This window comes from Psychrosphaera aquimarina (assembly GCF_032461525.1).
Lineage (GTDB): Bacteria > Pseudomonadota > Gammaproteobacteria > Enterobacterales > Alteromonadaceae > Psychrosphaera > Psychrosphaera aquimarina.
Map to the genome: position 1 here is coordinate 1 of NZ_JAWCUA010000003.1, position 57,671 is coordinate 57,671.

A 57,671-nucleotide genomic window follows, 5' to 3' on the forward strand; every position below is an offset into this window, starting at 1 on the left:
AATAGCTAAATAAGTTAAACGCGTATTCTTCGTGTAAGTGTTTATAAATTAAAAATAAAAAAACCAGTAGTGAATCACTACTGGTTTTTTATTGTTACTAATATATATCTAAATTAAATTTAGAATAATACTTTAGCACCTAAGTAGAAACGACGAGGTTCAACCCAGTCTTTTGCTTCGCCAAATGCGAATGTACCACTACCGGCAACTAACTGCTCTTCTTCAACAACCGCTTGGTCATCTAAGATGTTAAAGATGTCTAAGAAGAATTCTGTTTCAAAGTCACCAAACATGTGAGTGTATTTAACACGAACATCTAAAGTACCGTAAGCTGGAGTAGTTTCACTTGCTACGTTACCTGGTGCAATCCAAGTACCGTCATAACCACCGAAGTCATAAGACGCAGTCTCACGTAATGGTAATAAACGACCGTATACGTTAGTTGCGCGGTTATAAGAAGTACCAGAGTTCCAGTTATAAATACCACCTACTTCGACAACGGTTTTGAAGTAGTAAGTACCTAAGAGCTTGAACTGATGTTCAACGATTACCGAGGCTGCTTGTCGTACATGTTAGGAGCACGAGGGTCTAAGGTAGTAGAAGTCACCTTGCATGTCAGCATTACCGTCTGAGTTAGAAGTTACCTTCTGCATCATTGTAAGTATAAGATGCAAGCATGCTCCAGTTTCTCAGTACGTAATTTCTTAAATGTTACTTCAATACCTTGGTAATCACGTTTACCGCTTCTAACGTAGCAAGAACGTAGTTAGAACCAGGGTTTTCAGTGTAACCAAAGTAAGATAATGGAAGCGCTAAATCAGAACCCCATAATTGACCGCCTTCAGTGTAAACACCTAAGTCGTAATCTTCTAGAATATCTCTAGTCGCATGGTTTGTATACGTTACAGAGATATTAGTATCTTCAGTTAAGTTAGTTGAATAACCTACTAAGAACTCATCTGTATATGGTGTTTTAGTTGTAGGAGCAAAGAATGCATCCTGTTTGCAACACCACCACAGTACGGCGTAGCCCATTCACCGTTAACAAATACTTGTTCTTCACGAACAGAACCCGTTAAGTTACCAGCGAATGACGTCATGTCTGTACGAACTGGGTCATAATAACGACCAACGAATGCCCAAACTTTAGAGTCACCGTCACCATTAATGTCATATACGCACTTAAACGGTGAGCAATATCCCAATCAAATGTGAAGATGCTTGCGCCTGTTGATGCAAATGTTCCCATCTCTCAGCACGTAAACCAACATTTAATGTTAAGTCATCAATCGTTACACTGTCTTGAATGTAAAAAGTTTGACCTTTAGTTTCAAGTTTAGACTCAGCTTGTTGCGTTTGAATGATTCTGTAAGCATTAACGTCACCAGTTGGGTTATGTGTCTTTATTTTCTGGTGTGATATTTTCAATACGTTCATAACAAACACTTTGAATTTCATAACGTTTTACAAATAGACTGGAGTCGATGATAAAAGCTATTAAACAAATTACGCCGTTTAAAATAGCCAAATCAACCAAGCTCATTTGCCCCACCGAAGTGAGCAACGCAATGGCTGTGACAAGGAATAAATAGGTCATTTCTTTAATTGAAATAGACTCAGTGCGGTAGCGAAGCATGGTAAAAACAGCAAAAATAAACTTGTAATTAATGTAAGTGAGTAAAATACAAAACGTTTATTTGTCATAGGAAATTTTTGCAATTTAATTGAAGTTGCTTTAACACTAAAAACATAAGGTGCAAACAATGTGTAAGAAAAATGTAACTTGAAAATTAACGACAATATCGAGTATTAATTGTTTGTATAAATCGAAATAATTTACCTATAAAAAACATGACCACATGGTCAACTTGTGTTAATTTATCATCATTTGAATTAGGCTCAGCGTCGATATTGTCATTGCACTAATAACAATCGTCGTTAAGTGATAAATCATTCCCTAAATTGCACTTATTTCTTTTCGGTTTTTGGGTTAATTTGCTAACCTAAATATCGAATTTTTATGAACCTGCGTAACCAACAGGCAAGAAATTGAAACCAACTATTATTACAATTGCAGGTCCATCTGCATCTGGTAAAACACTGTTTGCTCAAACTATTCATGATGAGTTAATTGAAGAGTTAGGCGAAGGTGGGATATCGATCATATACGAAGATGCTTATTATCGTGACCAATCGCACCTTACAATGGAAGAGCGCATCCAAACTAATTACGATCATCCTGATGCCTTTGAACATGATTTATTAACTAAACATTTAGAAAAATTAACCAATAACGAACCCATTGAAAGTCCTGAGTATTGTTACAAAACTCATACAAGAACAAATATCACCAGAACGTTCGCACCAACAAAAATAATACTAGTAGAAGGTATTTTGTTACTTTCTAATAAAAAGTTAAGAGAACAGTTTGATATTAAAGTGTATATGGATACACCTTTAGATATCTGTTTAATACGTCGTATTAAACGCGACATAGTTGAACGTCAACGCAGTGTTGAATCGGTCACTAATCAATATTTAGAAACCGTAAGACCTATGTATTATCAATACATAGAACCTTCCAAAGCTTGGGCTGATATTGTAGTCACAAGAGGCGGAAAAAACAGAATGGCGATTGAAGTTATAAAAGCCAAAATCCGTCAAATTTCACAACTCCCACCACAAAAATAAAATAAAGGGTAATCATGGAATTAGCAGCACTTAGGGGAATACTGGGCATAATCGTGTTATTAGCGATAGCCTATGCGTTATCAAGCGGCAAAAAGCAAATCAACTACCGAACCGTAGGCCTCGCTTTTGCACTTCAAATATTACTAGGCGCGTTTGTCTTGTATGTACCCTTTGGTAAAGATGTTTTATCGTCTATGACCTTTGGCGTACAAAGCGTGATTGACAGCGGCAAAGAAGGGATCGACTTCTTATTTGGGGGATTAGGCACCGACGCCATGTTTGCAAACGGTGTTGGCTTTGTCTTCGCAATTCGCGTCTTACCAAACATTATCTTTTTCTCATCTTTAATAGCCGTGCTTTATTACCTAGGCGTGATGCAGTGGGTAATAAAAATCATTGGCGGTTCATTACAAAAATTATTAAAGACCAGTAAACCTGAATCCCTTTCTGCTACTGCTAATATATTTGTAGGACAAACAGAAGCACCATTAGTTGTCCGCCCTTATATCGCCAAAATGACTCAATCTGAATTATTTGCAGTTATGGTAGGTGGTTTAGCGTCTGTTGCTGGTTCTATCATGGCTGGATATGCCGGCCTTGGCATTGAATTAAAATACCTTATTGCGGCGTCTTTTATGGCGGCGCCTGGTGGTTTATTAATGGCAAAAATCATTTGCCCTGAAAAAGAACCTGAAAAAATAGTTCAAACCACCATTGCGTTTGATGAAGATGATAATAAACCAGCCAACGTCATTGATGCTGCTGCATCTGGTGCCGCATCTGGTTTAAAGTTAGCGGTAAACGTTGGTGCTATGTTACTGGCCTTTATTGCATTAATCGCACTGTTAAACAGCATCGTTGGTGGCATTTCTGGCATGTTTGGTTATGACGGTATTACCATTGAATTTATTCTAGGTTACTTGTTCGCACCTTTTGCTTTCATTGTTGGTGTGCCTTTAGATGAAATGTTACAGGCCGGCAGCTTCATTGGTCAAAAAGTCGTGGTTAATGAGTTTTTTGCTTATGTAAACTTTGTAGAAGTTAAAGACGCCTTGTCACCTGTTACTCAAGTGATCATCACGTTTGCTTTATGTGGTTTTGCAAACTTGTCTTCAATCGCCATTTTACTTGGTGGTATTGGTTCTATGGCTCCTAGCCGTCGTCCTGACATCGCAAGATTAGGTATGCGTGCTATGTTAGCCGCAACATTAGCTAACTTGATGAGCGCCGCAATTGCGGGCTTCTTTGTCGCACTGTAGGAAATAACAATGTCTGATTTAAAAGCAGTTGCACAGCGTGCATTATCTTTGATGGATTTAACCAGTTTAACCAATGTTGAGACCGATGCTGACATTATAAAATTATGTCAGCAAGCTAAATCACCGGCAGGTGAAACGGCCGCTATTTGTATTTTCCCTAGGTTTATCCCGTTGGCTAAAAAAATATTAAAAGCACAACAAACTCCCCATGTGAAAATTGCGACAGTGACCAATTTCCCACATGGTAATGACGATATCGATATCGCATTAGCAGAAACAAACGCTGCGGTTGCCTACGGTGCCGACGAAGTAGATTTAGTCTTTCCATATAAAGCGTTGATCAATGGCAATGAAAACATTGGTTTTGATATGGTTAAAGTATGTAAACAAGCTTGTATTGACCAGGCAAAACTTAAGGTCATTATCGAAACGGGTGAACTAAAAACACCAGAATTGATAAAAAGGGCCAGTGAAATAGCCATAAACGCAGGCGCTGACTTCATAAAAACATCAACGGGTAAAGTTGCTGTAAATGCCACTCCAGAAGCGGCAAAGATCATGTTAGAAGTGATTAAAAATAAAAACATTGATGTCGGTTTCAAACCAGCAGGTGGTGTTAGAAATGCACAAGACGCAGACGTATATTTAACTTTAGCTGATCAGATCCTTGGTGAAGAGTGGGCGCAAGCGGAACATTTTAGATTTGGAGCAAGTAGTTTATTAACCAGTCTATTAGAAACCTTAGGGCATAAAAGTGAAGTGACTAACGAAACGCAGTCCACTCTATCTTATTAAGATGTGAAGCTGTGCGCTCAGGTATTCATACTACCTTTATGTTTCTGCTTAAAATAACTAAAAAAGATACTAATCATGGCACAACTATACTTTTACTATTCGTCGATGAATGCCGGTAAATCCACCCATTTATTGCAATCATCGTACAATTATCATGAGCGTGGATTACGTACCGCAATTTATACTGCTCAAATCGATGATCGTTTTGCTAAAGGTAAAGTTGCTTCCAGATTAGGAATTGATGCCGATGCTTTCTTATTTGATGACAGCAAAGACTTGTTTGTTGAAATTGGACAAATGCATACAGAGCAAAAACTAGATTGTGTCCTGATTGATGAAGCTCAGTTTTTATCTACAGAACAGGTTAAACAATTAACCGACGTGGTCGACCTATTAAATATTCCTGTTTTAGCCTACGGTATACGTACTGATTTTTTAGGGCAAACCTTCTCTGGAAGTGCTGCGTTGCTGGCCTGGGCTGATAAATTAGTTGAGCTAAAAACCATTTGCCATTGTGGCCGTAAAGCAAACTTTGTTATTCGCCAAGATGCCAATGGTGTTGCAGTCAAAGATGGTGAACAAGTCGAAGTAGGTGGCAATGAACGATATGAGCCACTATGCAGAGCCCACTTTAAACAATTGGTTTGGTGATCAATAAACCAACACTTTACTCTTTAATTTATCTTAAAAAGGACTCCCCATGGCCGTTTTCGAAAGCAAACACCCCTTAGTAAAACATAAAGTTAGCCTGTTAAGAGATGTTAATATTTCCGTAAAATCATTTCGAGAACTGACCAAAGAAGTGGCGGTATTACTGACGGTAGAAGCCACACAACAATTTGACGTGGCCAATGTTGACATGACTTGTTGGTCAGGTGATATTCAAGCGCCTATGTTGTCAAAACAACAACCTACTTTGGTACCGATTCTAAGAGCCGGTTTAGGAATGTTAGACGGCGCGTTGACCATATTGCCTTGCGCTAAAATTAGCGTTGTTGGCTTACGACGAGATGAAAAAACATTAGACCCAGAAACTTATTATGAAAATATCATTAATGATATTGAGGACAGAACCGCCATCATTATTGATCCTATGTTAGCTACCGGCGGCACAGCAGTAGCAACCATAGACCTACTTAAACAATCAGGCTGTAAACACATTATTGCTTTGTTTTTAGTAGCTGCACCAGAAGGTATTGAGGTTTTACAGAAGTCCCACCCTGATGTAGATTTATTTGTCGGGGTTATTGATCAACAACTTAATGAAAATGGGTATATATTGCCTGGCTTGGGTGATGCTGGTGATAAAATTTTTGGTACGCTTTAAGATTGAAGGTTTGAAGGATTGAAAGTTCAGGGCTGTAAGGTTCTAAGTTTTGAGTGGCGAGTTTCGAGTCGCGAGTTGATTCTAGTCACTCGTTTCTCGTAACTCGAAACTAATACTTAACTATAAATTACAGGGCTTAAATTAGGTTTTTTATCAGAAAATGATAAGGCGTTATTATATTGCTCAGCCGCGACTTTTGCAGCATCAGCATCTTTAGCATGAACACGTGCAATCACATCACCTACCGACACCTGCACACCTAAAGGTAAAATGGCATCAAAACCAACGGTATGATCAACCAATTGTCCAGGCGCAGTACGCCCACCGCCTAATCCAACAACCGACATGCCAATATCACGTGTGTTCATTTGTGATAAATAACCCGCTTGAGTCGCTTTAATATCAACAACCACATTAGCCTTTTGCATCGATGACCAAGGGTTAGCTAAATAATCCGTTGGCCCACCAAGTGCAGCAACCATTTTTTCAAATATCTCTGCTGCGCTACCAGAGTCCAAAGCTCTAATTATTTGTTTTTCAGCGGACGCCGTATCTAATGCTAAACCAGAGTTAACTAACATAGCTGTTGCCAGTGATTTCACTACAGCGTGCAAACGCGGATCTAAATATTCCCCAGTTAAATACTGAACCGTCTCATACATCTCAAGTGCATTACCAGCAGTCACCCCTAACACTTGGTTCATATCAGTGATAATAGCTTGGGTTTTACCCCAGCATTATTAGCTACACTGCTAATGCTGTCAGCTAAGGCTTGTGCATCGGCTAACGATGTCATCATGGCACCGTTACCTACTTTCACATCCATCACTAACGTGTCTAGGCCAGCTGCTAGTTTTTTAGATAAGATAGAGGCCGTGATTAATGGAATCGATTCCACCGTTGCTGTTACATCTCTGATTGAATATAAACGTTTATCCGCTGGAGCCAAGTTATCGGTTTGCGAGATAATAGCGACCCCTAACTCTTTCACTACTTTTTTAAACTCAGGTATTGTCGGTTGTATATTAAATCCAGCAATACTCTCTAATTTATCTGAAGTACCGCCGGTATGACCCAATCCGCGACCCGAGATCATAGGAACATAACCGCCACATGCTGCAACAATAGCCGCAAGCATAAAGCTTACTTTGTCACCCACACCACCGGTAGAATGTTTGTCTACGATTGGGCGGTCAAACCCTTCCCAGCTGAGTACATCACCTGAATGCATCATTGAAGTGGTTAAGCTTACTTTTTCTTCAGTATTTAATCCTTGCTGAAAAATAGCCATAGCCATGGCACCAACTTGAGCATCGGAGAATGAACCATCAACCAAGCCATCAACAAAACGCTGTATTTCTTGCTGTTTTAATACACCACCATCACGTTTTATTCTTATAATTTCTTGAGGTAATAACATGTTTAATCCTTAAGCATCCAATAGCTGTTGTGGTGTAAACGCATCTGGTAATAACTCAGATACCGTCCATACTTTTTGTTGATTTTTATGATTCAAAGCAACAACAGGCGCGTCACCTTTAAAAAATTCCGAGATCACTTGTCTACATGCACCACAAGGTGGAGTAAGTTGCTCCTGTTCGGTATAAATAACGATAAGTGAAAATTGGGTTTCACCATTAATTACCGCATTACTAATGCAGTTTCTTTCTGCACAAACGGTTAGACCATATGATGCATTCTCTACATTACAGCCTTTTACAATCGTTCCCTTTGTAGTCAGAGCTGCCGCGCCAACATGAAAGTGACTATATGGCGCATAAGCCTTGTTATATGCGTCTTTAGCGGCATCAACAAGCTCTTGGGAAAGTGTGATTTTTGAGTCAGTCATAATACTTAAATGGTTAATTTCTACATCCACACAATAGCATTGTTGACCATATGGTCAAGTAATAACTGTTGTATATTTGTTACATTTTTAGGTCATAAAAAAACCGCACTAAAGAGTGCGGTTTTTATCGAGTTATTAACTAGTCGATATTAGAATCTGTAGTTAACACCCATAACAACTTCCCATAAAGAACCATCTACATAGATGTCTTCTTCAGCGTTATCTTCATAGAATTTGTCATAAACATATTGACCACTTTCATTGATAGAAGCTTCGATCATACGGTTACCAACAAACGCGCCTTGGCGTGTAATACCCCATTCGTCGTTTATTAAGTTACCTAAGTTTTTAACAATTACGAAAGCATCAAATGTATGACCTTCAGAGAAACCGCTAAAGCTTTGGCTGATTTTCAAGTCTAACTTGTATTGCCATTCAGCATTTTGAGAGTTACGACCAGAGATTGCGCCGCGCTCTAAACCTCTATCAGCAATAAAGGCATCAAATGCAGCTTTATCAAAGTTTGAAGTGTAAACAACTTTTGAATCATCAACTTCTGGTACATAAATTAGCTGACGGCTACCATTCCAGCTATCGTCGCCATACATGTCATCAGAATTGCTGTATGTGTAAGAGTATGGTTGACCTTCACTTGCTGAACCGAATAGGCTGAAGCGCGTACCGGTTTCTTCAAGTTTATACGACAAAGACATAGTGAAACGGTTAGGAATCTCATAGTTTGACGTCGTCATTAGTGGGTCAGTTGCATCAGACACTGCTAAGTTACCGTAGTTAGAACCAGCAGTTGAACTAGTCATAGGATTAGCATCTTCTGAATCTGTGTAAGAGTAACCAAATGTTGCTTTAAGACCGAAATCGAACTCTTTTTGCATACCTAAAGACAATACTGTTGATTGACCGTCTTTATTACTGTTAGCCAATACATAAGTACCGCTTCCACCAAGTACTTCTTCATACATTGGACGACCATCAGGTGCAGTTTCAGTCGTTTTAGCTATACCAGCGTCAGTGATGATTGCAGAATTAACTTTTTTGTTAATTAATAAATCAGCAGTGAAGATATAGTTGTCATCAGTGATATAAGTAGCACCTAACGAGTATTTCCACTCAGCAGGTAGTTCTAAATCAGGGTCGATGGCATTAACTGCACCACTACCGCCTTCAACAGGTAAATCATCAATGTAATCATACATAGCTTGTGGCACTTCGAATAAAGGTTTGCCGTTATTAACCATTGGGTTGTTAAACAAATCAACTTTACCGTCAACCTTATTTAAGTTTACATTGTATTCACGAGCAGCTACTTGTACTAGACCATCGTTTGAATACGAGTTTGAAACCCAAACGTTTGGATTACCACCAGAATATAGACCCATACCAGCACGAACATCTAAGTTATCGTCCACTGACCATTTAAAGCCAATACGTGGTTGGAATAAGCTAATACCGTCTAAGTTCGTGTTATTAGCAAAACCGTAATCTGCTTCAAAACCAGCGTTGTAACGAGGTTTGTCATCACTTGTATAATAGTCGTGACGGAAACCGAATGTCACAGTTGCATCGATGTCATCAAATGTATATTCATCTTGTAAATACATTGTATGTACATTGTATGTGAACTCTTGGCTCGCATCTTCAGGGTTACTGGTACCTGCAGAGTTATTATAGTAAATACGACCCGCTAAACCTGCTTCAAAGTCTTCAATACTGTAAAAACGGAACTCACCTTGAGTGTGTTGCATGAATAAGTTATAAGCCGTTAATGACTCATACTCATAACCTGCAGTAATAGTGTGAGATTCTAAGTAGTAGTTAGCTAAGAACTTAGCAGTAAAGTTATCCCAGTAAAGTTCATTTGATTGACGAGAATCATCTGGACCTAGGAAAATAGTAGTAGAACCATGATAAATCTGTACTTCGCCCATGCCGCTTGCTGCGTCTAAAGACTTCTGACGATTATCTAATTCCATTGAACCAATGCGTACTTCAGTTGTTAATTCATCAGACCAATCTGAGTGAAGTGAAGCAACGATAGAGGTTAATTCTGCACCTTTTTCATAAAAGTGGCTGTCGAACGTTCTGCCCCAAGAGTCAGACTGATCTAATTTGAAACCATCATTGTAGTTATAGATGAAACTAGCACGGTGATCGTCGCTGATATTCCAGTCTAATTTAACTAATAACTTTTCATCTTCAACAGGCATATTAGCCGGCATGCCACCAGCATCATATCCGTATAAGTCTTGGCTTGCTTTTTGAACACGTGCGATATCTGCATCAGATACGTCGCCGTTATAAACAAAGATTTCATTACCGTCTAATTTTTCATAAGACGTAAATAAGAATAATTCATCATTAATTAATGGAAGACCAATATGGAAACCATAACGTTTTTCAGTGAAATCACCTTGAATAAAGTCTTCGCCCTCTATTGAATCACCTTTAAGTGAATCATTAGAGTAATCCATGAATACGCCACCATGAATTTCGTTAGTACCAGACTTAGTTACTGCATTGATGTTACAAGCAGTAAAGCTACCGTATGTAACGTCAAACGGTGCAAGTTCAACTGATACTTGGTCAATTGAGTCATAAGAGAAAGGTACACGAGTTGTCGGGTAACCATTGTCATTAAGACCAAAACCATCATTCATTCTTACGCCATCTAGCGTTAAGCTGTTGAATCTTGGGCTACCACCGCCACATTGAATAGCGCCGTCACGACTATCATCAACATAAACACGTGGGTCAACACGAACGATGTCTTTTAAATCACGATTAATAGCTGGAGCTGATGCTAAATCGTCAGATGTAAAATGAGAAGAAGGGCTTGAGTTACTCGAAAAAGAACTAACCGGACGGCCAGTAACTACGATAGTTTCCAAGTCAGATGCAGCGTCTAAATCAACGTATAATGGCATTGTTTCGCCAAGCGTTAAGAATACGTCTGAAATTTCTTTATCTAAAAATGTATCAGAGTCTAAGGTCACTTTATATGGACCACCAACACGTAAGCCTTTTGCAGTGAAAATACCAGAAGCATTTACGATTGCATTTTTAGTCGTACCTGAAGGTACGTGAGTGATGGTTACTTTTGTTCCAATCGCAGCGTTACCTTGTGGGCCGTTTACAACACCTTTAATTGCAGAGGTAGTTGTATTTGCCATTACAGAGGTAGATAGTCCTAGAGCTAAGACTACCGCGCCAGTTATGAGTGAAAGACGATGAGTTTTCATCTGATTTCCTTGGTTTAAGTTATTAATTTGGTAATGATTATTATTATCGAGTCAAACGGCTAAAAAAACTTAACCACTTGCTCTGTTTTTCATTTCGTTCGAAATTAGACCAGATTTTTATGTAAGTTTCATTACAAAAAACGACTCTTTTTAGAAAAGTTCAATTAAATATAAAGCACGACCAGTTAACACTGTAAATTAATTTGAATTTATTATTTAAATACAACAACTTAACACAATTACACTTTATCAAGGTTATAGGTGAATTATTTTTTCCTTAAAAGCACAATCGCACATTATTTATAGGTCAATTAACTTAGATATTTGTATTCATTAATGTTTTCAATTCTTCTGACCATTTGGACAATAAATATTTAGCAATATAAACAATAAGTTATAAAAAAGACTGGCAACTTTTGGGAGGAAAATATGGTTAACATGAGTAAAAACCTGATTTTGTTAACCCCACCTGCTTTAAAATAATACTATTAACATTTATAGTAGCCGCCTAATTTCAAATGTCAGTTAACCGCGTTCCAAGGTGGAGGATCCCCTTAACGCTAAAAACTTACTATTTGGTCAACATTTATAAAACATAAATTCAATTTCTATTTTCAGTATATGTATCATTGAATTAGAAGTATTTAGCGTTTGAGTAATCACATGACAACATTAGCACAGACTAAAAAAACCGGTAATATTCGCGCACAAAGTCAGCATAAAATTTTAATTGCTGCTAGTACCGAATTTGTTTTACAAGGATATAAAGGCGCTACCGTTCAATCTATTGCTGATAGAGCTGAATTACCTAAGGCTAATATCCTTTATTATTTTAAAAATAAAGAAAACATATACCAAGCCGTGTTAGAGCACACATTGGAAATGTGGGATGAAGGCATAGGTGATATTGATCCTTCAGAGGGCCCTAAAGCCGCAATTGAAAAGTTTATTGATGCCAAAGTCCGCATGTCCTTTAATTATCCAGAAGCGTCAAAGATTTACGCGATGGAGATCATTCAAGGCGCTCAACATTTAAAAGAATTTGCCAGAACCTATCAACGAAAGTGGGTAAGAGAAAAAGCCAAGTTATTCCAGCAATGGATTGACAATGGTGAAATGGCGAATGTTGATCCTGTTCACTTAATTTTCCTTATTTGGTCGTCAACTCAGCATTATGCCGACTTTGAAACTCAAATATTAACCATTATGAATCGGGCCGATTATGAAGAAGATGATGTGGAAACCGTCATTAACTTTTTAACCGATCTCATTTTACGCGGCTGCGGATTAAAATAATCATGAACAAAACTTATATTTTAACCTTACTGGCAATATTATTTATGTTTAATGTTAATGCAAAAACAACAAACCAAATAAGAGTCGCTACCTTTAATGTCAGTATGGAAGCACTAAATTATGTACCATATCAAAAAGGTAAAACCCCAGAGGTCTCAGGCCAAACCCTTGTCGATGCCCTTGCGTCTGATCACCAACAAATTAAAAACATTGCTGAGATTATACAAAGAGTTAATCCCGATATTATCTTACTTAATGAGTTTGATAATGGCGTAAACACTAATACAAATGACCACGCGGTATTATTAAGTTTTATTAAAAACTATTTAAACAAAAGTCAAAATGGTCAAGAGCCGGTAGATTATCCATATTATTATCAAGGCCCCGTCAATACAGGTGTTAATTCTGGTGATGACCTAGACAACAATGGCATTGCTGGACAATTACCGGCTGATGGTTACGGATATGGACACTTCCCTGGTCATTTTGCGATGGCGTTATTATCCAAATACCCAATTGATGAAAGTAAAATTAGAACCTTCCAGCATTTCAAATGGAAAGACATGCCGGGGGCACTTCGTCCTTTTCACCCAGACACCAAACAACCTTGGCACAACGAAGCAACATGGAGTAATTTCCGCTTATCATCAAAATCACATTGGGATATCCCAGTAAATGTAAATGGTTCAGAACTGCATATTTTAGCCAGTCACCCCACCCCTCCAGTGTTTGATGGTAAAGAAGATCGTAATGGCAAACGCAACCATGACGAAATTCGTTTTTGGACAGATTATATAACGCCAAACAATGCCTCTTACATCTATGATGACCAAGGTAACAAAGGGGGTCTTGCTGTAAATAAGTCATTTGTATTAATGGGCGACCAAAATGCAACTATCCATGAAGGTAATGCCATTAAAAAAGGCATTGCCGATTTATTGGCTCACTCTCGTATTCAAGATGTAATGCCGCAAAGTAACGGCGCATTAAAACACAAACCTAATAATGAATTTGCCAAATATCACACTGCTTTTTGGGGCATGAGAGTAGATTACGTGCTGCCTTCAACTGCGGGGATCTCCGTAAAAGACAGTGGTGTATTTTGGCCAACAAAAGACGATAGTTTATTTAGGTTAATTAAAGATCGAAGTGCATCGTCAGATCATCGATTAGTTTGGTTAGACCTAGACCTAAATAAGCCATAAATTATTCAGTGCATAAATATTGGAATCTAAGATGAAAAAAACGCTCCTGATCACATGTATGACGTTATTGCTTGCAGCTTGTGGTAATGAAAGCCAAGTCAATAAAACTCAACCGGTTAAAAACATTATTATGGTTGTCTCTGACGGAACCGGCCCAGCTTATACCACGGCTTACCGTTATTATAATGACGATCCAACCACAGAAACGATTGAAGAAACTGTTTTTGACCGTCATTTAGTGGGCATGGCAAGTACTTACCCTGCTCGTGTATCAGGTTATGTTACCGATTCAGCAGCGGCGGCAACAGCATTATCAACTGGCATAAAAAGTTATAACGGCGCTATTGGTGTTGATGTTAATAAACAGCCAATTCAAACCGTTTTGGAATACGCAAAACTTACGGGTAAAAAAACAGGGGTCGTGGTGACGTCACAAATTAACCACGCAACACCCGCGTCTTATTTAGCCCATAACGAAAGTCGTAAAAACTATGACGCGATTGCTAATAGCTATATCGATGATGGTATAAAGGCAGATGTCTATTTGGGTGGCGGCTGGAAATACTTTATCCGAGATGACCGTAACCTTGTAGAAGAGTTTAAAACTGCCGGATTCCAATACGTAGATAATTATGACCAATTAGGCAGCCTTAAAGCTAATACGCCAGTGCTTGGTTTATTTGATAAAGTTGGATTACCTTGGGCTTTAGATGATAAACACCCTAATCGTTTATCTATAATGACGAAAGCCGCCATTAAACAACTAGAAAATGACAATGGTTACTTCATGTTAATTGAAGCGAGCCAAGTAGACTGGGCTGGACACGGTAACGATATTGCCTCTGCGATGACAGAAATAAACGATCTTGCTATCACAATGGAATACTTAGAAGAATACGTTAAATTACATCCTGATACTTTAGTGATATTAACGGCAGATCACAGCACAGGTGGCTTAACGATTGCGGCAAATGGTAAATATGAATGGAATCCAGAATTTATCCGTACCATGACAGAGTCAGCAACGTCTATTGCCAATAAATTAATAGCCTCACCAATCGATAAAACGTTAGTTGAAGAATTGTTTCACTTTCCCGTTTCGGATGAAGAGGTGAACAGATTGCAACAAGCTAAAATAGAACAACAAACGTCGACATCTGAATATAACCCACCGGTTTATAACGCCGTTAAAGCCATTATTGATAAACGTACCAATACTGGCTGGACAACGAGTGGACACACAGGTGTAGATGTTCAGGTTTTTGCAATGGGTGTAAATACAGACATGTTCAAAGGCATCATTGATAATACCGATATAGCCAAAAACATATTCACTTTACTTGGTCGATAACCACAAAGTTAAATCGCTCACCCCAGTTACATAAACTTTTAAATACTGGCAGTGACAAAACCTAAAAGGACGCTGATACTAATATCAACGTCCTTTTTTATTCCTAGGGTTTCATACTTAATCGATAGTTACTCAATTTGTTAATGGTTTATCCATTCTTCTGCAACAGGCAATGAAAATAACAAAGGGGCCATTTTTTCATAGTTAGCTTGGTTAGATGGACAATTTATATTTTTCAGATAATTACGTTTCCAAGGGTCATTAACCACCCAAATCGTACTACCAATAACACCAAGACCTTCCAAAGAAGAATTATCCATTAACTCCCATGGCTCACAACTGTTGTCATTGGTTTCAGCCATAAAATCCAACGTGATGATCTTGGTTGGATTTTGTTTAGATAGGTCAATAAACCACAACTGATTATCATTTCTTGCCGCGGCAATTAAATAACCTGGATGATCATCTATTGCCAAATAGTCCATGCCATTAAGAGGATGGTTACCCGCAGTAAATTGAGGTAATCGTAATTCTGGGTCTAGCACCTTGGCAAATTCATCGGTATTCCAAAAGTCTTTTGTGATCTGAACGGAGAAGATTCTAGGCTGGGTATGTATGTCTTTTTCAAGGGCTAAATATAATTGATTGTCTTGACCAAATGCTAATCCTTCAATACCGTCGTTTGGGAAGTTACCGACTTCAAATTCAGCAGCAAATTGCAAAGGACGTACATGTGTCATTTCCACTGATTTATTATCATGAATATATAAGCGTACTAATAAACTAGGGAAATCGGTTGAGCCTGAGTTTTGATAACGTTTGGCACATTCAGCAGATAAACCTTCAATACTGCGAGCGTCTTCGGTAACAATAATCACAACGTTATCGTCATTTGGATCAACTGCTAACGCCTCAAAGTCTGGTTTATATGCAAGGTATGGTGCAAAGCAGCTGCTAGTCACATTTTCAGACATTGTCATGGACATGTCTTGTTCGTCTAAAACCGCGGACTTAGGATCGATAACATGCAACTGACTACTTTGAGATTGATGTGCGCTGCCATCTGAAATAGATAATAACTTACCGCGCCAATGTTTCAGCCCTGATGTTTGTGGGTCTAACATCACTTGACCATTTGTTTCTGTGATCCACTGCCCTTTTAGTGTCACTTTAGCATCAGTTACCGTATCGGGGGTTTGATAGATGCCATACATACTCAATAACACCACAAGTATCACTAACAGCAACATTTTCAATTTCATAATATTTACTTTCCAGACTTTGAAGTTTATCTATACATTTCACCACGACTATATTGTCGTTTTATTACCTATATAGCCAGCGCGAAATTATATTACAGTCTCACTGTATACGTTCCAGATTGAATTCAAAAATCATAATCTTTTGTTCAACAACAAATAGGGCAATAAAAAATTTTAGTCAATAAACCTATTTTTTTGTTGTACTTTAAATGCCCAGTCCATTCTAATCGCGACCTATTTTTAATACCTATTGATACATCTAAATTATCAAGGAAAAGCATTGAATAAAAACACACTTGAGAATGTACGCGCTTGTTATAACGTACGTCACTGGAGCCAAGGATACTTTGGTATTAACGACTCTGGTAACGTGTATGTAGCCCCTAAAGTGGATAACCAAGAACATACCGTTGACTTAAGTACGATAGCTAAAATGATCCAAGATAAAGGCTTAACCTTGCCTGCGCTTGTTCGTTTTCCGCAGATCATTCATCACCGTGTGCATAGTTTATGCGACGCGTTTAATAACGCGATTAAAGAATATAACTATCAAGAAAAATACTTATTGGTTTATCCAATTAAAGTAAATCAACAACGTGAAGTTGTGGATGAGATTCTTGCTAGCCAACATAACCAAGAAACTAAACAACTAGGTTTAGAAGCGGGCAGTAAAGCAGAATTGCTTGCGGTATTAGCCATGGCGCACAAAGCGTCATCGGTTATTGTGTGTAATGGTTATAAAGACAAAGAATACGTACGTTTGGCTCTTATCGGCGAGAAACTAGGCCACCAAGTGCATATCGTTTTAGAAAAGATGTCTGAATTAGACATGATTTTAACCGAAGCAAAAAAGTTAGGGGTTAAACCGCGTTTAGGTTTACGTGTGCGTTTAGCATCTCAAGGTAAAGGTAAATGGCAAGCAAGTGGTGGTGAAAAATCTAAATTTGGTTTATCTGCCTCACAAGTTTTACAAGTGATCAAAGTATTAACCAATGCCAACATGTTGGATGCATTAAAACTGGTACATTTCCATTTGGGATCACAAATGGCCAACATCCGTGATGTTAGGTTAGGTGTTAGTGAGGCTGCGCGTTTTTATTGTGAATTACGTAAGTTAGGTGCAGGTATTATCTGTATGGACGTAGGTGGTGGTTTAGCTATTGATTATGACGGCACACGTAGCCAGTCTCATAACTCAATGAACTACAGCTTGGCGGAATACGCAAACAACATCGTCTATACCATTGGCGATACTTGTAAAATGTATGACGAGCCTATGCCTATGATCATTTCAGAATCAGGCCGTGCATTAACCGCACATCATGCGGTATTAATTTCTAACGTAATTGGTGCTGAGTCATATCAGCCAGAAGTGATACCAGAAGCCGAAACGGATGCACCTTTGTTGTTAAAAAACATGTGGAACTCTTGGTTACAGTTAAGCCAACGCAATGATGACAGAGCATTAATCGAAATTTATCACGATACTCAAAGTGACATTGCTGAAGTACACACACAGTTTGGTATGGGTCTGTTAAACCTAACTCAACGAGCTTGGGCTGAACAAGTTAACTTACGTGTTTGTTATGAATTACATCAATTAATGGATACTAAAAATCGTTTTCACCGTCCAATTATTGATGGTTTAACTGAAAAATTAGCGGATAAGTTTTTTGTAAACTTTTCATTATTTCAATCTTTGCCAGACTCATGGGGCATTGACCAAGTATTCCCAGTTTTACCACTGACTAACTTGGAACGCTCTCATGAAAAACGGGCAGTATTGTTAGACATTACTTGTGACTCTGACGGCACGATTGGCAGTTACGTTGATGGGCAAGGTATTGAAACAACCTTACCCGTTCCAGCTTGGAAAGAAGGTGAAGAATACTTATTAGGTTTCTTCTTAGTGGGTGCATACCAAGAGATTTTAGGGGATATGCATAACTTATTTGGTGATACACACAGCGCCGTCATTTTATTAGATGACGACGGTGAAGTTGAAATTAAAGAAATTAACGAAGGTGACAGCGTGGCTGACATGTTGAGTTATGTGCACTTAGACGTTGATGTATTTACCGACGCTTATGAAGAGTTAGTGAATACTAAGTTACCAGAAGATCAACGTGAGCCAATTTTAGAAGAGTTAGTGGCAGGGTTACGTGGTTATACTTATTTGGAAGATTTTTAATAATGAACTCAGTTCAAAACAACCTATTTAATCAGGTAGATAACTCTATCTACTCAAATGCCATGACATTTATGCGTCAGCCTTTATGTTTTGATCCGCTAAATACGGATGCGGATATAGTGGTATTAGGTTTGCCTTTTGACATGGCCACGTCTGGTCGTTCTGGTGCTCGTATGGGCCCAACGGCCATTCGACAAGCATCGGTCAATCTGGCATGGGAGGGTAGAAAATATCCATGGCAGTTTTCACTATTTGAAAAAGTGAATGTGGTTGATGCAGGGGATTTGGTTTACTCAACCGGTGATGCTGACGAATTTACCCAAAAAGTAGAAGTTGCCACGACCCAACTCCTTAATGCCAATAAAACAATTTTGGCATTAGGGGGTGATCACTTTGTGACTTTGCCTTTGTTACGTTCATACGCTAAAAAGTTTGGCAAAATGGCATTAATTCATTTTGACGCTCACACCGACACATACAATAATGGCAGTCGATATGATCACGGCACTATGTTTTTTCATGCACCAAACGAAGGTTTAATAGATAAAGAACACTCTATTCAAATCGGTATAAGAACCAATTACAAAAGCCAAAACCATGGCTTTAAAGTGATTGATGCGATGCAAGCCAATGACGACAGTGTTGATGACATAGTCAATCAAATAAAAAATACTATTGGTAATTTACCCGTGTACCTAACCTTCGATATTGACTGTTTGGACCCGGCTTTTGCTCCGGGTACGGGCACGCCAGTTTGTGGTGGTTTATCTAGCGATAAAGTATTCAAGATACTACGAGCATTAGCTGGAATAAACTTAGTGGGAATGGATGTGGTTGAAGTAGCGCCGGCATACGACAGCGCAGAAATAACCTCACTTGCAGCTGCAACCATAAGTGTAGAGTTATTGCATTTATGGACCGTTAAACATAAAAACCCACTTTAACGTGGGTTTTTAATCATACTATCTACTTCAGTATTAAGATTTGGTTTAAATTAACTACGACCAAAGGGTAGATCAATTTCCAACGCTATTTCATTTACCACTTGCACACCAAGTGCAAAAACACTTTCAATGGTCAAGGTTGTTTTATTAAGTAAAACAACGTCGGCATCAGAACCTATTGTTATTTTACCTTTATTTAGCTTAAGGATATCAGCGGGAGAGCTGGTTATTGAGCGTAAAGCAATATCAAATGGTACTTGGTATTTTATAACGGCATCCACCATAGATTGATGTAAACTTTTGACTTCACCTACTTGTAAATTGGTCAAATTACCCTGTTCATCAAACGCAGGTAAACTGGCATTTCCGTCACTACTCATAGTCAGTTGTTTGATATCAACACCACTTTGCAGTGCTAAAGCTAACGCTTCGGCGGCTGGAACTTCACCCTGTTCAATAATTTGTTCTGTAGTGCTTGTGGTAAAATCAATTACACCGCCTTTTTTGGCATATTCTATCCCCGATTTTAATAATGAGCCACTTCGGTTAATGTGGGTCGGATAAAACTGGCTAATAGGTATGTCTGACTGCTCAACAACATCTAATAGTAAATTTAATTTGCCCGACTCATCACCTACATGAATACTTACGATACCGCTCTTACCCGATAACATTCCAGCGACTCGAGATTCTGAAGCGACTCTAGCCAACTCTTCTACCGTTAACTGTGAGCTGCGATGATCGGCAATGGCAACTTCTCCAACACCGATAAATTTTTCGATAAACATAATGTCGCGTTTAACCGAGCTCATTAAATTTACCATTGGATAATGATACGATCCCGTATAACAATAAACGGTTAAACCTTGTTCTTGTAAGCCATAGGCTTTAGCCAGCAAATTTTCAAGACTCCGAGATTCCGCATCTGTACCTAACACACCAATAACAGTAGTAATTCCACCATAAAATGCATCTTCTGCACCCATTTCCGGAGTTCTTGTTGCGTATCCACCTTCCCCACCGCCACCTGTAATATGGACCAGAGAATCAACAAACCCTGGTGCTAATATTTGTCCAGTTGCATCAATAACTTCAACAAGTTTATGTTCAAAATGTGATAAATCATCTGCAATAGCGACAATTTTACCACCAGCGATCAGTACATCTTTTTTTCCTAATGATTCAGGTGAATATACGTCTGCGCTTTTAATAAGCTTCATAACAATCCCTACGTTAAATTTAGCTGTACAGCTAAAACAATAAATAACATTGCAGTCACAGCTAACACCAGCATGAAACGCCAAATAAATTTTGCCCAAATTAACCAATCAATATTGGTCACACCAAGGCAACCGATTAACGCTGCAGATGTAGGTATAATAATATTGGTTAAACCATCACCTAGTTGAAATGCGATAACCGCTATTTGCCTAGATAAATTTAGAATATCCGCTAGTGGAGCCATAATCGGCATTGTCAATGCTGCTTGACCAGAGCCTGATGCAATAAAAAAGTTAAATATGGACTGGAATACAAACATCAAAACGGCTGAAACTGTTTCTGGCAAACTTGATAAAAACAGACCTGTATAATGCAAAACTGTATTTAATACCGAAGGTTCACTTGCTTGATCGCCACCTAAAATAATCACAATACCTTTAGCCATGCCTACAATCATAGCTGCGGGAAGTAAATCTTTTGCCCCATTTTTAAATGCATCCGCGACGTCATTAACACTTAGTCGTTTACCTACAATAGCTACTACGCCAATAACACAACCTAAAGTGAAAAATTGACTGGCTAATTCAGGAATATAATAACCTCTTGCTACTACCCCCCAAATAACCCAAATAATACCAATTAAGAATACACTCAAAAGCACACTATCTAGAAAAGTAAATCGGCTTTTTTCGCCTTGTTCCTGTTCAGTTACAACTTCTGAACTTGACACTGGAAGGGACTTAATTCGACTTGCATAACGCATAGTGAAAATAAGACCTACCGTGGTAAATACTAACCACATTACCAATCTAAATTCTAAACCTGACATCAGTGGTAAACCTGCGATTCCTTGTGCAATTGCAACACTAAACGGGTTCATCCAAGAAGTAGCAAAGCCTATTTGAGTCGCAACGTAAGTCACCAATACAGTAATAATTCCGTCATACCCTATCGCTTTCATCAGAGGCAGTAAAACAATGCAGAATGCTATTGCCTCTTCCCCCATACCAAAAATAGCCCCCGCAAATGAGAACAAAACGAATAGAATTGGAATAAAAGCAATTTCAAAGCGTTTAGTTTTGTCTATTAATGCCAAAATTCCATTGTCTACAGCGTGCGTTTTCATGATAATGCCAAACGCCCCTCCTGTGAGAATGATAAACATCATCACCCCAATAGCAGAGCCCCATTTATCACCAGAAACCATGCCTTCAAATGCAAAGTTTAGAAATCCAATATTGCCTCCCTCAGCAAATAATGGAACACCACTTTGCTGTTCTGCAAATTGGAAACTATCCGCAATTAATGTCGATTGATTCGTGGTTGGGTCTACGGCTACTTGATAAAAACCTGCTGGTATAAAATGTGTCGATATGGCAGCTAACATCACAACAAAAAATAAAATAACAAACGCATCCGGCATTGATCTTTTATTCAACATATCTGCAGATTTTTCACCTATATTGGTTGAACTGTCTTTGATGACATCTTGTTTTAATTTATCAATATTCATCGTAATTCAACTTACTCTATACATAAAAAAATAGTGGAAATAATTAACCATGCAAAGCGTTGCTTTGCATGGTTGATTCATGATGGAACTAAAAGAAATAAGTTAGAGAAGCGCGATAATTTGCTCCCAAGGCATCATGATTAATCGAGTCAAAACCTCTTGAGGAACCATAAGCGACTGGTGGGTTTTCATCAAACATGTTGTTAATGGTTAAATTAACATTCATATTTTCAAAGTCATAACCCAAGTTCAAACGTACTGTCGTCCACGCTTCAACGTCTCGTTGGTTTTCTTCATTAATTAAACCTAAATCCGATAATTCCGCTATTTGGCGGCCATTTAAGCCATCAGTATCGTCACTATAACTGCTCGTGTAGTTTAACGTTACGCTCGAATAAAACGCCCCTGTCGACCATGCTACTTTTGCACTAGCGATATCTTGTGGATAACGCCAAGTACCTATTAATTGTTCAATTTCTTCAGAACCAGCTTTATTTCGATCAAACTCAATATAATGAGTAGCATCGATATTTAAACTAATTTCGCCGTCAGTAAGGCTAATATAATGAACAAAAGCTAAGTCAATGCCAGAAACCGTTTGTTTACCGGTATTTTCTAATTGAATAATATGATCACGGTATAAAGGTAATTCTGCATAACGTGGTGAGTCAAATGCAACCCATTCATTTAATATTTCACCAAGGTTTGCCCCTGAATCTTCAATTGTTAAACCACTAGAGTCGGTAACCAAACATAGGTCTTCTTCATATGAAATACCAACCTGGCCATTAGGTACTAATCCACAATGGCGCAAAGACGCATCACTAATGGCATCTGACAATACTCTTGTCATATCAGTATCGACAAGCTTTTCATGTTCAAATGACCAATAATCTACCGTTAATGTTGTATCTACAGTTGGGCTGAAAGCAAAACCTAGGCTAAGAGCTTCTGACTCTTCAGCTTGTAAATTAGCATTACCTAATTCAAGTACATTTGGACTACGTTGATCACCAAAACCTTCACAATATAAATCAGCTACAGATTGATTTGCACCACAATCATATGTTGCAGTGGTTGTTCTTAATTTAACCCCTGCTTGAGTTAAAGAAGGCGCTCTAAAGGAAGTTGACCAAGAAGCTCTTAAAATAAGTTCTTCTAATGGGCGATAACTAATGCCTACTTTAGGATTAAAACTATCACCAAAATCATCGTAATTATCGTATCGACCAGCTAATTGCAGCTCTAACTGATCATTTAACGGTACATAAAATTCAGAAAAAGCTCCCCATTGTAGGCGTTCAGCTTCTGATAAACTGGAACCAAATCCAAATACGTCAACTAAGTATCCATTTTCAGCACGCGCTTGAGAATTTAAAGAAGGTGTATCAGTAATGCTCTCTTTACGTACATCCATGCCAAACGCCGCACTAACAAACTCATCATTAAGTTCAAATAACTCGCCTGATATACGTGCATCCCAGCCATATACTGTGCTTTCCCCATCTCGGGTTGGTACTTCCTGAGTTTGTTCTAAGATAGCGTTATTAGCTGTATTACCTTCTAAAAAAGGATTATACATAGCCAGTAGTTCACCCGAGTTACAAGCTAAGTTGCCGCTTGTTCCATCGTAATTAGCTATCTCACCAGATGAGCAAAGCTCACCAGCTAAAGCGGCATGATATTTATAACGATTATATATTCCAGCGATAGCCTGTTGTTCTGATTCTGATTTAGACAATGTAACGGCACTATCCCAATCCCACTCACCTAAAGAACCAGACAATTCAGATACAAATCGAATTGCATCAGTGGTAACTTCAACAGTACGAGGTGAAGCAAAACGAGCGTCAAACTGAAACCCCCACAATTCCCTTCCAGCTATTGTATCAAAAGGGTCTATGTACATTTGATCCAGTAAATCATCACGAACTTCATCACTAAATGCATTCAGTGCGGTTTCATCTACCCAAGGGCCATCACTATCATCTAATTGATTAATAGGCGCAGGACTAGAAATGGCTACCGAGTTAGAGTGCGAATAGAAAAAATCAGTATTCCACGTAATATCACCGATATCTTTTGTAAAAACAAAGCCTGCAGAACTAGAGCTTAATTCACTGTTTAACATGTCATCTTCATTTCGATAATATGCACAAATTTCTTCGCCATACTCTGTAGTTACGAAGTCTGTTTTACAATTAGGATTACCAATTTCATTACCAGTACGGGCAGAATAGTAATAAATATTAGGGGTGTTTTTAGGCAAATATGAATAAGCGCTTTCCAGTAACGGATCCTTGGTAAACGCCCTATCCTGTGCACTAAATGCGCTTCGGTCAAAATAATCAACAAACGCCGTTAAATTACCGCCTCCAATTTCAGTTCCAACCACAAAGTTAATGTTCACTTTTCCATTGTCGGAAGCATTAAAACTATTGCCATAAGAAGTGTTTAATTCTGCGCCCTTATAATCTTTCTTGAGAATATAATTAATAACCCCTGCTACCGCATCAGCACCATATATGGCAGATGCTCCAGTTGCTAAAACTTCTATTTTTTCAATAGCGGCTAATGGAATCGTATTTATATCAACGAAGTTTTGTGTCCCCGATGCAAAAGAACTCGCTGCTATTCGTCGGCCATTAATCAACGTTAGGGTAGACGATGGCCCTAACCCCCTAAGTGAAGCTGCAGCTTGACCTGCGGGAGTCGATGTTGATGTAGCACCACTTTCACTGGTGGAAAACGAACCTTCACCGCCACGGGTCTGACCAAGTTGTTTCATCAACTCTGAGACACTCGATGCACCAGATTTACGAATCGCTTCAGCGTCTAGTATTATTAGAGGTTGCATCCCTTCTAAATCAACGCCTTTAATTTGGCTGCCGGTGACGGTGATTTTTTCAATTTTTTGTTTATCGGTTGATGTTTCATCTGCAGCTAAGGCTACATTGTTAATAGAAAGTGCAGTACAAATTGTTATAGCAAGATATGATTGATTAAAAACTTTCATAGTATAATTCACTGATTTTTATAGAAAAATTAGTAGCAAAGAAACAGATGCCATAGGCGAAACTGAATTCACAATGCCAGATATAAAATATATTGAAGTTTTTGGTGGGTAGAAAAACGAGACCTAACCGCCAGAAAACAAACGAATTGTTTTCTAGTGTTTACTCGTCAAACCACTCCGAAAGGTAGAAGTTTGAATAAGTATATGTTGTAAGCGAGAATGCTTTCTTGTACATATATAAATGTCTTTTTAGTTGTCTAGCGTTTCATTAAAAAGTTTGTTTGCCGCAAACTTTTGTCAATATTCATTATTAGAAATACCGCTGTATTAATTAGTTGTCAACCGTATTTTTTAATTTAATTTAAGTTTGTTTTTGCCGAACAAGCTTCTGGGGAATATATAAAAATGAAACAATATGCACCAATACTGCTGATATTTGCTCTAATATCAGCACCTTCTTACGCCAAATACAACAACAACGACAGTGCTATTTATCTAGTTGGCGGGGGGCTTAAAACATGTAGTTCCATGTCAAAGAAAAACTGCACCAGTACAAAAAAAGAACAAATATCCAAACTGGCAGGTGTTAAATTTAATAACCTTTATGCGATTAATAATCTAAATATTCAACAAATCGATCGCGTTTGGACTGACCAATTTGGTCCCTCAAATAAATATGCATTAATTAAATTGCTTCGGAAATCATCAGAACTTATTAACAACAAAGTTCCACTTTCTGAGTTAAAACGTATTCTTAAAAACAATGATCATGATGATCTTATATATAAAATGAGCGACCCTGAGTATTACGCTCTTTTGGATTTATTAGAACAACCTGTGATAAACGAAGAGACCGGAGAAAGGCTGAAAGAGTATGTCGCCTTATTAGATTCCACTAACTATTTCTCAACTAATATTTATCAACAATTTGTTGCTCAAGCTAAGGCTAAACTTGGCCATAACAAACCAAACATTGTGGTATTAACCGCTTCAGCCAGAGATCCATTTGAAGCTGCTGATTTCTATCAATCCGCATTTGAGCAAGCTGGTGCAAATGCTATATGGCTTCCATTAGATGCGACCTTAAATAAATTGATGTCGACCAAAGGTAACCGAGACAGTATTTGTAAGGACATAAATCAAGTTCGTTCTGACATTCAAGGGTCCTTTAACAGGGAGTATGTTTATCCAGATTTAGCGCAAAAACAATTTCAAGCATGCTTAAATCCAGACGCGATTATATCAACGATTCAAGATGCTGATGGACTGTTTATCAATGGCGGCGATCAATCATTAACTCTACAGGCATTTATTAATGCTGATGGTAGCGACAGTCAAATATTACATATCATTAAACAAAAATTACAAACTGAGCATTTTGTTATTGGCGGGACGAGCGCTGGTACAGCAGTCATGTCTGGCGATGATAAAACAATGAAAGTGCCTATGATCACCAATGGACAAAGTAATACAGCATTAGTCCGTGGTGCCAAAAAAGATGTTTTACCTGTTGCAGGATGTCATAAGTCAGCGTCCTGCAAAAAAGGAGTACATCCAGACGATTTAACTTACCGAGCAAAAGGAGGACTAGGCCTTTTTCATTGGGGAGTGTTAGATACTCACTTTTCAGAACGCGGAAGACAAGGCCGTTTAGCTCAATTATTAATTGATACCAACACCAAATACGGATTGGGTGTTGATGAAGCAACTGCATTAGTAGTAACTAATGTAAATAAGCAAAAAGCAACATTCAACGTCATTGGTCAAGGAGGTGTATTTATCATTGAAAACTCAGGAATGAATAACCAAACCAATTCTGTATTTACTCATTACATAAGTTATGGGGACACTGTCGAGGTCAATGGAAGTCAACTCGATATTACACTGGCTGATTGGAAATCCATTGCGGCTAAAAACGAACTTCCGGCTCAAAACATTGATAAGATATTTGATAGAAGTCGATATAAATCAACCGCAGAATTACTTTGTAGAACTAACTCTAAACGGGTTAATGCAAATGATAAATGGGATAACAATTTAATAAATATTGAAATTTCAAAAACCGAAAATTCAGTAAATGGTTATGGTGCCATAAAGGTAGAGGGTAACATCACAGAATATTGTTCTTATAAATCCTACAAATTGTCCTTTAACACAGAAATAAAGTAAACAAGGTTAACTGGCAATTTTAATAGGCGTTGGGCAGGTTATAAATAAACCGGCCCTTGATTAAGCACACTATTCATCATAGTTTTAGGTCTACAAACAATTAATTACCCATTACTTTTAATGCTAAATACGGCGCGACCATAAACACTACAGTCACAATCTTATAGTTACTTAAGAAGTTAAAATACTTCGTACTTAAGTCCGTTTCATCTAAACCGAACAACTTGCTGTGAATGGAAAAAATATAACCTCGCATAAACACCAACGCCAATGTGGCTATCGATAAATAGGCTATATTAATCACAGAAGCCCAGCCTAAAAACTCCGTTAATTGTGCCATTGTCATCATAGTAAAATATCCTTTTGAGTCATATTTAAATTCATGTCACTAGCCACTGATACTAGTCTATTAAAGCCAGTCGTTAAGTAAAAGTTATCTGTTTAAAATGCGGATTCTCAATTCCAACTTCTAATATGGCAATACTAGCCAAAGTTATTAATGTTTCTATATCATCAATATCCACTTTAATGCATTCTTGACGATCAGCATTGTATTGAGTATCAAGGGCAATGCCCTCAATAATCAGTCCCGTCTTCAATGTTATGTTAACCGGATATCGATACATACAAACTATCTCAACATAGTCATATTCATTACAACTTATCATCAATGTTCACCTGTCATATGCCCTAATAATAATTAGTTCTTCTTTTAATATTATACTGAGCTTTTAACTGAAGCGTTTCGAGTTTCGAGTTTCGAAAAAATGAAAATAAGAACGAGTAACAGAAAAGGGGTTAGTTAATTGGCTTGTGGTTTTTTGGCTAACTTACGTTGAAGTGTTCGGCGGTGCATTCCAAGCTGTCTGGCCGTTTCAGATATATTGCCTTGGTTCACTTTTAACACTTGTTGAATATGCTCCCACTCCATACGGGCAGGCGACATACTAGTTTCGATATTGAGCTTGCCTTTACTAGTATTTTTATTGTCGCTATTCACCTCACCTTGTAAGGTAGCCAGTAAACTTGCGCCATCAATTGGTTTAGATAAATAGTCATCCGCGCCTGACTTTATCGACTCTACTGCCGTCGCTATGCTGGCATAACCGGTTAACAAGATAATGCGGCTATTGGGTAATAACTGTCTTAATTGGGGCAAGATATGAATGCCATTGTCATCACCCACTTTCATATCTAATAGTACATATTCAGGGCTTATTTTTTCAGCGAACTCAAGACCGGACTGCGTAGTGTGGGTAATATCAACTTGATAATCATGCCTTTCTAATCTGCGCGCTAGTGCAGCCGCGAAGCTCTCATCATCTTCAATGATCAACAATTTTTTATTAATAGGCTCCGCCATCAAATCAGACATTATCCAACTCCGGTTGTGCAGCTAATAGAGGTAATATGACTTCCGCAACTGCCCCGCCTTGTTGATGATTATATAGTTTTAACTGACCACCTAATTTATCAAGTGTCACATGGGATAAAAATACCCCCATACCTAAACCATGTTTGCTGTCCACCAGTTCACTACCCAACTGTAATAATGTGTCGTTTGCAAAGCCAACACCGTGATCACGGATACTGATCACAATCGTGTTATTAGCTATGTGTGGAGCAACGGTTATCTCAATGTGGAAGTCATTCGGGTTGTCAGTGTTACTGGCCAGTACCGCATTTTGTATCAGGTTTAACAAAGCGGGCATTAAAATAGGAGCCACCATTAACGACAAATTAGCTAGCTCGCCAACCTGCCAAATGACCTTAGTGCTAGGAAAACTCAACTGCACTTCTTGGCGTAAGTCGTTAATAAACGCTTGCGAGCCTAAGCTTTGTTTTGAGTTGTTTTTTACTTGTTCTGCCATAGCTCTAAAGTCATCTAAATGGCGTCTACATACACTTAGCTCTTGGTCTAACTGATTAAACAAAGATTCATCATAGGTTTGAATATCTTGTAATTCTTCCGAAATTAAATGCACGGTACCTAAAGGCGTGGCTAATCGGTGGGCAAATTGTGCGGCGGCGGCGCCTAAAGATAACAACTGCTCTTGGCGTAATTGATCTTCACGTTGTTTACTCACCAATTTTTCTTGTTTGTTCACGGCCTTGATCAATGAGGCTACAACTAACACCACCACAAAGGCAGACAATAAAAAATTAAGCCACATACCAAATAAGTGCTGTTCCATATTCATGTGGTGTAAGTCATGAGGGCTTAAGGTTAACAATAAACTTGAATAAGCGCTCATCGCCAACAATGTCACCACCAATAACAGGTGTTTAGGTAACGTGACGGAAGCTATTGCTATGGGCAATAACAGCAGTGATACAAACGGATTAGATGCCCCTCCACTAAAATACAACAAAGCCGTTAAAAACAAGATGTCCATCACAACTTGAATAAAGTAGGCATTAATACTGACATTTCGATTGGTGCGGTACAGGTAAACAAACATCACATTTAATGCTGTTTCTAATGCCACTATGGCGTATAAAGTTAAAAAGGGTAATTCAGATTGGATCCAAAATTGGGATAATAAAATAGCAATCAGCTGCAGAACGATGAAAGAAAATCTCGCTTTTACGATTGGCCTAATCTGCTGACTGCTTTTTATGGTTTTGCTCTGCATCGACACTGCGCTTTTGTATTAAGTTAGCGGATTTATAACAGTTTATGTTGCCAAATCAAACCTAAAGACCAGTATTGTTGCGTTTTGTCTAATCCATCTTGGTATGACTGAGTTTTGTCGCTGACCGATTCAATGCGTAAAGTGAAATTAGCATTCCACTGCCAATGGTACCCAAACATTAACCTTTGTGGTTCAAAGCCTTGGTTGTACAAACCTTGTTGTTCGATTAACGAGGTACTGGCATCAGTAAACTTATTGTTGATAGCCAAATATTCTTGCTGGACAAAAAACTTATGGGTTTGGTAGTTGAGCCCTAACATGAAGCGATAGCCGTCTAAAGTTTGATCTATACCTGCACTTTGTGTTGTGTCTTCTATTTTTCCATCTTGCTCACTGTGCATCCATTCCCATTGAGCTAACCATAAAAAGTCGTCATTTACTTGCTGAGATAACAATACATAACTACCAGCCATGGCAACATCACCGGTGAAACGGACATCAGGCGCCGTGATTGTAGTCGCAGAATGACTATGGCCGCTGTCGTAACGACTGTCTATACGTTGTGCAGCTTTGCCTGCAGAGTACCAACTCGCCACGTCGGTTTTAACGCCGTAAATAAAACCATGATAACGAACAAAACCTGCAACGTTGCCTTTGCTTGAGCTGGTTGGCCAACTATCGCCATTCCATGCTTCTAATCCCACTTCAAGTTCATGCCAATACCAGTTTGCTTTTACGCCGGTATCTTTATGATGACCACCAAAAAATACTTCAGCTAATAGAGGTTTAGTATTAAATTCATCTTGTGAGGAGTGGTAATTAGCGGTGGGAGTTATATCTGTCGCCGTCTTGCCCACATCAATTTTTAAAATGCTGTTTTCAAATTTAAAGTATTTACCAAACCAATAGTTTTCCAGCTCTAATTCACCTTCTCCTTGATGTTGATGAAATCCAATTTTGCTGCCTAAGTAGTAATCATCTTCTAGGTTAAGGCGGCCAAATAATTGTAAATCATTAATGGCAGTCCCAGAAGGTTGGGGGGTGGACTCACCTCCTAACATAACGCCAGGAATTAACCATGCTTGATCATTTGCCACTATCGATGTGTTTTGCACACCCATTGCGCTTTTTAACAATAATTGTGATGGCATATCAATAAAGCTTGGTTCATGTGACATAACCGTCGAAACCGACAGCAAACTTGTAGCTAATATTATATAGGGGGTAATTTTTCGCATGGGATCATTCTTCAAAAGGGTTGGAAAATTTGGGTGACGTAATAAACTCTTCATCGGTAAGAGACTCTAAAAATGCGATAACCGCATCAATTTCTTCATCGGTCGCGTCGAACCCCTGAATTAAACCTGACTTAAGTGGACTTAAACGTCCGTCCCCCGCATTAATACCGGACTCAGTTAAACTACCACCTCTCGCATAATGCTCTATGACTTCCCGTAACGTTGCGATACTGCCATCGTGCATATAAGGTGCGGTTAACTCGATATTCCGTAAGCTTTGCGGCCTAAAAAGCCTTTATCTGCAGGATTAAGTGATAAATCATACAAACCTTGATCATCACTTGGGTAACTGCCATCTCCGCTTACATTATACAAACCATTATTAAAAAATGGGAACTGGATGGCATCACTGGCGGTATTGGCGTCTCGGTAAGAAGATGAAAAATTAATGCCTGAATGACAATGGAAACATTCAAACTTTTCACCATTAAATAACTGAAAACCCGTGATCTGTTGCTGAGTTAACGCTGACTTATCACCCGCTAAATATTGATCGTATGGGCTAGATGCACTGATCATCGTTCTGACAAAACTCGCCAATGAAAATATGATCTTATTCATTGTGATATTTGAATCACTATCTGGAAACGCAATAGCAAACATTTCTACATATTGAGGGTCTTGTTCAAACCGTAATAAAACTTCATCGAGCTTTGCATCTGTGACCCCTAGCTCTATTGGGTTATCAGCTCGAATTGGTACATTTAACTGATCTTCAAGTTCTAAAAAGCCATCATTACTCCAGGTTAAAGTGGAGTGATAAATAACATTGGCTAAGCCTTGGCTGTTTCTGACCAACTGATGACCGGTTGAACCTAACGGTTGTGCAATACCGTCGGCAAACGCTAATGATTGGTTATGACATGACGCACAAGATTGTACTTGGTTGGCAGAGAGCTTTGGGTCGTAAAATAAAAAACGTCCCAGTTGGATTTTGGCATTAGTTAACGGGTTAAAATCTGGAATCGCTGGTGTGGGCATATGATCAGGAAGATCTAATATCTCTCTGACTGACCGATTGTCACTACTGGTTTCAATGATGGTACTTGAATCTTGTTCGCATCCAGTTACACTAAACAATGCGGCACTCAACGACACAATACGTATTACCAAACCGATTTTTAAAGTTCTCAAGATAGTGATTCTTTTTAATTAAAATAAAGGGGCCTGAGCCCCAATAGGAAGACTTATTTAAGCGTAACAACCTTGTTACCACTGACCGTAGCGCTGCCATCTTCTGTGGCTAAACCGAGGTTATTGAATATTGGACCGCAGTCTGCCTGCATATCCGGGCTTGTTGAGTGACATGTCACAGATGGTGCGTCCATGGTCATTTCATCGTCATTTTCTGCCGTCGCACTGTGACTTCCATGCCCACTCATGGACGCTGAAAACGCTAAGTCAGCAAGTAAGTTGTCAATATCGATGACAACTTGATTGATATTAGGATCAAAATTATTGAGTTCGACTTTGGCGGTATTAACAAAATCACAACGTTCTTTGTTTTCTAACGCTAATAGACCACCATCATCACCACAACCTCGGCTCCCAATATGTAAATATCCTTCACCTTTCGAGCCCATCATACTCTCAATGGCAAAGTTCATTACAAAATGACGATATCCTGAAGCCCAAGACCAATACATTTCATTTAATGGCGATGGCGCATCTTCAGCACTTTGGGTCGTAATAACCTCTTTCATAACGGCTTGAGGGACACCTAAGTCAAATGTCACTTTGTTAACACCTATGTCTAACATCATGCCTGTTATCATTTTATTCGTTCTAGCGGTACCTTCACCATTAGCGATAGCATCCGAGGCACAACTGCCCGTGCTGTTGCTGGTTAAATCGATTAGACCGACAAAACCTTTATCATGATTTAACTGAAACTCGTTGTCATTAAACGCCATTTCAATTTCAGCGCCGTATTGATCATAAAATGCTAGATTACTAACGTAAAAACGTAAATCACTCACACCAATAGAATAATGCCCTTCCGTTCCAAAACCAGACAATACAGTGTCACAACTTACTTCTTCTGACCCACTCATGGCCGTGAAATTTAACGAAAACTCCGTCATCGAGGTTTCATTTTCCATGTCACTACTGCATGCGTTTAACATAAAAACAGTCGCTAATGACAATAAACTCACTTTGCTTTTAGAACTCAATTTCATAATATTCTCTGGTATTTGTTTAATATAAAATAAACATTTATGCGGACTAACAACTCGTAATCTGGTTACTTGGCAATTAGTCCAACTTGATGATCGTATTATGATTTTTATCTAACTAGGACTCAATGCGACAAATTGTCGCACCTAAATAGAAGTGACGTTTTTATTAGTGTTATTTTGTATGTTGAGTATTAACTGTGTTCACTCTTTATCTAAACTGTCTACCACAATGGCGCCCATAGACGCAGGCATTGTAATCACCACTATGCGATTTAATGAGGTCATGGGGTCTTCAAATAAAGGCAATTTATCCAAGCAGAATAATACTAATGCAACCACAAACGCAGTGATGATATAAGCAATCACAATACGAAACACAAAAGCAGTTTTACGTGTTGTTATATTCTTTTGAAACACACTTTGATAAGTAAACAAACCAAGAAATAAAACCGATAAACCAAACAACATAAACAAATTTATTAATGGTAAAGTCTCACCTAACTTCCACGCTTCTTCAGAAAATGAAATCGGCACAGCTAAAGCAAATGCACCTACAAATACTTGACTTGCGTCTTCTACGTTAAAGCTAAATTTCATTTTTTGGTTACTCTTAAAAAGTGAGATAGATAACGACTTCAATTAACGTTGTTATCAATATATTGCTCTACGTCCAACCATAATTCTTTGCGGTTTAATGGAACGTCGGGCGGCAAAAATGGATTATTTAATTCTATTAAACGTCTGTTTTTTAGATTTATCCTGGTAATGATGTCACCAAAATGTTGTTTAAATAGTGTGTTTAAACGGCCATCGTCAATGGCTAATTCGAGTCCATTTCTAATATCATTATGCAACTCCACATTTTGTTTACTTACATAAAAATAATAAGCTGTAGGGTAATGTAGAATAATATTTGGCTCTATGATTATCCCATGGTGTTTAAACCTGTGATACTCCCCTTCTACTTCCAACATGGAACGAGGGAAGTAATCAAACCTTTCCTTTTCTAACATGGTAAACAGGCCAAGAAACTTGCTCCCTTTTAGGACCTTAATACCATTACTTTCTAGAATTTTTGTATCTGACCAGGTGTATAACTGTCCTGCAATATGCTGCTTAAATTCAACGTCTGTCTGTTTTTGGAAAAACATGTCTTTATTTTTTTCTAAAATCAGTGGCACTCGCCAACCAAACAAACCTTTTAATAAAGGCAATCTTATAGGGTTTACTAATTCTTGCCGTTCTACGGTTGCACCGGCGGGGATAACATCTATCCCTTCATGATTGGCTATCAGTTTTAAAGCCCTTAATTTAGGTACATCAAAATTGATAAACTTAATTTGATATTGTTTTTCGGGTGCATAAGATAAAGCCAAGGAGAGTGCTTGGGTAAAATAGTCTGAGCGTTCTGCCCCTGACATCACAACGTCCTTCGCTTTTACTGGATGCGCGCTTAATAAAACTAATAATAGTGCAACAACCAATCCTATTATTCTAAATTTCATACATTACCTAGTTTAATGCCCCTAACTTATTCAACGTCGAACAAGGTCTCTATTTGGACGTATGGGTGAATGAACCGTCCCAATCCGCTTCTAATTCAACGTATTTAAGCTGTTCAATTCTTTCTATATATATCTGATATATCTTTCTGTTTGGATACTGACTTAACAAAGTTTTATAGGCCAAGTTAGCTTGGTCCCACTTTTGCGCCAAATATAAATGGTAAGCCACATCCAATTCTTTTAACTCTTGTTCTAATTCTGCAGTTAAATCTTTGCTTTCACATACAGGTTCAAAAATAGCTACCGCTTCTTCTTTCCCTTTTACTTTTACTTTATCCACAGGCCTAAATAAAATGTTAGGACATTGTGCTTTGGTGAATTCACTTACTAGAAACTCTAAACCATAAAACTTGGTTAAACTTTCCAATCGCGAGCCTAAATTTACCGCATCGCCCAGCACGGTATACGCTCGGCGGTACTCTGATCCCATATCACCAACGTTCATGTCACCGGTATTAATACCTATACCAACATAGATTGCTGGCCAATCTTTCTCCAAAAATTGTTGGCGTAATTCAGCGGTGATTTTTAACATATCAAAACCACCAATAACGGCATTTTCGGCATGGTTAGGGTCGTTTAGCGGCGCGCCCCAAAATGCCATAACCATGTCACCAACGTACTTATCAATTGTACCTTGATGTTCAAAAATGCTTTTTGTGATTGGTGAAAAATACTCGTTTAATAAGTCTTTTAAATCATTCGCCGATAACTTTTCAGAGATACTAGTGAAACTACGAATATCGGAAAACAACACCGACATTTCTTTACGTTCTCCCTCTAACGAAACACCGCTTGGGTCATTCAACATTTTGTCGATATGAGCAGGCGGGACATATTGGTCGAACATAGATTTAATCTTTTGTTTGTTACTGTTTTCAGCAAAAAAGCCTCTGGCTAAATTATAAAATGTTATAACGAGCACCAAGCCAAGTGGTTGAGTAACTGGCAGAGCGATTTTTTGGTCCCACATAAATAGGTTAAAACCAACAACAAACGCAAAAGATACCCCGCCAAGAATGGCCATATTCATAGGACCCAATAATGGCAAAGCAACGGACAAGATAATGCCCAGCAACAGTATCTGTATTAACAAGGCACCTTGCCACCAATCTGGGCGGTATGAAAATAGGTCCGTTTGTAAAATCCCCTCCAAAATATTCGCGTGAACTTCAACTCCTGGGTATTGCAGACCTACAGAAGTTGAACGTAAATCAGCCAACCCAACAGCAGAGGTACCGATAAAAGCGATGCCTCCTTCGAGCTCTTCAGAAGTTAAACTGCCATTTAACACGTCTGCGGCAGAGTAATATGGAAATGATTTTTGTCCTCCACGAAAAGGCACTAAAACACGACCATACTCATCCGTCGGTATTCTATTATTGCCAAATTTAACTGCGGTTATACTGTGATGGTCGGTATGCGGCAACTGAGTCGTTTCGAGATCTATTGTCTCAGATAGGTTATACAACCTTGCAGCTTCAAGCGCCAACGAAGGGTAAAACTGTCCGTTATGTTGAATTACCAAAGCGGCTCTTCGAATAAAACCATCGGGATCTGGCGCTGAATTGATAAATCCTTGTCCGTACGCCGCTTGTTGTAATACGTCTAAGTTAGCGAGTTGCCCAGGGAAGTTTAAGCTTTGTACTTGAACGGCTGATTTATCCAGTAAGTTTACGGTTGAGTCTTTTAGCTTACCTACTTGAACGGACGCTTCTTGTTGAAATAACACACCTAAGACGATATCCGTGTCACCTAACACTTGTGCCATTTGTGTATCTGCATCAAGTTCGTCCCGCAGTGCGCTTAATTGCTCGGCAGTAATGCCCGATAATCGTTGCCCTATATCAGTATTAAATACAGTGTCTAACGGATTTAATTCAGGTTCAGGGAAGATAACATCGAAGGCAATGACGACAACACCAGCATCAACCAAATTAGTGATAAGTTGTTTGATAGTATGTCGAGTCCAAGGAAAACGGCCGTAATCTTTGATCGCTTTTTCATCAATATCGACAACAAAAATATTATGGTCGGACTCTCGTACTTTTTCAGGCAATGTTGCGTTTAAACGAACGTCATAAATTATCCCTTCAATCCTATCTATTGTTGTTTTTATTATTGCGATGCTTGGATTTACTAGGGTCGCAAAAAGAATGGTCAAGATAAGACCAAGGACAATAGTATTGAGTTGTTTTTTTATTTTGTTCATTTAACGATTCCGCATCGTTATATTTGTGTCTTTACTATAATTGCCTCAACTCCATTTGCACAGTACTAATCCTATAAACCTATGTTTTTTTGGTTTAAATATGTATTATATCTCAACGTTTTCACTCATAACTTAGTTAGGTTATTATCTGAAATTAAACTACCTTTATCTTATTGAAAATAGTAAATACTTAGATGGAAATTAAGTGGCTAAAATCAAATTAACAACGGATGACAAAAACGCTATGCCTATCTCTATGCATAAAATTATTCATAGGTTGGCACTCGTTTTATTAATATGCGTGACACCATTTTCAATTGCCAATTTTGTGCAAGGTGACTTCTTAGTTGGTGGACTCATTTTTATTATTTGTTGCTGTATTTTTTATATCAGTTTTAACATGAACAGTCAGAGGCAATACAAGGGTAATATTGCTTTTTTTGTATTAATGCCAATTGCTTACTTTCTGATGTACAACCTACTTGTAGATAGAGGAATTATAGGAATTTTATGGTGTTTTCCGACATTAGTTGTTGTCAATTTCATCATGCAGCAACGCCAAGCCTTGATATCAAATACCTTACTTATCGTTATTCTTTCCCCAGAGATTTTAAGTCAATTTGATCCCTCGTTTGCTCTCAGAATATATGGCACGCTCATTACTGTAGGCGCCCTTTCCAGTTTATTTGTTAACGTGATTATGGATCAACAGAATAAATTACATAAATTAGCCATCACAGATCCGTTAACCGGACTGTTAAATCGCTTAACACTTGAAGAGCACATATCCCTAGCGATTGAGCAACACAATCGAACTGTCACACCAATGACATTAGCGAGTATTGACATCGATCACTTTAAGTTAATTAATGACCAACATGGCCATGATGTTGGTGATAAAGTCCTTATTAAAATCGCTGAATTATTAGAAACACGTACTCGCAACGTGGATAAAGTTTATCGATTAGGTGGGGAGGAGTTTTTAATCGTTTTATTTAATGCTAATTTGCAAAATGCACGGGCTTTTGCCAATAACGTTCAACAAGAGTTAAGCAAACTTGATTTTGAATATGATATCACCCCAACGTTAAGCATAGGGTTGGCGGAAGTTGATAAAGAAAAAACCTGGGAAGAATGGTTAAAACATGCGGATGAAAACCTTTATCAAGCGAAGGAAAGTGGCCGAAACCAAGTCATTAGTTAACACGATTATATTTAAATTACAGCCCATCCTCTTTTATATAGTTCTGCTCATAAAAAAAGCCAAACTAGAGCAAGATGATTAACTTTTGCACCATTTTAGTTCAATAAACACTCACGCCAATCGTCTTTTGTTTTAAATTTCAGCTAGTTATAAACTGGAATATATATTGAAGTAATTAAGCTCTTCAACGGACTTGAGTTTCAATATTAAATGTTAATCACTTTTACTTGGCCTGCTCGACAATTAATTAAATTTATCGGCTTTAACGCTTATATTTCCTCTTTATTGCTGCTTGTTTTTGCCTTTTTTCCTATATCCTTATCCACCAATATTAATATCCATCCAACACTCATTCCGCTCTATGCACTTATTACATTTTATCTGTGTTTATCTTTGGTTTTAATCTTATCTATGGAATTATCAAACTTTAAAGGGTTGTTAATTAATTTTGATGCTGAGTCGTTTGATTATCGTAAATTAACTATCCAAACTTTGCTGCCAGTTGACGCAATTGAACAATTTATGAATTCATACCGTGAGTTAAGTCGGGTTAATAACCAGCACCATGACAAACTCAGTGAGGTGGATTATTCAGCCTCTCAAGTGATTGACAAAGCACAAGCGGTGTCAGTCAATGTACAAAAACAATCTGACGCGACGAGTTCAACCGCAGCTGCAATTAATGAAATGAGTCACTCTTTAATTGAAGTTAATGATCGTATAAGCGATGTTCATGTTTCATCTAAACATGCAAATCAAGCCGCTCAAAGCGGACGTAATACTATCCTAGATTTAAAATCATCACTCGATGTCGTGTTAACTGAAGCTAAAGAAACACAACAAGACATCCAACGATTGGAACAATTAGCAACCATAGTATCTTCGACATCTGAGTCTATTCAAGGCATCGCTGATCAAACCAATTTATTAGCATTAAATGCATCTATTGAAGCAGCTCGAGCCGGAGAAATGGGAAGAGGTTTTGCCGTTGTCGCAGAGGAAGTGCGAGCATTAGCGCATCGAGCTAGAGATGCAGCTGATAGTATAGGTAATAACGTTAATACAGTATTAAGCCAAAGCAAAAAAATCGCCCAAAACATGTCCAATGTAGTCCAACAAACAACGCATTGTGAATCTCAATCTAGCTTGGTGGATGATGCTCTCGTCGACATATCAACAGCCACGGACCTAGTGCAGCAAAAAATGGAAAGTGTGTCGACTACCGCCGAACAACAAAGTGCCGCGACGCTTGAAATTTCACAACATATAGAACTCGTTGTACAAGGCGCTCGCGATAATGCGCAAATTGTGAAAGAAACGGAAATCGTTGCTGGGCATTTAAAGATGTTAACTCAATAAAATAGCGAGGCATTAACATGTATATATTTATCGTCATCCTTATCACCTTAGCCGTTGCAGTGATCCACAATATAAAAGTTAAAAACAATCAAACACTACAACTTCATGGGTTAGCTAATATCGGGAGTATAAAATTATTGATCAGTTTAGTGCAAAAACACCGAGGATTAAGTTCAGCTAAATTAAATGGTGATAATGCAAAATCAGCGGAAATTGCAACCATTGAACGTACCATCAATAACATCTGTCATGATCTAAGCCACAGCAAAGTGGCCAAGAACCATAGGTGGGTATCATTTCTAGATCATTGGGGACGATTAACCAATAATAATAATACAGAACGCGATCCCCAAAACAACTTTAAACAACACACAACGATGATTGCAAATTTGTTATATGTATTAGAGGACGAAGCCGAAAGTAGTCACTTAAGTTCATTGTCATTACCAACCATGCCCAACGTTGGTTTTGTATGGCGTGAACTGGTTGCCTCAACGGAAGCTATTGGTCAAACAAGAGCGATAGGTGTTGGGGTTGCAACCATAGGTAACTGCAACAGTGTTGATAAAATCCGGTTATCGTTTTTGGAGCAAAATATCATCAAAACCAGTAAAGATACTTTGTCTAAATTATCGTGTTTGGATGATTTCCGTCAACAACACAATACCTTATTAACCAATGCACAAAATAAAATGCTTACTCTCAGTAAAGTCATTGAAGATGAGCTTATTCAAAAACAAGCCATTACTATTAATCCAAACGATTATTTCACATTGGCAACAGATACGATTAGTGCAATTGACGACATATTTGATAATCAAATTGAGCAAATAAAAATAGCTTTATAAATACCAACTTCTTGTTCAAATAAAAGATTGCAAGGGCACGGTTATTTTAAATTATGCACTTTATTTGCACATTACTTTATTATCCTACCGACTATGTTGTAATCACCTTAGCCATATCCCCCGTTCTAGGGTTTATAAAGCAAATGTGCTTTTACCAACAGATTATTCAATTAATGATTAGTTAACGTTAAATAAAGGGTTTTGTTTTACAATGAAAATTCAAAATAAACTGTTTTTGGTATTCTTTGGTTTTAGCCTTTTACTCGTCACAATGTTAGTGTTGCTTATGCAATGGAGCATTGGCAAAGGCATGATTAGTTACGTTAATACCAAAGAAGTAGAAGCCTTAAAACCAGTCACCGCTTTACTTGCGAATGAATATAATAAAGAAAACAACTGGCTCTCTATGCACGGTGAGAATGGCAAATTTATTCGGTTAATCAAAGAACAATTAAAGGGCAGTGAATTTTCCCCTAAAAGAAGAATGCCTCCTCCTGAACGACGTTCAATGAAATGGAATACCAACGACCGCAAACAATCAGATAGGTCACAATCTAACTTTACCGATCTGCCAGAAGACCGAGGTCATAGAACTCCCCCACCAGCCAGAAATAGAAGCCTTTTATGCATTATTAGATATCAATGGTAATACCGTTGTTGGCAGGTATTTGGATGATCAGGAATACACTCAAACCAAAATAGAAACTAAGGGTGAGATTATTGGTTATTTGGCCATTTCTAAACGTAATCAATTAACCAAAGGTTACGAAATTGATTTCATAGAAAAACAACAAAACTACTTATGGATAATTGCATTAATAGCCATGATATTAGTGACGTTAGTTACTTTACCTCTGGCAAGGCACTTAGTTGGACCTATCAAACTGATTAGCCGAAGTATGCACCAGCTTACCCAAGGGGATTATAAACAGTCCGTTCAATTAAAACGCCAAGATGAACTTGGTCAAATGGCTAGAGATTATAACGAGTTAGCGTTGACATTAGCGGAAAATGATAGCGCTAGAAAACGTTGGTTAGCCAATATTTCCCATGAGTTACGCACGCCTGTTGCTATTTTACGTGGTGAACTAGAAGCCATGTTGGATAATATTAGACCTCTGACAAAAGACAATATTGCCTCTGCCCATGACGAAGTAAAACACTTACAGCGTCTGATTGATGATTTAAACCTGTTAACCAGTGCAGATATTGGTGGTATGCGTTATCGTAAACAGCAAGAAAACTTAGCTCAGATACTTTCGAGTGAAGAAGATAAATACCGCAGTTATTTAGCCAGTTCAGGGATCAAATTAAATCTTAATATTCCACATCAAGACGTGGACGTATACGTAGATAAAACTAGGTTATATCAGCTGTTTGAAAACATCATAAACAATTGCATCAAATATTCATCATCCACTCAATTAAACATTTCTTTAAGTGTTGAGCAGATTAACAACACTCCTTCGGTTATTTTAACTTTTGCAGACAATGGTATCGGAGTCGAAGATGTTCATTTAGAGCACCTGTTTGAACACCTGTATCGTGTGGATGCTTCACGAAACCGTAAAACCGGCGGGGCGGGATTGGGTTTGTCCATTTGTCGTTTAATTGTAAATGCGCATCAAGGTGAAATAACGGCTGAACACTCACCTACGGGTGGTCTATCCATAATTGTTAAATTACCTCTGAGTCTAACGTAAATAACGAAAGGTATGTTGATATGTCGAATGTTATCTTAATAGTGGAAGATGAAATTAAACTCGCCACATTATTGTCTGACTATTTTTTACAAGCGAATTATACCCCCCACTTGATACATCAAGGCAATGACGTAGTTGATTGGGTTAAAGAACATCAACCTAATGCGATCATATTAGACATTATGTTGCCCGGCAAAAGTGGCATTGATATATGTAAAGAAATCCGTCAATTTTCCAATATACCAATATTAATGCTTACGGCAAAAGTGGATGAAATTGATCGATTATTAGGGTTAGAGTTAGGTGCCGACGACTATATTTGTAAACCATTTAGTCCTAGAGAAGTGGTTGCTCGCGTTAAAGCCGTATTACGCAGAACCACAGTGATAGAACAAAGCTCTGATAAGTTACAGCTCGATGAACATAGGTTTATTGTTGGGTTTAATAATAAAGAAGTTTCTTTAACCTCGGTTGAATTCCAGCTGTTAAAACCATTAGCCAATAAACCTGAACGAATTTTTACTCGTGAACAACTGATGCAAAATATGTATTCTGATCATCGCATTGTAAATTACCGCACTATCGATAGTCACATCAAAAAGCTGCGTAAAAAATTAGCGGACATCAGTGATGGTAAAGATTGGATTCAATCAGTGTATGGCACCGGCTACCGTCTAGTTTTATAACACTCTGAAATAACACCGGTTTATCTTTCTCTTTGTTTGCACAATGTTTGCAACTTCTGTCGTTACTCTAATGTTGAAAGTTATTTCAACATTAGATGACAGGAGCATTTCATGCGCGTGTATTCAACCATACTATTATCTTTAGTTTTCAGTACGGCGAGCCTAGTGCAAGCCGCGCCAACAATGGCAGGCCAAGAAAGTTGTTCAAGTAATGACAACCAAGGTCAAAAGACTCATAAACAACGTCCAAACTTTGCAACACTAGACATTAACTCTGATGGCGATATTGATACCGAAGAGTTTGCTTCACACAAACACCCTCATGGCGACCCTCAAAAAATATTTGTCCGGATTGATGCCGATCAAAACGGAGTCATCAGTAAACAAGAATTTGAAGATCACAAACCACCACACCATAAAAACAAAACAAAGAGAGGCTGTAATGATTAATTCAGTAAGTTCAGGCATGTCAATGCCGCCACCTCCTCCAAGAGGTGAGCAAAAATTAACACAAGATCAACAAACATTAATTTCAGATACATTGTCACAGTATGATCCAGAAAATTTAACAGAGTCCGATGCATTATCTATAATCGAAACGTTTTCGGAAGCGGGCATCAAACCAAGCGCTGCTCTTGAGGAATCGTTGGCTGAGCTTGGTTTTGATGCAAAAGAGTTAGGTGATATCGCGCAAGTTGCCGACCAAGGTCAAAGACCACCACCGCCTCCAAAACAGAGTAGCGATCAAATAAGCTCATTAGTTGATTACCTTGCTGAGTTAGTTGAAGAAAAGCTAGCAAGTGGTGATACAGACAAATTAACTGATGAAGACAAAGAGTCTATTATGGCTCAAGTATTTAAAGAATTTGATATAGAAGATAGAACATCTATTATCAACACAAGCGTCTAATTTTAATTCAAATTAACCTTCCTATCTAATGGCTTTAACAATTAGCTACAATTGATTAAAGCCATTGAATCTCGCAGTATTCTATGCCACCTTACCTTTAACTCGATATATATCTAAACAAGATTATGCCTTTGTTTAGATCAAACTATAAAAGGTTATCAATGCCTAATACACGTTTTCTCGAACAGTTATCGACACTATTACATTCAGTTAGAAAAGAGTTAAATATGGAAACGGCCATTGTTAGTTATATTAACGGTGAAAGTTATACATTAGTCATGGTCGACAGCGAAATGAAAGGTGTGTTTGAAGCTGGAATGGTTTTCCCTCTGGACGACACCTATTGCAGGGATGTGTATAAACTGAATAAAGTGATGCGTTACAACCATGTTGGTACTATGGATAATATGTCGCAACACCCAGTATATCTGTCTGTTAAGTTAGAAAGTTACATAGCCGCACCAATTCATGACACTAATGGCGATGTGATCGGAACCGTTAATTTCACGTCTTTGTTTGCTCAGGTGGATAGTTTTAATGAAGATAAAGTAACATTAGTTACCAACTTAGCGGATTACATTGAGCAAAACATTAACCAATACAAATCGTTAGTAATGAAATAGTGATAATTTCATATTACGAGCTGTCTTATTTAGGCTTGGTAATAACTTAAAAACATACCTACCGTCATATCAACTAATTCTGTTTTTTCATTAGCAGTTAAAGGCTCTTGCTGACGTAATAGCTGAGGCCAAAAAGCACGAGATTTCAATAATCCTTTAATTTGGTCATGAGCAAAATTCACATCTAACGTTTTTAACTTTCCGTCTGCCATGGCTAATTTCAACCAACGTTGTAGTGCGGTTTCTTGTTCAAACATTTTTGCCATTTGTTGTTGTAACGTATCAGGCGCAAATAAGAAATGCGCCATGGCTACACGAACCAACTCCATCATTTCACTGTCACACATTAACTCTACTTCGTTGGCAACAAGTGATGTTAACTGCAACGTTATACTTTTATTGGCGTCGTATAATGCATCATAAACAACCGTTCGTTTTTCCCACTCGCTGGTAATGATTTCAGCAACTAATACTTCTTTGCTTTCAAAGTGATTATAAACGGTTCGTTTAGAGACTTGCGCTAATTCCGCAATTTTGTCCATGCTAGAATCGGCAACACCATATTGTTGAAATGCAGCTAAGGCGCCCGTAATAATAGCTTCACGTTTAATCACACTTCTTGTCTTTTTTTGTTCTGCCATGACTTAGTCTCAATATACCTGAGCAAACATTTTTACACTTGTTAGTTTACTTTTCAATTTTTTAATTTAAACTGCACTGTGTAGTTTACTTTAGTGGTTAACAATAATGTTTAAATTTTCAATTCTTATAGGGTTAATACTTATGGCTTCTGGTTGCGCAAAGGCGTTTGACAGTAATGAGCAAACTCAAAAATTCACTAACTCTGAAATAAACTATAAAACCAGTGCCAGTGACTTTTATCAAATGATCAAAGCTTTTTGGAATGACAATCGCACTCATGCAACGCCAAACTTTGATATTCCGGTATTACCTTTAACGGCTGACCAACTCAATCAAGATCAGTCCGATACGGTTTTCAGACTTGGTCACTCCACCATATTAGTACGTATCGATCAGGATTTAATATTATTTGACCCTGTTTTCAGTGATCGTGCATCACCTGTGCAATGGATGGGGCCAAAACGATTTCATCAACCGCCAATTTCTATTGAGCAACTGCCTAAAATAAAAGCGGTGATCATTAGCCATGACCACTATGATCATTTAGATAAAAAAGCAATATCGGCATTAAATGACAAAGTTGAGTATTTCATAACCCCCTTAAAAGTTGGCCAACACTTGCGTGACTGGGGTGTACCGGAAAACAAAATTACTGAGCTAGATTGGTGGCAATCAACTCAAATTGAAACCTTAACTATTACCGCAACACCGTCACAGCATTTTTCGGGCAGAGGTCTGTTCGACAAAGATGAGACGTTATGGGCCAGTTGGGCGATAAAAGGTTGGGAGTCAAACATCTATTTTAGTGGTGATTCTGGATATTTTAATGGCTTTAAAGAAATTGGAGATCGTTTAGGTCCATTTGATTTAACCTTTATTGAAACTGGCGCTTATAACAAGCTGTGGCCAGAAATTCATATGTTTCCAGAACAAAGCTTACAAGCTCACATAGATTTAAAAGGTAAAGCGATGATGCCAATCCATAACGGTACATTCGACTTATCTCTGCATAACTGGTTTGAACCTTTACAACGGATCAGTGACCTTGCCGCTGACCAAGGTGTAAACTTGTTAACCCCAATGTTTGGTGAAGCTGTAAAAGTACAAACTCCTGAAAAAACAACACAATGGTGGCTTAATCCTCAAGATTAATACAAAGCGACATTGGCATATTTACTAGCTAATGAATTATCGGCTTGTTTTGTATTTAATTGTTCAATCACAGTGAGCGTTTTTATAACGCTAGCCATGGTTAACTTATCATCTTCAGACATACTGGAAAACTGGTCAGAATCAAAAGCCTGCGTTAGTACTTGCTTACTTTGAGCAATAATCTGGCTTAAATGTGTATTATTTTCTTCCATGTTAACTTTGGTAATGATACTTCTAGATTGGTCTAGCGCAGCTTGTATTTCAGACAAACTCACATCACCAAATGTATGATCAGCCCCCAATCCTTTTAAGTTAGCTTTGAGGTCGTCGATATACTGCACAACGCTTTCAGTGGCCGTTGGTTCCGACTCACTTTCTTGACCACCACCAAGCGCACTATATTGTGTAGCGCTGATCAAACCATATTCATAAACGCGTTCAACTAATTGCCCTATATCTAACGAATCTATAGGTTTGTCATTAAAAAATTCGTTGGCAATCGCACTCAACTTCTGTGCTCTCGTTGATAGAGAAATCGTATCACTGCTGCTAGCATCGGTTTGAACATCGGTTGATAAAGTTTCGCTGTCATTATCTGTAGCCTCTGTTGAAGCAACATTACTGTAACTTGGATCGACCAACGTTGTCGTGGTATTTATATTACTGATCATAATTGTGTTAACTTAAAAATTTACGTGTTTTTAATAAGCAAGAAATAGTCCGTATTTACAATGTACTACCAACTTCTACTCCAATTTATCTTCTCTTGTCTCAGCACTTTTTACAGCAAAGAATGGATGTCAAGTCACTTCTGAACTTACAAATATTAAACTTTCGTTACCTGTTTTAATTTTCTATTGACCAATTGGTCAAGAAAGATATTATTAGCCGCAATATACCAATGGACATTATCTAACCTAATTCTTAAATAATGTGTAAATTGCCAATTATTGGCGCATTAAATCGTAGTAATCTCTCTGAGATAAGTGAGCAAAAATGACACGTCTAGCTGTAATCACGTTAACTCTATTATTAAATTTATTTAGTATTCATCATGCATCAGCCGATTCAACATCAGAGACCATTAAAGTGGCATCTTGGAATATTGCCTGGTTAGGTTCACACGAGTACAACGAACGAAAAGAAAGCGATTATAAAAAACTGGCCGCTTATGCCAAAGCCCTCAACGCAGATGTTATTGCATTACAAGAAGTAGAAAATGGTGAATGGGCTAAAAAAGTGTTTGGCAATGATTACGACTTTTATTTTACCACTCGCGACTGGGTGCAACGTGTTGGTGTAGCAGTAAAAAAATCTTCAGGGTTAACGGTTGTTGCTCAAGAATATAAAGCGCTTGATGTTGCCCGTGTTCGAAACGGCATGGAGCTGACACTTTCAAGAAATGGTAAAGAACTAACACTACTAGCTGTTCATTTAAAGTCAGGTTGTTTTGCTAATCCTTTAGATAGTAAAACCGTTGGCGCTATGCCAAGCACGTCTGATAAAGAAATTCACAGAAAAGAAGCTTGTACCATTTTAAGTCAACAAATTAAGCCATTAGAACAATGGATTGATAACCAAGCAAAAGACAATAAAGCGTATATGGTTTTAGGTGATTTTAATCGTCGTTTTTCTCAAGACATTGCTTTTAATCACTCAGAAGAACAAGGTTTATGGCAAGCCATAGACGATGAAGGTCAAGAGAAGTTATGGACTCCGACGGCAACAGCAGACTCAAAATGCTGGGGTGGATATTACAAAGATTATATAGACCATATCGTTTTTAGTCCGAACGCTAAAAAATTATACGTAGACAACTCTTTTGATCAATTAGTGTTTACTGAAACTTATACAAGAGAGCTTTCTAGAAATTTAACTGATCATTGCCCAATTTCAGTACAGCTGAAGTTGTAAATGTTCATATAAATGCAAGGCACCATATTCAACAATTAAGGAATGTTATGGCCGAAATATTAACAGCACTAGCAATTGGTGTTTTAGTGGGACTTATTTTCTCATTTTTTAAATTGCCATTACCGGCGCCACCTGTACTATCAGGGATCGTTGGTATTTTTGGTATTTATTTAGGCGGAGTTGGGTACCAATGGATAACAGAACGTTTTTTTAGTTAAAAACTTATTGATCCATTTTCTAAAACTAACAAGTTTGTTTATAGTTATACAAAGATAAACAATCATTTTAATCACTTATAATTTTATATTAAATTGTCAGTAAAACACCCTTGATAGCAGAACTGATTCCCTCAGTCTGGCTTGAAACTTACTGAGTTATACTTCTTAACAAAAAGGTTAACTCTTATGTCAACAGCACACATTGAAGCCCAAATGGGCGATTTCGCCGAAACAGTATTAATGCCAGGCGACCCTCTTAGAGCAAAATTCATTGCCGATAATTTTTTAGATAATGCCAAATGCGTGACACGTGTCCGTAATATGTTTGGTTACACTGGTACTTATAAAGGTAAACCTATTTCTGTAATGGGTTCTGGTATGGGCATCCCTAGCGTTTCTATCTATGCCACTGAACTGTATAAAGATTTTGGCGTAAAAGAGATCATTCGTATTGGTTCATGCGGCGCGGTGCGTGACGATATTCATGTACGTGACATTGTTATCGGGATGGCAGCAAGTACAGATTCTAACGTCAATCGTCAACGTTTAAACAATGTTGATTTTGCGGCTTGTGCAGACTTTTCTTTATTGAAAAAAGTAGTAGATACCGCTGACCGATTAAAAACAAATGTACATGTGGGTAATATTTTCACTGCAGATCTGTTTTACACCCCAAATCCAGAAATGTTTGCCAAGATGGAAAAATATGGAATTCTAGCGGTAGAAATGGAAGCGGCAGGCCTTTATGGTGTAGCGGCTGAATATGGTAAAAAAGCATTAACGGTATTAACGGTTAGTGATCATATTAAAACCGGTGAAGTCACCACTGCCGATGAACGTGAAAATACATTTAAAGAAATGATGGAATTAACGTTAGAAAGTATTTTGTAATTTAAATAACTTAGCCTTAAACATGACAACATGTTTAAGGCTTTTTTATCACAAGTTGAATAATACCAACTTCATTAAGTATTTAGTCACTCAACAAACGCTACAATGACTCTTTGCTACCATCATCCAGTAACCGATAATAGTCATCACCTTCTATCAATAATCCCTCTGAGCTTCTTACCGGAAAGCTAACTCGGTAATCATTTGGATGTTTCACATCTATCGCGAACACTTTTCCTTGATACAGTTTTTGAACCGACCATTGTAATGTATGACCAACAACAACCGATTTTGCATCAAACTTGGCTAACCCTTTTTCGACATCCTCTTGGCTTAAATCATCTTTAAAATAACCTCGATACCAAGCCGGTCCTGTTTTAGATGACACTAAAAACTCTTCATCACCACGTTCTCGCTTAGTAAAATATGGCTTTCTATAATTACTGCGGACAATCTGGTTTATTTGCTCAAGGGTATAATCAAATTCACTTAATTTAGGATGAATACCACCATGTACAAACAAGTTACCATTGATACTTTCAATGCTGTTTTTACTTGCCAACCAACGACCTAATAATGAATTTTCTCCGTATAAATCCAGTTGTGTTTTGCCAACTATTGAAGCCACATACAGATACTTTTCAGAGGCACTGTAGAAATTGCCTTGAAGATTTTTTATTTCATGGTTACCAATAATATAATGAACATTACCTCCATGCTTTTTAGCTTCTTGCTCCAACTTGTAAATAAACCACAATACTTGAGTCACTGAATTACCGCGGTCAACCGCGTCTCCAACTAATACCAAATGACCTTTACCAAACTGCCAATTCAACTGTTCATCAATAACACCGTGGGCTATTAGAAAATCACGAAATGCCTTATAGCCACTCTCGATATCTGAAATCGCTAAAATTTGATTTTCGTCTTCATAGCTAACTTCTGGAGTGTTGATAACCGAACTGACGGTAAAGTTAATATCTTCCTGATCTAATGGAAAATGCGCTTTTACGGCGACTTGATGTTCTATTGAGTGAATGCTTTGATCATTATAAAAACCTTCTGGTTTTCCACCACGAACATAATTCACGACCATCTTGTCATCTTCGAAAAAGATATGAGGGCCTTCTTTATCAAGCTTAAAGGCTAACCTATCTTCATCTAAATTAGCTTCTGCCCCGTGGTAAATACCAAAGGTTACAATCATTATAAAGAGAATAAAAAATGTAATAAAAAAGTGTTTTAAGTTGGTTTTTATCGTTTTAAACATACTAACTTTCCTCTTGTTCTTGGCTTATCAAACTAAGGGATATGCCCAAAACGTAATATTAATGAGTCACCGACTATTGAAGTTTTCCAATTTTTGGCCGTACAAAACCACCTCGCAGTTATAAACAGCAAGTGAAGATGTACGTTAAAATGTAATAAGTATTAGTAGATGTTTTGCCTAAGCACTCTAAGTACACTTCTGGTTAACCAAGTAATGCTAATTCCAAAACCTACAGCGATAGGGGTTAACCAATAGCCTAACAACTCGTCTGAATTTGGATAAATATGTTCGGAAAATGTAATAGTGACGCTATTGCCTTGCGCGGCAGACCACACGCCAATATATTCTGGGTAAAATAACTTCCCAATACCCACTAAAATTAGCAATGCTGAAATGGCAAAACCAAACAATCCCATGCCGTAATATAAACTTTTAGTCGCGCCTTTTTTCACAGTTTGTATTGCTTTAAAACCTTTAGGTGGCGGCGTACCTTGTAATAGGTGTTCTACATATTGATTAGCTAATTTTCTTGGCTCACCAAAGCCAGATAATATAGCGTCAACATCCTCTTTTTGACCATTTTGTTGTTGCAACTCAAGTGCATCTAAAATGTGGCTTTCTATTTCACGAATAACCTCGTTGGCTTCCGTTTTTTCCAATCTCGATAAGTATTTTGATAGTGATTTTAAGTAGTAGTGAATAGGATCATGTTCAGACATATTATTCTCCCTTAAGTTGTATTGATTTTGGACCAGGGTTTTTAATTAAAAACTCCACATCTTTAACGGATTGACGCCAACGTTTAGTCACAATATCTAGTTTTTGTTCACCTTGTTGTGTTAACTGGTAATACTTTCTTGGACGAGTCTCACCTTCCTGTTGCCATACAGCACTAACTAAACCATCTCGCTTTAACCTATCTAATAAAGGATAAAGCGTCCCTTCAGTGATCTTCATCGTTTCAAAGGAATGCAGTAATTTAAGCACTTCCAAGCCGTACAGTGTTCGTTTTTTTAACGCAGCTAGGATCACCAACTCCAACGAACCTTTGCGAAGCTGTACATCCCACTTTTCATTTAGATTTTCATGTTTTGTCATTATTTAACTGTGCACTGCACCATACCTTGTAATACATAGTATAATGTATAACACATATTTTTGACATGACAAAGTTAATATTTTTGTTAAATGTATTTTTCAGCGTTTGAGCTTTAATTGGAAGTAGTCGGTGATACTTATCTGCAGACACAAAAAAGCCCTTATATTTAAGGGCTTTAATACTTTTACTTAACAAAATATATAAAACATACTCGTTAGAACGGTATATCGTCATCAAAGTCCATTGATGGCTCTGGTGGAGCCGATGGCGCTTGACGAGGTTGGAAACCACCTTGAGGCTGTTGTTGCTGTTGAGGCTGGCTCTGAGGTTGGAAACCACCTTGTGGTTGCTGATACTGCTGCTGAGCTTGTTGCTGAGGAGCTTGAGATTGTTGTTGAGGTGCAGGTGATTGCTGAGAAAAACCACCCGGCTGTTGTGCTTGAGGTTTAAAACCACCAGCTTGTGGGCTAGAACCTGCATTATCAGAACGACCGCCTAACATTTGCATTTGGCCACCAAAATCAATCACAACTTCTGTTGTGAATTTATCTTGGCCTGTTGCTTGATCTTGCCATTTACGAGTTTGCAACTTACCTTCGAAGTAAGCCTGTGAACCTTTACGTAAATATTCGCCTGCAACTTCAGCTAACTTGCCAAAGACTACGATACGATGCCATTCTGTTTTTTCTTGCATTTGGCCAGTATTTTTATCTTTCCAGCTTTCGTTTGTTGCTAAGCTGATATTGGCAACTGCATTACCATTTGGCATAAATCTGACTTCAGGATCTGCGCCTAAAGTTCCAATTAAAATTACTTTATTGACTCCGCGAGCCATAGCTATTCTCCTGAATCTTTTTGATTAATCTTTTCTACTAACTGATCAACACTAAGTCGATCGTAATCGGTTTTATTTACTTTTAAATATATACAACGTTCATCTGCAACAAATGTGGCTTCCATTACGCCTCCACATTCGCTTAATTGATTGATAAATTCTTGATAGTCTAAGCCAGCTTTAGGTTCAAACGGTATTGATACCCTTTTTGAACTTGCTGGTAACTTCATGCCAAACGCCAAGACTAACCATATTAACGCAATTAGCCCGTTAGCGGCAAACAAATAACTGAATCCAAAGTTCTGTGCAATGTAACCTCCTGATACGCCACCTAAAAAAGCACCAAAAAATTGGCTACTAGAATATACCCCCATCGCAGTCCCTTTTTGACCAGCTGGAGCAAGTCGAGATACGTGTGCAGGAAGACTGGCTTCTAAGAAGTTGAAACCAATGAAAAATATAAATACCGCTACTATCAAAGGCCATATTGATATAGAAAATACCATTAACACCGATGCTAATATCACTAAACCAATAGCAAATACAAAGAGGCTTTTTTCAATGCTCTTTTTAGCGCCAACTATTAACATAGGTACCATAAAGACAAATGACAAAAACAACACAGGTAAATATACTTTCCAGTGATCGGTTACGGCTAAACCTGAGTCTTTGAATAAAATCGGAAGTGCGATGAAAATAGATGTCATTAACCAGTGAAGAATTAATACGCCTAAGTCCAATCGTATTAATTGGCCATTAAACAACATAGCCATAATATTTGATTTAGACGCGGTCACTTCACTTGAATGACCACGGGTATAGGATACCGGCACAACGGTTAACGTGATAACAATACCCACTACTGCCATAACCGCCGTTATAAAAAACACACCCTGCAAACCAAAAGCTTCCGCGATCATAGGCCCTAAAACTAAAGCAACTGCAAAACTAAGCCCAATACACATACCTATAACTGCCATCACTTTAGGTCGTTGCTCTTCACGAGTAACGTCGGATGCAAGTGCAAGCACGGCACTAGCGATTGCCCCCATTCCTTGTATTGCTCGGCCTAACGTGACCATTTCGATACTAGTGGCAAGTCCGGCGATTATACTACCAATGGCAAAGATGACTAAACCAAAAACAATGATACGACGACGGCCAAAACGGTCAGATAACCACCCCATAGGTATTTGAAACAAGGCTTGTGTTAAGCCATATGCACCAATTGCTACCCCAATCCAGAAAGGAGATACGTTTTCTAATTCTTGTCCATAAATCGCAAGAATTGGCATTAACATAAACAAACCAAGCATACGCATTGAGAATATTAATGCTAAAGAAACTGCTGCACGTTTCTCTAATGAGTTTAGATTAGATTGCTCCACTGAGCCCACGCCTCACCTAGTAAAAATTGAGGACGGATATTAGCATATTTATCGTAGAATTTTGTTCATAATTAACCTTGTTAATAAAAAAGTTCGATTTTACTAACAAGCTCCAGTTCTGAACCATTCACACGCACCTGATTTATACTTTTAGGGTCGGTTAATACAAGTAAATCGCCATTAGCTATGACATCATTACAAGGATAAATACTATAGGATTGTTGGTATATTAATGCCGAAACATTACCTAATTCATCTTTTTCAATGCTAAATTTAGTCAAGCCTGCAGCTTTATCACATACAAACAAACTTCCATTTGATAACGTTAACCCGTACGGCTCTTTTAAGGAGTTATCTACCAGTATTTCAATAGGGGTAGTGATATCTGAAATATCGAGTACTCCTAACGCATCCCTATTTGTGTGTGTACTTTCATTTCCATCTCGCGTTGTAAAGTAGGCAATGCCTTCCAATGCAATAACTGGATCTCTTGCGGTTAAATGTTGAAATGAAGATACAAACTCAGCGGGCAGTAACTCTTCACTTTCTGAATTCAATGAAAATATATTTACACTATTGTCCGTGCCCACCAGCAAATATTCATTGTTGTAGTTAAATATGGTTTCTGCATCCCAACTATGACTATCAGAGGTTACTTTGGAGGATAATACGAGCTCACCAGATAAGTCGAAGCTAATTACGTAACCATTATTTAATATATGTAAATCCCCGTTAGCGATTGTCATAGATGCTAGAGACCCCGACTGACCAGATAGACCGGTAGATGAATCTGTTGTCGTTTCTCCGCAACTTCCTATTAAAAATGAAGTTAAAGAGAGAATAATAACTTGTAACTTGATTTTCATTATCACAACTCCAAATCCCAAAAATAAAAGTCATCTAATTCTGACGTTGTATACCCAATGACAATACCTAGCTCTGGCACCGTACCAGGATAATATATGCCAGGAGGCAATAAATCAGTTATCTCAGGAGCTTCCAATACATTACGGTTTCTTCTTATTGGTACCACATTAAGATCTGGTTGTTCATGGTTTAGCTGATATAAATCTATGGCTACAATGTCGGTGTAACTGTCTAAATAGAGAATATTGTTTTGGATGGCAATATCTTGATTTCCCATAACTCTGAAGTAAGCGATATGCTTTGGCATGGAAGGGTCGCTATTATCGAACACGTGTGTACCTTTAAAGCGATCATTAACAAACAAATAATTCTGATAAAGATATATCTTGCCCGCATTTTTAATGCCGTTATATATCTGGGTTGGATACCCTAAATGTGACCATTTATCGGCGAGATCTTGCCCAAATTCTGAGTCAAAAAATATTTCATCTGACTCTCTTATTTGTGACATTGGTAAATAAATTGGTTCTACCATGCACTTTTGCATTGATCCATCTGGAAATTCACATTGATGATTAAATGGATAATAACTTCCCAACACGCCATAAGTGCCAAACAAGAGTAATACTATTTTTTTTACGATGATTGAATTGTTTTGGTTAAATTCTTTTTTCCTTTCGACTTTTGATAACAATTTATATGACAAGAGTGAACCTAATATCAGAGCTAAGATGTCCAAGCCGTCAAATGTCCCCCTAAAAATATAAAATTCACTGTTATTAAGCTGAAAAAGCTCAAACACTACAGCGAAACATAACCAGAAAGTTACAATAGAATACAAACTTATTTTTGTGTTTTTTAATAAACCAAAAGAGACACTGCAGACGGAAAGAATATAAATAAAGCTAAGTAGCCATGCGTCGATAAAACTTGAGATCTTGTCTATAGGAGTGGCTAATTTCAACCATTGAAGTAAGGCTAAATACTCAAATATAACAGGGGTTTGCCTAACATTGGCGTAATAAAACAAACCACAAATACAAAGTAAAATTCCATATACAGTATACCTATTTAACCCGCGCATGTGTGTCCCTTTTTTAATACATGTCATGCTACTTATATAATATTTAATTAACATGCGCCATAAATAGTTGGCCGAAATTTTATTTTAGTATTAAACATTGCGCTGCAAACTGGCATACTAATGGATCAGTTCAATTAGATAAGAATTCCGTATGAACAAAATAGAAGTCCGTGGTGCCCGAACTCATAATTTAAAAGATATAAGTTTAGATATACCGCGAGATAAGCTCATCGTTATTACCGGGCTTTCAGGTTCAGGAAAATCCTCATTAGCATTTGATACCTTATATGCCGAAGGTCAAAGACGGTATGTAGAGTCTTTATCCGCATACGCTCGTCAATTTTTATCATTAATGGAAAAACCCGACGTTGATCATATTGAAGGTTTATCTCCAGCAATATCTATTGAACAAAAGTCTACCTCACACAACCCTAGATCGACTGTAGGTACAATTACTGAGATTTATGACTATTTGCGATTACTTTTTGCTCGCGTAGGTACGCCTACATGTCCAACTCATGGCGAAACACTTGAAGCACAAACAATATCTCAAATGGTAGATAAAATTTTAGAACTACCTGAAGGTTCTAAAATCATGCTTTTAGCTCCTGTCGTTAAAGCCAGAAAAGGTGAGCACGTTAAAACACTTGAGAACTTAGCGGCACAAGGTTTTATCAGAGCCCGAATTAACGGAGAGATCTGTGACTTATCCGATCCACCAACGTTAGAGTTACATAAAAAACATAACATTGATGTGGTTGTTGACCGATTAAAAGTCAGAGAAGACATACAACAGCGATTAGCTGAATCAATTGAAACTGCCCTTGAACTGAGTGCCGGTACTTTGCAAATCGGGTTTATGGACTTAGATGACGCTGATATTACGTTCAGTGCTAACTTTGCGTGTCCGGTTTGTGGTTATTCTATGCAAGAATTAGAACCTAGGCTGTTCTCATTTAACAACCCAGCCGGGGCTTGTAATAGTTGTGATGGCCTAGGTGTTAAACAATATTTTGATGCAGAAAAAGTTATTATTAACTCAGAATTAAGTTTAACCGGCGGTGCGATAAGAGGCTGGGATAAACGTAATTTCTATTATTTCCAGATGTTAACTTCTTTGGCGGCATTTTATAAAATTGATTTAACCTTGCCATTTAACGATTTGCCTGACGAACATAAACACGTCATTTTAAACGGCAGCGGAAAACAAGATATTGAATTTAAATACATGAACGACCGTGGTGACGTTGTCACTCGCACACATCCATTTGAAGGTATCTTACCCAACATGGAACGTCGTTATAAAGACACAGAATCAAACTCAGTTAGAGATGAATTAACTAAGTACATAAGCACCCAACATTGCCCAAGTTGTGATGGTAGCCGTTTACGTGAAGAAGCTAGAAACGTCTTCATTAATGGCACCAACATTTCAACCATCGCTAACCTTTCTATTGGCGACGCGCATGACTTTTTTGACAAAATGGACTTGGTGGGACAAAAAGCGCAAATAGCAGAAAAGATTTTAAAAGAAATCAAAGAGCGTCTCGGTTTCTTAGTGAATGTTGGCTTGAATTACCTGTCGGTTTCTCGTAGTGCTGATACCTTATCTGGTGGTGAAGCTCAACGTATCAGACTTGCCAGTCAAATTGGTGCGGGTCTTGTTGGTGTTATGTACGTTTTAGATGAACCTTCAATTGGATTACATCAACGTGATAATGACAGATTATTACAAACCCTA

At 38.0% G+C, this 57,671-nt stretch carries 55 protein-coding genes and 1 pseudogene (1 of these 56 running past the window's edge); 25 read left to right on the forward strand and 31 right to left on the reverse strand.

Annotation, left to right across the window (positions count from 1 at the left end; translation table 11 throughout):
- Nucleotides 1-119: 119 nt before the first annotated feature.
- The 4 genes from RT723_RS18015 to RT723_RS03060 all read right to left on the reverse strand — a co-directional run bounded on the left by RT723_RS18015 (nt 120) and on the right by RT723_RS03060 (nt 1,636).
- Nucleotides 120-293 carry a hypothetical protein gene (locus RT723_RS18015; RefSeq protein ID WP_346432567.1) on the reverse strand — a complete coding sequence of 58 codons (174 nt, stop codon included), beginning with the start codon at nt 291-293 and terminating at the stop codon, nt 120-122.
- Nucleotides 294-711: 418 nt separating this feature from the next.
- Nucleotides 712-1,035 carry a hypothetical protein gene (locus RT723_RS03050; RefSeq protein WP_315945848.1) on the reverse strand — a complete coding sequence of 108 codons (324 nt, stop codon included), beginning with the start codon at nt 1,033-1,035 and terminating at the stop codon, nt 712-714.
- Between the two features lie 147 nt (nt 1,036-1,182).
- Nucleotides 1,183-1,437, reverse strand: coding sequence for a hypothetical protein (locus RT723_RS03055; protein ID WP_315945849.1), 255 nt, complete (start codon nt 1,435-1,437; stop codon nt 1,183-1,185).
- The gene (locus RT723_RS03060) at nt 1,394-1,636 is read right to left on the reverse strand and encodes a DUF4956 domain-containing protein (protein ID WP_315945850.1); all 243 of its coding nucleotides are present in this window, start codon (nt 1,634-1,636) and stop codon (nt 1,394-1,396) included. Before RT723_RS03060 ends, RT723_RS03055 begins: the two co-directional genes overlap by 44 nt.
- A gap of 413 nt (nt 1,637-2,049) precedes the next feature.
- On the opposite strand from RT723_RS03060, the gene udk reads away from it, so the two are divergent.
- From udk to upp, 5 genes are all read left to right on the forward strand, one after another.
- Nucleotides 2,050-2,691: a uridine kinase gene (gene udk / locus RT723_RS03065; RefSeq protein ID WP_216056463.1), complete on the forward strand. Its 642-nt coding sequence runs from the start codon at nt 2,050-2,052 to the stop codon at nt 2,689-2,691.
- A gap of 14 nt (nt 2,692-2,705) precedes the next feature.
- The gene (locus RT723_RS03070) at nt 2,706-3,950 is read left to right on the forward strand and encodes a NupC/NupG family nucleoside CNT transporter (protein WP_216056464.1); all 1,245 of its coding nucleotides are present in this window, start codon (nt 2,706-2,708) and stop codon (nt 3,948-3,950) included.
- A 9-nt stretch (nt 3,951-3,959) separates the two neighbouring features.
- Nucleotides 3,960-4,745, forward strand: coding sequence for a deoxyribose-phosphate aldolase (deoC, locus tag RT723_RS03075; protein WP_315945851.1), 786 nt, complete (start codon nt 3,960-3,962; stop codon nt 4,743-4,745).
- A gap of 75 nt (nt 4,746-4,820) precedes the next feature.
- Nucleotides 4,821-5,396 carry a thymidine kinase gene (locus RT723_RS03080; RefSeq protein ID WP_216056466.1) on the forward strand — a complete coding sequence of 192 codons (576 nt, stop codon included), beginning with the start codon at nt 4,821-4,823 and terminating at the stop codon, nt 5,394-5,396.
- 49 nt (nt 5,397-5,445) lie between these two features.
- Nucleotides 5,446-6,072 carry a uracil phosphoribosyltransferase gene (upp, locus tag RT723_RS03085; protein ID WP_315945852.1) on the forward strand — a complete coding sequence of 209 codons (627 nt, stop codon included), beginning with the start codon at nt 5,446-5,448 and terminating at the stop codon, nt 6,070-6,072.
- A gap of 116 nt (nt 6,073-6,188) precedes the next feature.
- On the opposite strand, the pseudogene deoA reads toward upp, so the two are convergent.
- The 3 genes and pseudogenes from deoA to RT723_RS03105 form a co-directional block, all read right to left on the reverse strand.
- A pseudogene (deoA, locus tag RT723_RS18065) lies at nt 6,189-7,492 on the reverse strand (thymidine phosphorylase).
- A gap of 9 nt (nt 7,493-7,501) precedes the next feature.
- Nucleotides 7,502-7,921, reverse strand: a complete 420-nt coding sequence (locus tag RT723_RS03100; protein ID WP_315945855.1) for a cytidine deaminase — start codon at nt 7,919-7,921, stop codon at nt 7,502-7,504.
- Between the two features lie 149 nt (nt 7,922-8,070).
- The gene (locus tag RT723_RS03105) at nt 8,071-11,178 is read right to left on the reverse strand and encodes a TonB-dependent receptor (RefSeq protein ID WP_315945856.1); all 3,108 of its coding nucleotides are present in this window, start codon (nt 11,176-11,178) and stop codon (nt 8,071-8,073) included.
- A gap of 663 nt (nt 11,179-11,841) precedes the next feature.
- On the opposite strand from RT723_RS03105, the gene RT723_RS03110 reads away from it, so the two are divergent.
- The 3 genes from RT723_RS03110 to RT723_RS03120 are packed head-to-tail and all read left to right on the forward strand — an operon-like array spanning nt 11,842 to nt 15,030.
- Nucleotides 11,842-12,474 (forward strand): TetR/AcrR family transcriptional regulator, encoded by a 633-nt coding sequence (locus RT723_RS03110; protein ID WP_216056471.1) that lies wholly within the window; start codon nt 11,842-11,844, stop codon nt 12,472-12,474.
- Nucleotides 12,475-12,476: 2 nt separating this feature from the next.
- The gene (locus RT723_RS03115; RefSeq protein WP_315945857.1) at nt 12,477-13,679 is read left to right on the forward strand and encodes an endonuclease/exonuclease/phosphatase family protein; all 1,203 of its coding nucleotides are present in this window, start codon (nt 12,477-12,479) and stop codon (nt 13,677-13,679) included.
- A 31-nt stretch (nt 13,680-13,710) separates the two neighbouring features.
- On the forward strand, nt 13,711-15,030 hold the full coding sequence (locus RT723_RS03120) for an alkaline phosphatase (protein WP_315945858.1): 1,320 nt from the start codon (nt 13,711-13,713) through the stop codon (nt 15,028-15,030).
- Nucleotides 15,031-15,170: 140 nt separating this feature from the next.
- On the opposite strand, the gene RT723_RS03125 is transcribed toward RT723_RS03120, so the two are convergent.
- A complete protein-coding gene (locus RT723_RS03125) occupies nt 15,171-16,292 on the reverse strand; it encodes an esterase-like activity of phytase family protein (RefSeq protein ID WP_315945859.1) in 1,122 nt (373 codons plus the stop codon).
- A gap of 280 nt (nt 16,293-16,572) precedes the next feature.
- On the opposite strand from RT723_RS03125, the gene speA reads away from it, so the two are divergent.
- Nucleotides 16,573-18,483, forward strand: coding sequence for a biosynthetic arginine decarboxylase (speA, locus tag RT723_RS03130; protein WP_216056475.1), 1,911 nt, complete (start codon nt 16,573-16,575; stop codon nt 18,481-18,483).
- 2 nt (nt 18,484-18,485) lie between these two features.
- Nucleotides 18,486-19,427 carry an agmatinase gene (speB, locus tag RT723_RS03135; RefSeq protein ID WP_315945860.1) on the forward strand — a complete coding sequence of 314 codons (942 nt, stop codon included), beginning with the start codon at nt 18,486-18,488 and terminating at the stop codon, nt 19,425-19,427.
- A gap of 50 nt (nt 19,428-19,477) precedes the next feature.
- Here the strand turns inward: speB and iadA are convergent, their stop codons facing one another.
- The 3 genes from iadA to RT723_RS03150 form a co-directional block, all read right to left on the reverse strand.
- A complete protein-coding gene (gene iadA / locus RT723_RS03140; RefSeq protein ID WP_315945861.1) occupies nt 19,478-20,647 on the reverse strand; it encodes a beta-aspartyl-peptidase in 1,170 nt (389 codons plus the stop codon).
- 8 nt (nt 20,648-20,655) lie between these two features.
- A complete protein-coding gene (yfcC, locus tag RT723_RS03145) occupies nt 20,656-22,089 on the reverse strand; it encodes a putative basic amino acid antiporter YfcC (RefSeq protein WP_315946301.1) in 1,434 nt (477 codons plus the stop codon).
- A 160-nt stretch (nt 22,090-22,249) separates the two neighbouring features.
- Nucleotides 22,250-25,177 (reverse strand): TonB-dependent receptor domain-containing protein, encoded by a 2,928-nt coding sequence (locus tag RT723_RS03150; RefSeq protein ID WP_315945862.1) that lies wholly within the window; start codon nt 25,175-25,177, stop codon nt 22,250-22,252.
- Nucleotides 25,178-25,582: 405 nt separating this feature from the next.
- On the opposite strand from RT723_RS03150, the gene RT723_RS03155 reads away from it, so the two are divergent.
- The gene (locus RT723_RS03155; protein WP_315945863.1) at nt 25,583-27,346 is read left to right on the forward strand and encodes a cyanophycinase; all 1,764 of its coding nucleotides are present in this window, start codon (nt 25,583-25,585) and stop codon (nt 27,344-27,346) included.
- Nucleotides 27,347-27,446: 100 nt separating this feature from the next.
- Here RT723_RS03155 and RT723_RS03160 read toward each other — a convergent pair whose 3' ends face one another.
- From RT723_RS03160 to RT723_RS03210, 11 genes are all read right to left on the reverse strand, one after another.
- A complete protein-coding gene (locus RT723_RS03160) occupies nt 27,447-27,695 on the reverse strand; it encodes a DUF6868 family protein (RefSeq protein WP_315945864.1) in 249 nt (82 codons plus the stop codon).
- Between the two features lie 73 nt (nt 27,696-27,768).
- Nucleotides 27,769-28,014: a Rho-binding antiterminator gene (locus tag RT723_RS03165; protein WP_315945865.1), complete on the reverse strand. Its 246-nt coding sequence runs from the start codon at nt 28,012-28,014 to the stop codon at nt 27,769-27,771.
- A 134-nt stretch (nt 28,015-28,148) separates the two neighbouring features.
- Nucleotides 28,149-28,721, reverse strand: coding sequence for a response regulator transcription factor (locus RT723_RS03170; RefSeq protein WP_315945866.1), 573 nt, complete (start codon nt 28,719-28,721; stop codon nt 28,149-28,151).
- A complete protein-coding gene (locus RT723_RS03175; protein WP_315945867.1) occupies nt 28,714-29,982 on the reverse strand; it encodes a sensor histidine kinase in 1,269 nt (422 codons plus the stop codon). The genes RT723_RS03170 and RT723_RS03175 overlap by 8 nt, the downstream gene beginning before the upstream one ends.
- A 32-nt stretch (nt 29,983-30,014) precedes the next feature.
- Nucleotides 30,015-31,160 (reverse strand): hypothetical protein, encoded by a 1,146-nt coding sequence (locus tag RT723_RS03180; protein ID WP_315945868.1) that lies wholly within the window; start codon nt 31,158-31,160, stop codon nt 30,015-30,017.
- A 64-nt stretch (nt 31,161-31,224) separates the two neighbouring features.
- The gene (locus RT723_RS03185) at nt 31,225-31,464 is read right to left on the reverse strand and encodes a hypothetical protein (protein WP_315945869.1); all 240 of its coding nucleotides are present in this window, start codon (nt 31,462-31,464) and stop codon (nt 31,225-31,227) included.
- An 11-nt stretch (nt 31,465-31,475) separates the two neighbouring features.
- Entirely contained in the window at nt 31,476-32,414 is a 939-nt protein-coding gene (locus RT723_RS03190; RefSeq protein ID WP_315945870.1) for a cytochrome c peroxidase, read from the reverse strand.
- A 53-nt stretch (nt 32,415-32,467) separates the two neighbouring features.
- A complete protein-coding gene (locus tag RT723_RS03195) occupies nt 32,468-33,460 on the reverse strand; it encodes an MbnP family copper-binding protein (protein ID WP_315945871.1) in 993 nt (330 codons plus the stop codon).
- 201 nt (nt 33,461-33,661) lie between these two features.
- Entirely contained in the window at nt 33,662-34,057 is a 396-nt protein-coding gene (locus tag RT723_RS03200; RefSeq protein WP_315945872.1) for a DUF2391 family protein, read from the reverse strand.
- 38 nt (nt 34,058-34,095) lie between these two features.
- Nucleotides 34,096-34,965 carry a hypothetical protein gene (locus RT723_RS03205; protein ID WP_315945873.1) on the reverse strand — a complete coding sequence of 290 codons (870 nt, stop codon included), beginning with the start codon at nt 34,963-34,965 and terminating at the stop codon, nt 34,096-34,098.
- Between the two features lie 49 nt (nt 34,966-35,014).
- On the reverse strand, nt 35,015-37,237 hold the full coding sequence (locus tag RT723_RS03210) for a CHASE2 domain-containing protein (RefSeq protein ID WP_315945874.1): 2,223 nt from the start codon (nt 37,235-37,237) through the stop codon (nt 35,015-35,017).
- A 205-nt stretch (nt 37,238-37,442) separates the two neighbouring features.
- Here RT723_RS03210 and RT723_RS03215 point away from each other — a divergent pair, with 205 nt between their 5' ends.
- The 9 genes from RT723_RS03215 (at nt 37,443) to RT723_RS03255 (ending at nt 44,570) form a co-directional block, all read left to right on the forward strand.
- Complete coding sequence (locus RT723_RS03215; protein WP_315945875.1) at nt 37,443-38,441, forward strand: GGDEF domain-containing protein; 999 nt, start codon at nt 37,443-37,445, stop codon at nt 38,439-38,441.
- Between the two features lie 210 nt (nt 38,442-38,651).
- Nucleotides 38,652-39,800, forward strand: a complete 1,149-nt coding sequence (locus RT723_RS03220) for a methyl-accepting chemotaxis protein (protein WP_315945876.1) — start codon at nt 38,652-38,654, stop codon at nt 39,798-39,800.
- 17 nt (nt 39,801-39,817) lie between these two features.
- A complete protein-coding gene (locus tag RT723_RS03225; protein ID WP_315945877.1) occupies nt 39,818-40,648 on the forward strand; it encodes a nitrate- and nitrite sensing domain-containing protein in 831 nt (276 codons plus the stop codon).
- A gap of 211 nt (nt 40,649-40,859) precedes the next feature.
- Entirely contained in the window at nt 40,860-41,297 is a 438-nt protein-coding gene (locus RT723_RS03230; protein ID WP_315945878.1) for a hypothetical protein, read from the forward strand.
- A 19-nt stretch (nt 41,298-41,316) separates the two neighbouring features.
- The gene (locus RT723_RS03235; RefSeq protein ID WP_315945879.1) at nt 41,317-42,351 is read left to right on the forward strand and encodes an ATP-binding protein; all 1,035 of its coding nucleotides are present in this window, start codon (nt 41,317-41,319) and stop codon (nt 42,349-42,351) included.
- A 20-nt stretch (nt 42,352-42,371) separates the two neighbouring features.
- A complete protein-coding gene (locus RT723_RS03240; protein ID WP_315945880.1) occupies nt 42,372-43,037 on the forward strand; it encodes a response regulator in 666 nt (221 codons plus the stop codon).
- Nucleotides 43,038-43,148: 111 nt separating this feature from the next.
- The gene (locus tag RT723_RS03245; protein ID WP_315945881.1) at nt 43,149-43,487 is read left to right on the forward strand and encodes an EF-hand domain-containing protein; all 339 of its coding nucleotides are present in this window, start codon (nt 43,149-43,151) and stop codon (nt 43,485-43,487) included.
- On the forward strand, nt 43,480-43,947 hold the full coding sequence (locus RT723_RS03250; RefSeq protein WP_216056065.1) for a hypothetical protein: 468 nt from the start codon (nt 43,480-43,482) through the stop codon (nt 43,945-43,947). Before RT723_RS03245 ends, RT723_RS03250 begins: the two co-directional genes overlap by 8 nt.
- Before the next feature lie 161 nt (nt 43,948-44,108).
- Complete coding sequence (locus tag RT723_RS03255; protein WP_315945882.1) at nt 44,109-44,570, forward strand: GAF domain-containing protein; 462 nt, start codon at nt 44,109-44,111, stop codon at nt 44,568-44,570.
- Nucleotides 44,571-44,599: 29 nt separating this feature from the next.
- Here the strand turns inward: RT723_RS03255 and RT723_RS03260 are convergent, their stop codons facing one another.
- On the reverse strand, nt 44,600-45,211 hold the full coding sequence (locus tag RT723_RS03260; protein ID WP_315945883.1) for a TetR/AcrR family transcriptional regulator: 612 nt from the start codon (nt 45,209-45,211) through the stop codon (nt 44,600-44,602).
- Nucleotides 45,212-45,353: 142 nt separating this feature from the next.
- Between RT723_RS03260 and RT723_RS03265 the strand changes: the two genes are divergently transcribed.
- On the forward strand, nt 45,354-46,364 hold the full coding sequence (locus RT723_RS03265; protein ID WP_315945884.1) for an MBL fold metallo-hydrolase: 1,011 nt from the start codon (nt 45,354-45,356) through the stop codon (nt 46,362-46,364).
- Here RT723_RS03265 and RT723_RS03270 read toward each other — a convergent pair.
- Entirely contained in the window at nt 46,361-47,035 is a 675-nt protein-coding gene (locus RT723_RS03270) for a hypothetical protein (protein ID WP_315945885.1), read from the reverse strand. The two genes, RT723_RS03265 and RT723_RS03270, sit on opposite strands and share 4 nt — an antisense overlap.
- Nucleotides 47,036-47,360: 325 nt before the next feature.
- On the opposite strand from RT723_RS03270, the gene RT723_RS03275 reads away from it, so the two are divergent.
- The 3 genes from RT723_RS03275 to deoD all read left to right on the forward strand — a co-directional run bounded on the left by RT723_RS03275 (nt 47,361) and on the right by deoD (nt 49,387).
- Nucleotides 47,361-48,278: an endonuclease/exonuclease/phosphatase family protein gene (locus RT723_RS03275; protein ID WP_216056073.1), complete on the forward strand. Its 918-nt coding sequence runs from the start codon at nt 47,361-47,363 to the stop codon at nt 48,276-48,278.
- Nucleotides 48,279-48,325: 47 nt separating this feature from the next.
- Nucleotides 48,326-48,496, forward strand: a complete 171-nt coding sequence (locus tag RT723_RS03280) for a XapX domain-containing protein (RefSeq protein WP_216056074.1) — start codon at nt 48,326-48,328, stop codon at nt 48,494-48,496.
- A 186-nt stretch (nt 48,497-48,682) separates the two neighbouring features.
- Nucleotides 48,683-49,387 (forward strand): purine-nucleoside phosphorylase, encoded by a 705-nt coding sequence (deoD, locus tag RT723_RS03285; RefSeq protein WP_315945886.1) that lies wholly within the window; start codon nt 48,683-48,685, stop codon nt 49,385-49,387.
- 100 nt (nt 49,388-49,487) lie between these two features.
- On the opposite strand, the gene RT723_RS03290 is transcribed toward deoD, so the two are convergent.
- The 7 genes from RT723_RS03290 to RT723_RS03320 all read right to left on the reverse strand — a co-directional run bounded on the left by RT723_RS03290 (nt 49,488) and on the right by RT723_RS03320 (nt 55,930).
- Entirely contained in the window at nt 49,488-50,657 is a 1,170-nt protein-coding gene (locus tag RT723_RS03290) for a metallophosphoesterase (protein WP_315945887.1), read from the reverse strand.
- Nucleotides 50,658-50,818: 161 nt separating this feature from the next.
- Nucleotides 50,819-51,376, reverse strand: coding sequence for an HAAS signaling domain-containing protein (locus RT723_RS03295; RefSeq protein WP_315945888.1), 558 nt, complete (start codon nt 51,374-51,376; stop codon nt 50,819-50,821).
- A gap of 1 nt (nt 51,377) precedes the next feature.
- A complete protein-coding gene (locus RT723_RS03300) occupies nt 51,378-51,755 on the reverse strand; it encodes a PadR family transcriptional regulator (protein ID WP_315945889.1) in 378 nt (125 codons plus the stop codon).
- Nucleotides 51,756-51,970: 215 nt separating this feature from the next.
- Entirely contained in the window at nt 51,971-52,591 is a 621-nt protein-coding gene (ssb, locus tag RT723_RS03305; protein WP_315945890.1) for a single-stranded DNA-binding protein, read from the reverse strand.
- A gap of 2 nt (nt 52,592-52,593) precedes the next feature.
- Nucleotides 52,594-53,979, reverse strand: coding sequence for an MFS transporter (locus RT723_RS03310; protein WP_315945891.1), 1,386 nt, complete (start codon nt 53,977-53,979; stop codon nt 52,594-52,596).
- A gap of 80 nt (nt 53,980-54,059) precedes the next feature.
- A complete protein-coding gene (locus RT723_RS03315; protein WP_315945892.1) occupies nt 54,060-54,845 on the reverse strand; it encodes a hypothetical protein in 786 nt (261 codons plus the stop codon).
- Nucleotides 54,846-54,847: 2 nt separating this feature from the next.
- Nucleotides 54,848-55,930, reverse strand: coding sequence for an LVIVD repeat-containing protein (locus tag RT723_RS03320; RefSeq protein WP_315945893.1), 1,083 nt, complete (start codon nt 55,928-55,930; stop codon nt 54,848-54,850).
- Between the two features lie 151 nt (nt 55,931-56,081).
- Between RT723_RS03320 and uvrA the strand changes: the two genes are divergently transcribed.
- On the forward strand, nt 56,082-57,671 hold the 5' portion of the coding sequence (gene uvrA, locus RT723_RS03325; protein WP_315945894.1) for an excinuclease ABC subunit UvrA. The gene runs 1,233 nt beyond the window's last position; 1,590 of the gene's 2,823 nt are visible here — the first part of the coding sequence; its start codon is at nt 56,082-56,084; its stop codon lies beyond the right edge, outside the window.

Excerpts from the sequence above, each read along its gene's own strand:
- RT723_RS18015 (WP_346432567.1), bottom strand. The coding sequence starts at position 293 with ATGTTTGGTGACTTTGAAACAGAATTCTTCTTAGACATCTTTAACATC.
- RT723_RS03050 (WP_315945848.1), bottom strand. The coding sequence starts at position 1,035 with ATGGGCTACGCCGTACTGTGGTGGTGTTGCAAACAGGATGCATTCTTT.
- RT723_RS03055 (WP_315945849.1), bottom strand. The coding sequence starts at position 1,437 with ATGAACGTATTGAAAATATCACACCAGAAAATAAAGACACATAACCCA.
- RT723_RS03060 (WP_315945850.1), bottom strand. The coding sequence starts at position 1,636 with ATGCTTCGCTACCGCACTGAGTCTATTTCAATTAAAGAAATGACCTAT.
- RT723_RS03070 (WP_216056464.1), top strand. The coding sequence starts at position 2,706 with ATGGAATTAGCAGCACTTAGGGGAATACTGGGCATAATCGTGTTATTA.
- deoC (WP_315945851.1), top strand. The coding sequence starts at position 3,960 with ATGTCTGATTTAAAAGCAGTTGCACAGCGTGCATTATCTTTGATGGAT.
- RT723_RS03080 (WP_216056466.1), top strand. The coding sequence starts at position 4,821 with ATGGCACAACTATACTTTTACTATTCGTCGATGAATGCCGGTAAATCC.
- upp (WP_315945852.1), top strand. The coding sequence starts at position 5,446 with ATGGCCGTTTTCGAAAGCAAACACCCCTTAGTAAAACATAAAGTTAGC.
- RT723_RS03100 (WP_315945855.1), bottom strand. The coding sequence starts at position 7,921 with ATGACTGACTCAAAAATCACACTTTCCCAAGAGCTTGTTGATGCCGCT.
- RT723_RS03105 (WP_315945856.1), bottom strand. The coding sequence starts at position 11,178 with ATGAAAACTCATCGTCTTTCACTCATAACTGGCGCGGTAGTCTTAGCT.
- RT723_RS03110 (WP_216056471.1), top strand. The coding sequence starts at position 11,842 with ATGACAACATTAGCACAGACTAAAAAAACCGGTAATATTCGCGCACAA.
- RT723_RS03115 (WP_315945857.1), top strand. The coding sequence starts at position 12,477 with ATGAACAAAACTTATATTTTAACCTTACTGGCAATATTATTTATGTTT.
- RT723_RS03120 (WP_315945858.1), top strand. The coding sequence starts at position 13,711 with ATGAAAAAAACGCTCCTGATCACATGTATGACGTTATTGCTTGCAGCT.
- RT723_RS03125 (WP_315945859.1), bottom strand. The coding sequence starts at position 16,292 with ATGAAATTGAAAATGTTGCTGTTAGTGATACTTGTGGTGTTATTGAGT.
- speB (WP_315945860.1), top strand. The coding sequence starts at position 18,486 with ATGAACTCAGTTCAAAACAACCTATTTAATCAGGTAGATAACTCTATC.
- iadA (WP_315945861.1), bottom strand. The coding sequence starts at position 20,647 with ATGAAGCTTATTAAAAGCGCAGACGTATATTCACCTGAATCATTAGGA.
- yfcC (WP_315946301.1), bottom strand. The coding sequence starts at position 22,089 with ATGTTGAATAAAAGATCAATGCCGGATGCGTTTGTTATTTTATTTTTT.
- RT723_RS03150 (WP_315945862.1), bottom strand. The coding sequence starts at position 25,177 with ATGAAAGTTTTTAATCAATCATATCTTGCTATAACAATTTGTACTGCA.
- RT723_RS03155 (WP_315945863.1), top strand. The coding sequence starts at position 25,583 with ATGAAACAATATGCACCAATACTGCTGATATTTGCTCTAATATCAGCA.
- RT723_RS03160 (WP_315945864.1), bottom strand. The coding sequence starts at position 27,695 with ATGATGACAATGGCACAATTAACGGAGTTTTTAGGCTGGGCTTCTGTG.
- RT723_RS03165 (WP_315945865.1), bottom strand. The coding sequence starts at position 28,014 with ATGATAAGTTGTAATGAATATGACTATGTTGAGATAGTTTGTATGTAT.
- RT723_RS03170 (WP_315945866.1), bottom strand. The coding sequence starts at position 28,721 with ATGTCTGATTTGATGGCGGAGCCTATTAATAAAAAATTGTTGATCATT.
- RT723_RS03175 (WP_315945867.1), bottom strand. The coding sequence starts at position 29,982 with ATGCAGAGCAAAACCATAAAAAGCAGTCAGCAGATTAGGCCAATCGTA.
- RT723_RS03180 (WP_315945868.1), bottom strand. The coding sequence starts at position 31,160 with ATGTCACATGAACCAAGCTTTATTGATATGCCATCACAATTATTGTTA.
- RT723_RS03185 (WP_315945869.1), bottom strand. The coding sequence starts at position 31,464 with ATGCACGATGGCAGTATCGCAACGTTACGGGAAGTCATAGAGCATTAT.
- RT723_RS03195 (WP_315945871.1), bottom strand. The coding sequence starts at position 33,460 with ATGAAATTGAGTTCTAAAAGCAAAGTGAGTTTATTGTCATTAGCGACT.
- RT723_RS03200 (WP_315945872.1), bottom strand. The coding sequence starts at position 34,057 with ATGAAATTTAGCTTTAACGTAGAAGACGCAAGTCAAGTATTTGTAGGT.
- RT723_RS03205 (WP_315945873.1), bottom strand. The coding sequence starts at position 34,965 with ATGAAATTTAGAATAATAGGATTGGTTGTTGCACTATTATTAGTTTTA.
- RT723_RS03210 (WP_315945874.1), bottom strand. The coding sequence starts at position 37,237 with ATGAACAAAATAAAAAAACAACTCAATACTATTGTCCTTGGTCTTATC.
- RT723_RS03220 (WP_315945876.1), top strand. The coding sequence starts at position 38,652 with ATGTTAATCACTTTTACTTGGCCTGCTCGACAATTAATTAAATTTATC.
- RT723_RS03225 (WP_315945877.1), top strand. The coding sequence starts at position 39,818 with ATGTATATATTTATCGTCATCCTTATCACCTTAGCCGTTGCAGTGATC.
- RT723_RS03230 (WP_315945878.1), top strand. The coding sequence starts at position 40,860 with ATGAAAATTCAAAATAAACTGTTTTTGGTATTCTTTGGTTTTAGCCTT.
- RT723_RS03240 (WP_315945880.1), top strand. The coding sequence starts at position 42,372 with ATGTCGAATGTTATCTTAATAGTGGAAGATGAAATTAAACTCGCCACA.
- RT723_RS03245 (WP_315945881.1), top strand. The coding sequence starts at position 43,149 with ATGCGCGTGTATTCAACCATACTATTATCTTTAGTTTTCAGTACGGCG.
- RT723_RS03250 (WP_216056065.1), top strand. The coding sequence starts at position 43,480 with ATGATTAATTCAGTAAGTTCAGGCATGTCAATGCCGCCACCTCCTCCA.
- RT723_RS03255 (WP_315945882.1), top strand. The coding sequence starts at position 44,109 with ATGCCTAATACACGTTTTCTCGAACAGTTATCGACACTATTACATTCA.
- RT723_RS03260 (WP_315945883.1), bottom strand. The coding sequence starts at position 45,211 with ATGGCAGAACAAAAAAAGACAAGAAGTGTGATTAAACGTGAAGCTATT.
- RT723_RS03265 (WP_315945884.1), top strand. The coding sequence starts at position 45,354 with ATGGCTTCTGGTTGCGCAAAGGCGTTTGACAGTAATGAGCAAACTCAA.
- RT723_RS03270 (WP_315945885.1), bottom strand. The coding sequence starts at position 47,035 with ATGATCAGTAATATAAATACCACGACAACGTTGGTCGATCCAAGTTAC.
- RT723_RS03275 (WP_216056073.1), top strand. The coding sequence starts at position 47,361 with ATGACACGTCTAGCTGTAATCACGTTAACTCTATTATTAAATTTATTT.
- RT723_RS03280 (WP_216056074.1), top strand. The coding sequence starts at position 48,326 with ATGGCCGAAATATTAACAGCACTAGCAATTGGTGTTTTAGTGGGACTT.
- deoD (WP_315945886.1), top strand. The coding sequence starts at position 48,683 with ATGTCAACAGCACACATTGAAGCCCAAATGGGCGATTTCGCCGAAACA.
- RT723_RS03290 (WP_315945887.1), bottom strand. The coding sequence starts at position 50,657 with ATGTTTAAAACGATAAAAACCAACTTAAAACACTTTTTTATTACATTT.
- RT723_RS03295 (WP_315945888.1), bottom strand. The coding sequence starts at position 51,376 with ATGTCTGAACATGATCCTATTCACTACTACTTAAAATCACTATCAAAA.
- RT723_RS03300 (WP_315945889.1), bottom strand. The coding sequence starts at position 51,755 with ATGACAAAACATGAAAATCTAAATGAAAAGTGGGATGTACAGCTTCGC.
- ssb (WP_315945890.1), bottom strand. The coding sequence starts at position 52,591 with ATGGCTCGCGGAGTCAATAAAGTAATTTTAATTGGAACTTTAGGCGCA.
- RT723_RS03315 (WP_315945892.1), bottom strand. The coding sequence starts at position 54,845 with ATGAAAATCAAGTTACAAGTTATTATTCTCTCTTTAACTTCATTTTTA.
- RT723_RS03320 (WP_315945893.1), bottom strand. The coding sequence starts at position 55,930 with ATGCGCGGGTTAAATAGGTATACTGTATATGGAATTTTACTTTGTATT.